Genomic DNA, 57,671 nt, shown 5'->3' with positions numbered 1-57,671 from the left:
GAGGATCAGCTTATGGACGAGTTGTTTGGAGAGTCGGTGAAGAAAGAGGGGAAGGAGCAAAACCCCTCTTTGGCAAAGACGACCAAATCCCGTCTGTCCGAGCCTACCTCAAAGAAGCAAGAGAAAACCGCAGAGGGTACTTCTAAGTTATTTACCCCGGAAAAACCAGAGAAACCATCGGTCAGAAAGGAACTTCGGGAAATACAGAATGCAAGGAAGAAAGAAGCGGAGCGGAGTGAGAATAGAAATGATCCGGTGAGAAATCAGGGAAATAAAGACCGGAATCAGATTCGCCACCAGCAGCCACAACAGAAACGAAAACCAAGGAAAGGGAAAGAGAGGTAAATTTTATGGATAATAGTTTTGATTCTTTATTAAATGCATCGGCTGTACCACAGGATGAAAAGATACAGGCATTTATTGCGGAAAGCAAAAATAACAGGAATCGCTGCTATGAGTTGTCAGAGCAAGTAACCGCACAAGTGGCAACGGATGGGAAAATGCTGCAGAAGTATCTGGATGTACAGAGTACCTTTGATCGATATACTACCAATAATGCACTTCTGATTCTGGCACAAAGACCAGATGCACAGAAATTAGGTGACTATGGATACTGGAGAGATCATGGATTTTATTTAAAACGTATGGAACGACAGAATCCAGTTCTGATTTTAGAGCCAGGAAAAACATATAAGCGTGAAGATGGTACAGTTGGAAATTATTATAATGCGAAAAAGCTATATGATATTTCTCAGACAACAATGTCCGATACTACAATTCAAAAGTCAGAATATGAAGAACATGATTTAATCCGGGCGTTAGTCAGTACCCCTCCGGTAAATATTGTTGCAGCAGAACCAGAACAGATGCCGGATGAAAAAGGAGCATTTTTTAAACCGGAAGAAGGTTGTATTTATGTAAGAAAAGGGATGAGTGCACAGGAAATCTTTCAGAATCTTGTGCCGGAATTGGTATTTGCCGGATATGCGGATGGAAATCCACACTATGATAAAAATGAAGATGCATTTCATGTATCGTGTGCGTCTTATATGTTGTGTAAAAAATATGGAATGGATACCAGTCGATATAATTTTTTACATGCACCAGAGTTTTTTGAAAAAATGGAGACTCAGGAAGTGAGAGTGGAACTTTCCAGAGCCAGAGATGCAGCGAATGCAATTTCTGCAAGAATGGCAAAGGTACTAGATCAGAATCGGAATGCAACTTACCGACAGTCAGAGACTGAAAAAACCGGACAAGACAGTTCTGAAAAGGTGAAAGATAAGAAAGAAAATCCAGAGCCTGAAAAAAAAGAACAGAAATCCAGAGGACAACATAGAAAAGAAGCACGCTAGAAAAATTCGGGAAAGGAGAATGCAAAATGAGCAGTGATACGATTACATTAGAACTGGACAAATATGAGAGCGGCGTAGTGTTCCATTCCCTGAAGGACAAGCGGAATCAGATGCTGAAAGAGGGAAAAGATACGGAGCTTGTCGATGATGTTTTAATGAAAGTCATTGAGAAAATCGAAGTACCGCCGGAGAAGGAAAAGCGAGGACGCAGAAGCCATGAAGAACGATGATGAGCAGAGCAGTCTGATACTGGCGGTAATTGGAATTATCCCGGTTATCTGGTTTGCGTTACTTGTCGCACCTTATCTTTCGTCTGGTCTTATGGGGATTCTGGAAGGAGTCCCGGAAGCAATGAATCATCCGTTTTCGATTCAGTTATGTGGGGACAGTGTAAAAACTGTCCTTATTTTTTTGCTGGCTTACGGTATGGGAATTGGGATTTATCTTTCTACCAAGAAACATTACCGACGAGGTGAAGAACATGGGTCTGCAAAATGGGGGAATGTGAAGAAAATCAATCGCAGATACAGGGAGAAGCGATTTACAAAAAATAAGTTGCTGACCATGCATGTACGAATCAGCTACAATATGCGGAAACATTTGCGAAATGTATTGACGGTTGTGATTGGTGGTTCCGGTTCAGGAAAGACCAGATTTTTTGCAAAGCCGAATCTGATGCAGGCGAATACCTCTTTTGTGGTGCTTGATCCAAAAGGAGAGAACTTGCGGGATACCGGGTATCTTCTGGAAGAAAAAGGTTATGAAGTAAGAGTGCTTGACCTGATCAACATGGAAAAGAGCCATTGCTATAACCCATTTGTATATCTGAAGGACGATAACGATGTGCAGAGACTGGTAACGAACCTGTTCAAAGCAACTACACCAAAAGGCAGTCAGTCCAATGATCCGTTCTGGGATACCGCAGCTTCCATGTTGCTGTTGGCATTGATTTTTTATTTACGGTATGAAGCACCAGAGGAGGAGCAGAATTTCCCGATGGTAATGGAAATGTTACGTGCCGGAGAAGTCAGAGAGGACGATGACCAGTACCAGTCACCGCTTGATGAATTGTTTGAACGGTTGGAAATGAAGAACCCGGAACATATCGCAGTAAAGTATTACAAAGATTACCACTCTGGTAGTGCCAAGACATTAAAATCCATTCAAATCACATTAGCCGCAAGACTTGAGAAATTCAACTTATCCAGTCTGGCAGCACTGACCGCAACGGACGATTTAGACCTGCCATCACTGGGAGAGCGAAAAGTGGCTTTATTTGCGTTAATCCCGGACAACGACACCAGTTATAACTTTCTGGTGTCGATTTTGTATACCCAGTTATTTCAGCAGTTGTTCTATCTGGCAGATCATAAATATGGAGGGAGACTTCCGGTTCATGTGCATTTCCTCATGGACGAATTTGCAAATGTTTCACTGCCGGATGACTTCGATAAGATTCTGTCCGTTATGCGTTCCAGAGAAGTGTCAGTCAGTATTATTTTGCAGAATCTGGCACAGTTAAAGGCATTGTTCGAAAAGCAGTGGGAAAGCATTATGGGAAACTGTGACGAATTTTTATATTTGGGTGGCAACGAGCAGGGGACGCATAAATATGTCAGCGAACTTCTGGGAAAGGCAACGATTGACACGAACACCTATGGAAAGTCAACGGGACATTCAGGGAATTATTCCACCAATTATCAGAATACAGGGCGGGAGCTGATGACACCCGATGAAGTTCGCATGTTGGATAACCGATATGCGATTCTTTTTATTCGTGGAGAAAGACCAATTTTAGACGAGAAATTTGATATTTTAAAGCACCCCAATGTAGGGTTTACGACAGATGGAAATGGAAAGCCATATCTGCATGGAGCAGTTGACCGGGCAGTGGCAAGTATCTCACTGGGAGACAGCTTAGAAGGTGAACTCACAGACGATGCACTGGAATCGGAAGATTACGAATTATTATCTGATGAAGATTTGGAAGAAATTATCCAGAAATATGTGTAAATCCAAGAAAAATATATAGGAGGCAATCAAAAAATGAAATTAGATATGCGAAAGAAGCAGGAGAAGAAAGAAACAACAAAAGTAACGAAAAAGCTGCTAATGACAGCAAAAATGAAACGTGTCATGGCAGTGTATATGGCAATGGTACTGATTATGACAGCAGGAGCAAGTACCGTATTTGCAGCAGACGATCCACTGACCGTTATCAATAATCTGTCCACGTTTATCTTTGGACTGATTCGTGCCATCGGAATGATTTTGTTGGGATTTGGAATTGTGCAGGTCGGTTTATCACTGAAATCTCATGATCCAAGCCAGAGAGCGAATGGATTCCTGACACTTGCAGGCGGTGTCATTATTACATTTGCAAAAGAAATCCTGAATCTGATTACTGGTTAAGAAGAATAGAAAACAAGAAAAAGAAAATGGGACGGTGCAGGCCCGAAAGGAGCCGCACCGCCCAAGCTAAGACAGGAGGTGTTTAGAACGTGTCAGATAACTAGGTAGTACAGAACTTGCAAAATGCTTTGGATACCTGGAACAGTAAACTTGCGGAAATCTGGCAGATACTCACACAGTCACCGGAAAACTTTAAGGGTGGCGGTATCTGGCAGGTGATTGTGCAGATTCATGGAGCGTTGCAGGCAATCGGCTATGCTTTGTTAGTGCTTTTCTTTGTAGTCGGAGTGGTCAAGACTTGTGGAAGTTTTACAGAGGTAAAAAGACCGGAACATGCATTGAAAATTTTTATCCGTTTTGCGATTGCAAAAGGCGTAGTCACGTATGGACTGGAGCTGATGATGGCATTATTTAACATCATACAAGGAGTGACCAGTACGATTATGCAGACCGCAGGATTTGGAAGTACGGAAGATACCGTTTTACCGGACGAAATCATAGAAGCTGTAGAAGATTGTGGATTTTTTGAAAGTATTCCTCTATGGGCGGTGACGTTGATCGGTGGACTTTTTATTACAGTTCTGAGCTTCATTATGATTATGAGTGTATATGGAAGATTTTTTCGATTATGCCTATATACAGCAATTGCACCGATTCCGTTATCTTCCTTTGCAGGAGAGCCGAGCCAAAATATTGGAAGAAGTTTCTTGAAATCCTATGCAGCAGTGTGTTTGGAGGGAGTAATCGTGGTACTTGCCTGCATTATTTTTTCATTATTTGCATCATCACCGCCAGTAGTCAATCCGGACGCAGCAGCAGTGACCATGGTGTGGAGTTATATCGGAGAATTGATTTTTAATATGCTTGTACTGGTCGGGGCAGTGAAAATGTCAGACCGAGTAGTACGGGAAATGATGGGATTATAAAAAACAGAGTATGTTATGAGCCTATTCTACAATGTCTTTGCTGTCATTATATCTCATATTTCCCTGAGAGTCGAAATGAACAGAATCTAAAGGAATCCCTTTCTGTCTGGCACGAGAAATCTGGAATGACATATCGTCTTTCATAGCTTTGTAATATTGATGTTCTTGCCACTTGCGTCGCAGAGCAGAAATCCAACTGAGAACAGAAAAGGCAGTCAGCAGATAGAGGATTGCAAATGCAAGTTTCTCATGGCTTGCTGCCCATGGATTCAGAATCGTGGAAACAGCAAGGAAGTATAACAGTGGTAAGGTCAGATTTAATCTGGCAGCAATCCGAAACAGCAGAGAAATCAGGAATAGAGCAACGGTAACAACAAGTGAAATCATAACAGTGATTGGCATAGGTCAGTCCCCCTTTCATTTACCCAAAGTGTAACAGAACAGGAAAAATATAACAAATGTGCGATTTGGAGGTGTATCGTTTTGGAAGTAAAAATTAACAAGGAAATCAGGGATTACACGGAAGCAATCTTTTTCGGATTGTCCCTAAGACAGTTTATCTTTTCAGGATTAGCCTGCGGGATTGCCGTTGGGCTTTATTTTTTGCTTCACCCATACATGAGTATGGAAACAGTGAGTTGGATTTGTGTACTGGGAGCTGTCCCATGTGTAGTGTTCGGGTTTGTAAAATATCATGGAATGACAGCGGAGCAGTTTATCTGGGCATGGATTAAATCGGAAATCCTGATGCCGAAAAAACTGGTGTTCCGGTCAGAAAATCTTTATTTTGATGCAGTAGAACCAGTCATTAAAAAATATGAGAAAGAAAGTCTGAAGAAGGAGGGACGCAAGAAAAATGATGAAAACGCTGAGTAATATCTTCAAGCAGGATAAAGAAAAATTTGTAATTCCAAGAAGCGTACAGCAGGTAATTCCCATCGAGACCATCTGGTCAGATGGGATTTTTAAAATCGGGAGAAATAAATTTGCACGTACTTATAAATTCACCGATATTAACTATGCAGTGGCGAGCAAAGTTGATAAGGAAACAATGTTCCTGGAATATATGGATTTATTAAATTCGTTCGATTGCGGTGGAACAACAAAAATAACGATCAATAATCGCCGCTTGAATAAAGTGGATTTTGAAAAAGCAATTCTGATTCCGATGCAGGAGGACGGATTGGATTTATACCGGAAAGAGTATAACAACATGCTTTTAGATAAGGCAACCAGTTCCAACAGCATGGTGCAGGAAAAATATGTGACAGTATCCTGCTATAAGAAAACGATTGAAGAAGCGAGAACGTATTTTGCACGAGTGACAACAGAGCTGAACAGCCATTTTGCAAGACTGGGTTCCAAATGTGCAGAGGTAAATGGAGAAGATAAGTTACGGATTCTGCATGATTTTTACCGTACAGGAGAAGAATCTGGTTTCCATTTTGATATTCAGGAGAGTATGAGAAAAGGGCACAGCTTCAAAGATTATATCTGCCCGGATACTTTTGAATTTGAAAAAGATTATTTCCGCATGGGAGAGCGTTACGGAAGGGTACTCTTTCTTCGGGAGTATGCTTCTTACATTAAAGACGATATGATAGCAGAACTGACCGACATGAATCGAAATCTGATGTTGAGCATTGATGTGATTCCTGTTCCTACTGATGAAGCAGTGCAGGAAGTGGAAAAACGTCTGCTTGGTGTGGAGACGAATATCACAAACTGGCAGAGACGGCAGAATGCCAACAATAACTTTTCCGCAGTGATTCCTTATGACTTGGAACAGCAGAGAAAAGAAAGTAAAGAGTTCATGGATGATCTGACTACACGTGACCAGCGTATGATGTTCGGGGTACTGACTATGGTGCATACTGCAGAATCGAAAAAGCAGCTTGACGCAGATACGGAAACACTTCTGACCATTGGACAGAAAAAGTTATGCCAGTTTTCAGTTTTGAAATTTCAGCAAATGGACGGACTAAATACAGCACTTCCCATCGGACACCGAAAGATTCCGGCAGTCCGCACGCTGACATCGGAGAGCGTGGCAGTGTTGATGCCATTCCGGGTGCAGGAGATTATGGACGCAGGCGGTATCTATTGTGGAGAAAATGCAATCTCTCATAACTTAATCATGTGCAATAAAGAAAAACTCCTGAACCCGAACTCATTCCTTTTAGGTGTGCCGGGAAGTGGAAAATCCTTTAATGCAAAAATGCAGATTGTATTCCTGGCACTGGCAACGCAGGACGATATCCTGATTTGTGATCCAGAGCGAGAGTATGCATCGTTGGTTGAAGCAATGGGCGGAGAAGTGGTTCGTATTGCTGCAGGAAGCAGGGACCACATCAATGCAATGGATATGGTAGACGGATATGGAGATGGCGGTGATCCGGTAATTGAGAAGTCACAGTTTATCTTATCTTTGTTTGAGCAGTTGGATAAAAAAGGGATCAATGCGAAGGAACGTTCCATTATTGACCGATGTGTAGGGGAAGTCTATGAGGAATATCAGCATGGCGGAGCAGTGCCGACTTTACGGGTGTTGCGTGAAAAGTTTCTGGAACAGGAAGAACCGGAAGCACAGGATTTGGCACTGGTATCAGAATTATTTATAAATGGAAGTCTGGACGCATTTGCACATGAAAGTAATGTTGATGTGAATAACCGTATCATGGTATACGACATTCTGGATTTAGGAAAGCAGCTAAAGACCATGGGACTTCTGGTTATCACTGATGCAATGCTGAACCGGGTAACAGAGAACTGGAAACAGGGAAAGCGAACTCATATTTTCTTAGACGAGTTTCATGTAGTATTTGAAAATGAGTATTCCGGAGCATTTTTTAACTCTGCATGGCGAAGATTTCGTAAGCGTAATGCATTTCCGACAGCAATTACCCAGAACGTGGAATATCTGTTAGATTCTGTTCTTGCAAGTACGATGATTTCCAACAGTGAGTATATCGTGATGCTTAATCAGGCAGAGCCGGACAGAGCAAAGTTGGCAACACTTCTGAATATCTCCACTGAGCAAATGGGATATATCACAAATGCAGATGCCGGTTGCGGTTTGGTGAAATACGGAAGTTCACTTGTACCGTTCGTCAATAGATTCCCGACCAATACAAGGTTGTATAAACTGATGACCACAAAGCCGGGAGAGGACAGTATCAACCGAGGAAGAATGTAACTTCAATAATCAATTTAAGAGAATGGTACCGGAAATCGTCACAATTTGTGGCGTTTTTTAGTGCCGGAAAAGGAGGCAACTATGTCAGAAATCAGATTTTCATCAAAGGAACACGAAAAGTTTTTTTATCAGATGTTAGCAAAATGCGGAAAGCACGACAGTTATTACAGTTCATTTTTTTATTGTGTGGGAATTTCTGAAGATACCAGAAATCATGTTGATCGCATGTTTGATTTTAAAGAGCGTTTGATTAAACCGGGAGCACTGCATGAAGGGTGGCAGACAGGTGGTTCGGCACGATTGACCAGACTGGCTTTCAACTTGTGGAATGGATATGTGGAGAAGGGAGAAGAAAGTCTGTCTACCCCATACGAGATGTTCGATTGTGGCTATGCACCATATTTTTATGAAGCAATCCGCATGAAGTATCCGGAATACTGCCGGGAACTGCCACAGGTGAGCAAAAAAGAAACTAATCATGAACGCTAGATAAAGATTCAAATGGAGAAAAGCGATGGATTGTAAGATAAAAACACGCCAAGTCCATAAGGATATTAAAGTATTAGATAAGACGGTTACAGTGACAGACCATATTAAGCAGTCTTATGTCAGAACAAAAGAAACTGTCATGCAATCGACGGAGAAATCCAGTGATAGAGAGAATAATCCGGTAGGTTATGCAGAAGATGCGGCCAGCGAGTATGCTGACCGCATCTTTCACGAAACAGGGCATCAGGTACGCAGACAGGCAGGAAAGATTATTGAACGGAAGAAAGAGAAAGCTTCTGTTTCTTCGGCAGGCGAAGAAACAGTTTACCCGCCGAAAGAACAAATCCGACCAGTACCGCCTTCAGGCGGAGAAAAGGCACAGGAGCAGGGAAAAGAACTTGCTGTCAAAAAAATCAAGACCATTGAACGGGATAAAAGAACCATCAAGACCGGGAGAGCATCGGAACAGGTTGTAAAGAATACCGGAAAAGGTATTATCAAGACTTCTGAAAAAGCGGTCAAGACTGCAGAACAAACGGCAAGGACCAGTATCAAAACATCGGAGCAGACTGCAAATGCTTCTGTCCGGGCAATGCATTATTCTATGAAAAAAGCAGAAAAAGCAGTGCAGACAGCAAGGCAGACTGCACAGAATACCAGGATTGCAGTGAAAAAGACAGCAAAAGCGGTAACACATGCAATAAAAGCGTTGATTGAAGCTACAAAAGTATTACTGAGTGCATTGACTGCAGGTGGTTGGATTGCGGTTATGATTTTGATTATCGTCATTTTATTTGGTGGATTTCTATGCATGACAGGTGGGGATAATTCCAGTACGGTTTCTTCGGTTAGTGCAGAAGTAGAAGCATACGAACCACTAATCCGTCAGTATGCAAATCAATATGGCATTGGAGAGTATGTGGAATTAATCAAAGCCATTATGATGCAGGAATCAGGTGGGAGAGGACTTGACCCGATGCAGTGTTCAGAAGGGAGCTTTAATACAAAATACCCCAAACAGCCGAATGGAATCACTGATCCAGAGTATTCGATTTCTTGCGGAGTGCAGGAGATAAAAAGCTGTATGGAACGTGCAGGGGTAAAAAATCCTCTGGATATGGAAAATATTAAACTGGCATTGCAAAGTTACAACTATGGAAATGGATATCTGGAATGGGCAAAAGCCAGAGGTGGATATACCCTTGCAAATGCAGCAGAATTTTCTGATATGATGGCACAGAGAATGGGGTGGAGCAGTTATGGGGACAAGCAGTATGTACCGCATGTGCTTCAGTATTATGCATTTGGAAGAATCCCGACAGGCATCGGTAATCAGGCAATCGTTCAGGTAGCAGCATCTCAGGAAGGAAAAGGCGGAACAACCTACTGGAGTTGGTATGGATTTGGAAGCCGAGTAGAGTGGTGTGCCTGCTTTGTGTCATGGTGTGCAGACCAGAGTGGTTATATCCAGAGTGGAGCTATTCCAAAATTCTCTCTTTGTTCGGACGGTGTGAAATGGTTTGAAAGTAAAGGCAGGTTCCGGGACGCCAGTTATACCCCGGCGGTAGGAGATATTATTTTCTTTGACTGGGGGAATAATGGAACGATTGACCATGTTGGAATTGTAGAGAGTGTCAGTGGTGGAACCGTCAATACCATAGAAGGTAACAGTGGAGATAAAGTGGTAAGACGAAGTTACAGTATCGGAAGTAGTAATATTTATGGATATGGTGTTCCGGCATATTAGAGAAAAATGTTGTTTGGAATGATAGCGGAGATATTTATAAAAGTAAATCGCCTTTTTAAAAACGAAAAGAACCAGTGAGAGAATCGTTAAACTTCACTTACTGGTTCAATTCGTTTTAAATTTCTCGGATAACTCTGTCAGTTCTTTCGCCGTTTCTTGAGTGTGATGTAACAGGGTGTCACGCATTTCTGGCGGACAGCTAGAATAAAGCATTTTCATCTGATTAACACCTTCATCCTCCAGAGAGACATCTGGATTTATAAGTGTGTCCAAAGAGATGTGCAGAACCTTTGCCAATGCTCTTAAAATTAAATAGAAAGGATTCATTTTTCCCTTTTCAATATTGGCGATTTGCTTTACAGAAACATGGCTCAGATCAGAAAGTTCCTGCTGTGTCAGCTCTTTATTCTTTCGGGCTTTCCGCATTTTCTGCCCTAAAGCAGTTAAATCATCAATCGGCATAATCATTCACCTCAAGAATATTGTATCGTTCCGGTTTATATGATGGAATGACCTTATTATGCCTGACAAGCTGTACGATTATGCCGATTATATAAAGCTGCGATTGGTGATAAACTTGTATTATTCGAGATAAAGAACTATAATGTACTCTGTGGAGGTGCGAAATGGACTATATGACATTGAAAGAGGCCGCCGAGAAGTGGGGCGTGACACCTCGTAGGGTAAATTATTATTGTGCTGGTGGGCGTATCCCCGGTGCTGTGAAAATGGCCGGTGTTTGGCTGCTCCCTAAAACTGCGGAGAAGCCGACTGATAGGCGCAGAAAGGAAGGAAAAAAGAATAATGAAGATTCTCTTAATTGAAGATGATATAGAAATAAGTGAAATGTTATGTAGCTATCTTATAGCAGAAAATTTTGAAGTTGTCTGCGCTACTGATGGTCAAAAGGCATGTGAGGCTTTCGACATTGGTTCTTATAGTATCGTCTTGTTGGATTTGATGATTCCCAAAATTACAGGTATGAATGTAATGAAGTATATTCGTCAAAAAAGTACGGTGCCAATTATCATCATTTCTGCAAAGGATTCGGATTCCGACAAAACTTTAGGTTTGGGCCTCGGTGCGGATGATTATATTACAAAACCGTTTTCCATAACAGAGGTTATGGCGCGTATTAAAGCAAACATACGGAGAAATACCGAATATGCTGCCGTACAGCCAGAGCAAACGAAACTTGTGTGGGGTCCATTGGTTATGAACTTGGAAAATCACACCGTCACAAAATCAGGCGAGATTATCGAACTGACCGCAAAAGAATTTGATATTTTACGGCTGCTTCTGGAAAACCCACAAAGGGTCTACACAAAGGCTCAAATCTATTCTTTAATTTGGAATGATGCCTATATGGGGGATGAAAATGCCGTCAATGTTCACATCAGCCGTTTACGAACGAAAATTGAGGATGATCCACGAAAGCCACAAGTTGTTATAACTGTATGGGGAATTGGCTATAAGCTGGGAGAACAGAAATGAGCAATGCGACAATTATCTTTTTACTAACCCTCTGTATTATGATTTTAATCTGTATCATTGTGTACCAGCAGTTTGTATTCCATAACGGAACAAAAGCAAAAATACACGAGATCAGCAGCAAATTGAAAGAACTTCTTGACACCGACAGCGACGAAAAAGTGACAGTCTTTACCGATAATAAGGCACTGATAGAGCTTGCAACACAAATCAATCGAATGTTGGAAGATCGGCAAAAAGTAAAAGTTGAGTATCGGCGGGCTGAAATGGCATCCAAAAAGATGTTATCTAACATTTCCCACGACATTAAAACTCCCATGACAGTGATTCTTGGCTATTTGGAGATTATGCGTTTGAACGGAACCCAAAGCAATGAAATGTTGCAAAAGGTAGAAAGCACTGCCCAGCGGGTAATGGGATTGATTACACAATTCTTTACGCTTGCTAAATTAGAGGCTGGCGATACAGATATGCCATTGGAGCGTTTGAATGTGAACGAAGCCTGCCGGGAAAATATTTTGGATTTCTATGAACTCCTTTCACAAAAAAATTTTGAAGTGGAAATTAACATACCCGATCATGTGTTGTATGCAAATGCCAATAAAGATGCGTTGCAAAGAATTATGTTCAATTTGATTTCCAATGCAATTCGCTATGGCGGCGATGGAAAATATTTAGGTATGTTTTTGCGGGCAGATCAGGCACATATCTATATAGACATTGTGGACAGGGGCCGTGGAATTGAAAAAGAATTTGCCGATTCGGTTTTTGATCGGCTGTTTATGATGGAAGATTCCAGAAATAGTGCTATGCAGGGAAATGGTCTTGGACTGACGATTGCGAAAAATCTTGCCTTGCAACTCGGTGGCGATATTACTTTAGAAAGTCATCCGCACCAGAAAACAGTTTTCACTATTACGCTCAAGAAAATGGCCTATTAAACCATAGGTCATTTTTTTAAGAAAGAAATTTGTAAGAATTATTCAAGAGTTTTGAAAATCGAACTTTCTATAATGTCAGTAGAAAGGAGGGCAAGACAATGCCATTTATTTTACAAACAAGTGGTCTTTCTAAAAAGATCGGTAGTAAGGCACTTGTCACTGATGTTAATATTCATATTCCAAAAGGGGAAATTTATGGTTTTCTTGGTCCTAACGGAGCTGGTAAAACCACAGTGATGAAGATGATTACTAACCTTTGGAAACCTACCAGTGGGACTATTGAGGTGTTTGGAGAGGTATTGACTCCAAAATCCTATGAAGTCTTAAAAAGAATGGGAAGTATCATCGAGTTTCCCACCTTTTATGACCACATGACCGGGCGTGAGAACTTACAGCTTCATTGTGAGTATATGGGCTATTACAATGTTGACAGTGTTGAAAGTGCGTTGCAAATGCTGGACTTGACATCAGCAGCCGATCAGCCGGTCAAGAACTATTCCCTCGGCATGAAAGAACGCCTTGGAATTGCAAGAGCCATTATGTGCAAGCCGGAACTGCTTATTCTCGACGAACCCACAAACGGCCTTGATCCAGCAGGAATGAAACAAATCCGTGATTTATTAAAAACACTTTGTTCGGAGTACGGTATTACCGTTATGATTTCAAGTCACATTTTATCTGAAGTGGAGAGTATTGCGGATACCGTTGCTATTATCCATCACGGAAAAATGATGAAAGAAATTCGTATGCAAGATATTGAGGAAATGAACCTCAATTATGTGGAGCTTTCTGTCACGGATGAAAAGCGGGCTGCCTATGTCTTGACTGAAAAGTTGGGTCTGCAAAATTTTAAGATTCTTGACAGCGGTAAAATTCGCATATATGACCATGCAGCGTCTACCCAGCAGTTGACGAAAATACTGGCTCTGAATGATGTTGAAGTTGTGAGCATTGGAAAGAAATCTGAAACGCTGGAGGACTACTTCTTGAAGCTGACCGGGGAGGTGAAATATCATGCTTAAACTCATTAGGCTGGAATGGAAAAAGAATAATGTAGGCAAGTACATTCGCAATGTGGTTATCATGTCGGCTCTGATCTGCCTGTTCATATTTGCCCTTTGCTATTTGGGAATTGCCAATGATCCTGATACGGGTCTTCCTGATGCGGCGCCGGGTAACAGTGCGATTTCTTCCTCTATCGAGCTGTTTACAAGCATGGCTTTTCTGGTGTTTACCAGTGTCATGTTGTCCACATACATTGTGAGCGCCTATAAAAACAAAACCATGAACTTAATGTTTGCGTATCCAATTAAGCGACAGAAAATTCTCGTTTCTCAAATGTTAGCTGTATGGATTTTCAATTTCGTGGCTCTGGTGCTGACAAAACTATTGATTTACGGCTGCATTTTACTTGGTGCACAATTCATGGTTTCCTCATTCCCACTGGACTACAACATGGCAAGTATGGGGTTCTATATTCAGTTACTCTTAAAGTCCGTTGTCATTGTAACCATGAGTTTTATCGCCTTGTTTATTGGTATGGCTATGAAGTCCTCAAAAGCTACCATCGTATCATCTTTTCTGCTGATTTTTTTGACACAGGCTAATGTGGGCGATTTTTCTTTGGCGGATAATGCCATTCTTCCTGTTGTACTTATGGTACTTTCCTTAATCTTTGCGTTTCTCTCGATTTACAATGTGGAAACTAAGGATTTGAACTAAATGCTCAACGAAATGAAAGTTCTTATAGTGATGCCAATTATAAATTGATATTAAGAGTTAATTAAACTGCCGGACGACGGCAAAAGAAAAAAAGCCGTCGTAGAGCAGACAATTTGACACGCCCATTTGAAACGGCGGCTTTGATTTTCAGAGCCGCCGTTTCTTTGCGTTTACACAAACCAATGACGACTTACAGGGACACGGTAGCCGATTGGAGGTTATATTAGCGTGTCTCGGTTGCTTTTTCAAAACTCATATGGTTTACATCAGTTAAAAAAAGCATTGCTGTTACGCCTGATAAGTTTAGCATTGCATCGGTATTATCATTCCGTGTAATTCAGTATAATAGCGGTTGCTATGGGTGCGTCAGTTTTCCATTGTGGAAAACGGGCGTTTTTTGTTGCCAATTTTTAGAAAATACTTCGACAATATGTCGATGTCGTGCCCCACCTACTGATCTGAATTCAAAAAATTCAGATCGGAGGAAAGGACATGGAAGGTAGACAGCCAAAAAGAAGAAAAGATAAATATAACCCATATGAAATCTATGAGAAGGACGGAAAATATTATGTTTCATTCCGCAATGGTGAAAAAGAGTACAAGGATTTGGAAATAGGAAAGAATGTATATGAGGCTTTTAATATGTTTGAATTGCAGGACGTGTCGCATATGAATGTTGTGGACAGGCATCTGGAACAGTCAGAAATCTGGGATTCCAGTTTATATGAACGGGTATTTCAGAAAGAGGAAGGTGTAGAGGATACTGTTCTGAATAAACTGGAAACGGAACGGTTACATAGTGCAATCCAGCAGTTGTCGGAAATTCAGAGAAGACGATTGATGAAGTATTATTTTGAAGATAAGAATTATGAGCAGATTGCACAGGAAGAAGGCTGCTCTTTTCAGATGGTAGCAAAGTCTGTAAAAGCAGCAATCAGAAATTTGAAAAAGATTTTGAGATAGTGGGTTGAAAAATAGCGTTTAAGTGAGGAAACAGGTGGAAAGAGAAATATTCTGATCCGCCTGTTTCTTCTTTTGTCACGAAAAGACTGGGGAGCGGGACGAACCTTGACAAATTCATATACATTCATCAGACACATTCCTGTTGTTATCGTGATGAGCGTAAGCCACATTAACAGATACGCCATAACACAGGCTGGGTAAAGGCAGCGAAATCCCACCCGTATACTTCCTTTTGGTTTCAGTTTGTATTGCTCAGACTGTTGAGCGAAAAATGTTTGGTTATAATTGTCAGATTGCTTCTGGCAGGGCGATGACAGACAACAGGCATAATGATACTCCTGTCCGGTCATAAAGTCGTGTATACAAAATATTTCTTTGATGCCGCAACAAGTGAGGGCAGCTTCAGGAGATCCCTGGAGAGGAAAAATCCCAATCCCATATATTTATTTTAAATAAAATCCTGTGGAGCTGATTAGCAGTCAGCCGTCTGATGATTTCCCAATTACAAGTCGGGACGTCGGGGACAAATAGGCTTGTATTTTACATATTTAGGGATAACAACAGTTAGAAAGTCGAGAGGAGATAAAGCAAAGATGGAAGATAGAAACGTCAGGCGTGGGGATATTTATCATGCCGACCTTGATCCTGTATTTGGGAGTGAACAGGGCGGTTATCGTCCGGTGCTGGTGATTCAGAATAATATAGGAAATAAATACAGTCCGACAGTGATTGTGGCGGCAATTACAAGTAAAGAAAAAATGAAACTGCCGACACACATTGCAATTCCAGAAATCGAAGGTCTGGAAAAGGATTCTGTAGTGCTGTTAGATCAGCTTAGAACTTTAGATAAAAGACGGTTGGAAAATTATGTATGTACGTTGAATCGGGTAGAAATGGAGAAAATCAATAAAGCAATCCGAAGAAGTACCGGGATACCGAAAATCATTGAAAAACCGTTAGTCGTGAGCCTGTGCAGAGTATGTGCAGGCAATTTTTATGATGTGCCGGAATATTATATCCGGCGGGTGAATCCAGAACAGAGATATAAGGATACATGTATGTTCTGCAATGTCCGGAATGGGTACGACTATTATATAGGAAGAAAGAACAAGTAACACGTAAAAGTCAAGTGTGCGATTTAAAAATTCGCACATTGGACGCTGTAGACGAAAATGGATATCTTAGTGGTGTACCGTTTTTAGATGTTACACAGCTAAAAACTACCGGTAGTAAAGCGCAAAGATTAGGACGAGGAGGATAACGTCATGGCAATGATAGAGAATGAAATGGAAAAGAAAGTATATAAAGTAGAAGATGTTCAGAATTTGCTTGGACTGGGACGCTCCAAGGCGTATGAATTTATAGAAAATGTTTATTATGATAGAAAACCATTCCGGGTGTTGAAGATTGGCAGATCTTATCGTATCCCATGCAATTCTTTTGATAGGTGGCTGAATGGAGACGAGGAGAGAGAAAGAGTGAGAGCAGAATGAAACAGAAAGAAACGCAGCAGGAGACAATGTCAAAGGAAAAGAGAGTTGTCTTTTTTGAAGGAAAATCATGGTATCACAGAACCAAAGAGCTGCAGGACGATCTGACGACAAAATATGGGAAAAAAGGTGGATTTGAAACGCCGGAAGAAGCAGAGAAAAGTTACTGGGAATATGAAAAGAGATACCAGAAGAAGCAGAGAAATCTCCAGATTGCAAAAATGCAAAAGACAGATGTGATGCTTGGGGATTATCTGGAATACTGGTTTGAAAATATTTTCAGTCCGAGAATTGAGACAACCACAAGAATGGTTGGAGCATATACCTTATATAATCTGATTCTTCCGAGTATGGAAGCGGATATCAAATTAAAATACATTTCAGTAGAGTATTTAGATGCTCTACTGGAACGTGTCGCGAAAATTTGTCCTTCAGCAGGAAATAAAGGGCGAGAGCTTTTGAGCATCGCCATGAAAGATGCAGCAGGAGATAAGTTCATAAGCTATAATCCAATGCCTGAGACAAAGCCATATTCGAGAGCAAAACCAAAGGTAAGGGTATTAAGCAAAGAAAAATTGAAAGTTTTTCTTGAAGCTGGGAGCAAGAATCCTTGGTATCTAGAAATTTTACTGGGACTGTTTTGTGGGTTACGAAAAGGAGAAATTCTTGGATTGAAATTTCAGGATTTTGATTTTGAAAAACAGACCGTCAGAATTAGCAGACAGCTTGTTGGAAACCTGAAACTGAAAGAAAAAGAATTTACGGTTACGGAATATGCTGTTATTGAAAGGAATCCAAAGACTGAGAACAGCTACCGGATATTGAGAGTGCCAAAAGTGGTGATGCAGGAAGTAAAACGCAGACAGCAGTTGATTGAATTGCGAAAAACTGATCCGGGCATAGAATACAAGAATTTTGATTATGTATGTTGTCAGGAAAATGGCGAACCCCGATCATTAACGGCAATGAATCAGGCACTTACGAAAATCTGTAACAGAAATGGATTGGCAAATATCACCGTACATGGACTCAGACATATGTTTGCGACCATTTTAATTGAACTTGGAGTTCCATTGTTTAAAATATCTGGTCTGTTAGGTCATAGTTCCGTTCATACGACTTACGAATATTATTGTGAGATTATGGACGAGCAAGATAAGATTATTGCGTTTGTAAATAATACATTTGTACCACAACAAACCGGAACGGAGGGATAGCCATGCATAAAACCTTTGACTTTAAGAAATATGTAGAATATAAGGTCTATTCGGTGACAACAATCAAAAAGGGATATGGATTTCGTGTGTTGCTGACGTTTGCAGACGAAAGTACAAAGACGCAGCAACATGCGGGATTCACGACCAAAAGAGAAGCCAATGCATTTCGTGATGAAGTCATTGGACAGCTACATACCGGAACCTATATTGTGTATGGGAAAATCCGGGTAGAGGAGTTTATGATCTTCTGGCTGGAAGATATTATGCGTCCCCGAATAACAGACGACACATATACAACTTACAAAAGTGCCATTAGGAATTATATTGTTCCACAGCTTGGAAAAATGTATATGTCTACACTGAATCAGGGTTATATCAGAAAATTATATAATACAGTTGCAGAAAAGTACGAATCAGTTGCGAAAAATGTCAGGACGATCATGAAAACATCATTGGAGTATGCATTTAACAAAAATGTATTGGCAACTAATCCTGCGAAGGGAATCAATTTACCGAAGAAAATAAAAAAGACAGAGTATCGTGTTCTGAAAATCGACGAAAAGAAAACATTGACACTTCCGCAGGTGCTACAGTTGATTGAGGCCAGTAAAGAAACATCGATTCATATGCAGATTTTATTTGCTGTATTGATGGGGCTCAGAAGAAGTGAAATCAACGGTTTGAAATACAGTGATGTCGATTACATTCACAGGACGTTGAGAGTAGAGCGTCAGTTGGGAAAGAAGCCAAACAGTAAAGCAGAAGACTGTGCACCTAAGATGCTGACAAAGCAGGAAATTAAAACAAAAACACCTGCTGGTGTGCGTGAACTTCCAATACCGGATTATGTATTTGAAGCAATTCTGGAAGAACGGAAAACTTATGAGAAGAACCGCAGACGCAGACCAAAAGAGTTCCGGGACTGGAATTATATTTGTTGTTCTACATATGGGAATCCAAGGAGTAAAGGCTTTCATCAGAAATACTATAAAGACTTGTTGAAATCCTTGGATTTGCCTGATATTCATTTTCACCAGTTGAGAAATACCTATGCAACTATTTTGCTGAAGAATAGCTTTAATTCAAAAGGTGTTTCGCATTTATTGGGACATGCCAAGGAAATCATATCAGTAGATGTTTATGGAGATACGCAGGAAATCATAGAAGACTGTCTGGATATATTGGAACCATTTATTGAAGAAGTTATTCCAAAAGAGCGGAAAGATCAGTATTATGATTATTCAGAAGTGATTGAAATAGACTTAATCCTGGAGGAATATTTCAACGCAGCATGATAAAAAATAGAATAGTAGTAAGAGAGAAAAGTACAAATAAGAATCGAACATTTGTACTTTTTTCTTGCCTTCATCTATATACTTTCAAAAAAATGTCTGATATAATAGGGACTGTTACAAGAACAAACAGTAAAAATATGACAGAACCGGAGCCTGGTATCATCAGGTATTTCCGAGTGCTGTTTTATCCGCAAAAATCAGTTTTGTGACTTTTATTCGTAACGAGGTGAAAAGGACATCTATTCACCATAAAATAAGCTTTTCGTTACGAATCTGATTACGAATTTTTGGCTGATATTGGTCATAGTAAAAGTCACAAATGGAGGAATTTACCATGAATGAGTTCAAATTAAAAGCCCCATATAAGCCAACCGGAGACCAGCCACAGGCGATTGCAGAGCTTGTGAAAGGTTTCAAGGAAGGCAACCAATGCCAGACTTTACTGGGGGTTACGGGTTCTGGAAAGACTTTTACGATGGCAAACGTGATCCAGCAATTACAAAAGCCGACACTGGTCATCGCTCATAATAAAACACTTGCTGCGCAGCTCTACGGAGAATTCAAGGAGATGTTCCCCGATAACGCAGTTGAATATTTTGTCTCCTATTATGATTATTATCAACCGGAAGCTTATGTGCCGTCTTCTGACACTTATATTGCAAAGGATTCGGCAATCAATGATGAGATTGATAAACTGCGTCTTTCAGCCACTTCTTCTTTGAGTGAAAGAAAAGACGTCATTATTGTTTCGAGTGTTTCCTGTATTTATGGAATCGGAAGTCCAAAGGATTACCAGAACATGATTATTTCTCTGCGTCCGGGAATGGAAAAAGACCGGGATGAGGTTGCTCGGGAATTGATTGATATTCAGTATGATCGCAATGACATGGATTTTCACAGGGGAACATTTCGGGTGCGGGGAGATGTGTTGGAAATTTTCCCTGCGGATTATACGGATACAGCGGTAAGAGTAGAATTTTTTGGAGATGAGATTGACCGTATTACAGAAATTAATGTACTGACCGGAGAAATAAAATGCCAGTTAAATCATATCGCAATTTTCCCGGCTTCGCATTATGTCGTTCCGATGGAGCAGATAAAAAAGGCAGCCATTCATATAGAAGAAGAGTTAGAAGAACGGGTGACATATTTTAAAAGTGAGGACAAATTATTAGAGGCGCAGAGAATTTCAGAGCGTACAAATTTTGATATGGAAATGTTGAAAGAAACCGGTTTTTGTTCGGGAATTGAAAATTATTCCAGACATTTATCCGGCTTAGAGCCGGGACAAGCACCATATACGCTCATGGATTACTTTGGAGATGACTATTTAATTATCGTAGATGAGTCTCATAAAACGGTTCCACAGATTCGGGGAATGTATGCCGGAGACCGTTCCAGAAAGACAACACTGGTGGATTATGGATTTCGTCTGCCATCGGCACTGGATAATCGTCCGCTTAATTTTGAAGAATTTGAAAGTAAAATTGACCAGATTTTATTTGTATCTGCTACACCGGGGGAGTACGAGGAACAACATGAACTCTTAAGGGCAGAACAGATAATACGTCCGACAGGACTTTTAGATCCGATGGTGGAAGTACGTCCGGTAGAGGGACAGATTGATGATTTGGTTTCTGAAGTGAATAAAGAAGTCGAGAAAGGAAATAAGATACTGATTACCACACTGACGAAACGTATGGCTGAGGAATTGACGGATTATATGAAAGATTTGGGAATCCGTGTGAAATACTTACATTCTGATATTGATACGTTAGAGCGGACACAGATTATCCGTGATATGCGTTTAAATGTATTTGATGTTTTGGTTGGAATCAACCTTTTAAGAGAGGGACTGGATATTCCGGAAATTACATTAGTTGCAATTCTGGATGCAGACAAAGAGGGATTCCTGCGTTCCGAGACCTCACTGATTCAGACAATTGGTCGTGCGGCAAGAAATGTAGAGGGACATGTCATTATGTATGCAGATGTGATGACGGATTCCATGAAGATGGCAATCAATGAGACGATGCGTCGCCGTAGTGTACAGGAGGAATATAATAAAGAACATCATATCACACCGCAGACTGTTAAAAAAGCGGTACGAGATTTAATCAGTATTTCCAAATCGGTTGCCGAGACAGAAGAAAAATTAGAGAAAGACCCTGAGTCTATGAGCAGAAAAGAATTAGAAAAATTAATTAAAGAAGTCGAGAAGAAGATGCGAAAAGCAGCGGCGGATTTGAATTTCGAGGCAGCAGCAGGGCTTCGTGACAAAATGGTGGAACTGAAGAAAAATCTGGAAGAAATGGATTGATTTCCGCTCGAAGTCAAGTGGATATTCGCAATCCGCTACACTGCTTGCTCATAACCAAATAGCTGCTACGCAGCTTATCAGAAGGGGCTTGCCCCTCCTGATACAAGCAAGTCCCCACCCCTGCTTATTGCTTTTCGCAATTGAAGCAGGGGACTTACTTGATTTGGTTAAAAAAATAAAAAAAATTTCGTAAAGCTCTTGACAAATAAATGGGTCAGTGCTATCTTAAGAGCATAGATGTTAGCACTCCACTACGACGAGTGCTAACAATTAAAAAAGAAGCAGAAAGGAGATTAAAATGGAAAGTGAATTGGATGAGCGAAAACGAAAAATTTTAAAAGCCATAATCCAGACCTACCTTGATACCGGAGAACCGGTTGGTTCAAGAACGATATCAAAATACACAGACCTGAATCTCAGTTCTGCAACCATCCGAAATGAAATGTCAGACCTGGAAGAACTGGGTTACATTCTTCAGCCGCATACATCGGCTGGAAGAATTCCTTCTGATAAAGGATATCGGTTATATGTCGATGAACTGATGAAGGAAAAAGAAAAAGAAGTTTCGGAAATTAAAGATTTGATGATAGAAAAGACCGATAAAATGGAAAAAGTATTACAGCAGGTAGTAAAAGTACTTGCAATAAATACAAATTATGCCACAATGATTTCCGGTCCGACCTATCACAGAAACAAACTTAAATTCATTCAGCTCTCTAAAGTGGGTGACAATCAACTGCTTGCGGTTTTAGTAACCGACAGCAATCTGGTAAAGAATCAGATGATTGATTTACAGGAGCCTATGAGTGATGAAACAGTTTTAAAATTAAATCTGCTTTTAAATACGCAGTTAAATGGTCTTACAATCGAAGAAATCAATCTGAGCATGATAACCCGGATGAAAGAACAAGCCGGTATCCACAGTGAAGTGGTTGGCAGTGTGATTGATGCGGTAGCTCAGGCGATTGCGGAAGACAAAGATGAGGTTGAAATCTATACAAGCGGTGCGACAAACATTTTCAAGTACCCGGAACTAGCAGATACCTCAAAAGCCAGTGAATTGATTTCAGCATTTGAAGAAAAACATGCGCTTGCGGATTTAGTAAAAGATTCGATGAGTTCAGAAGAAAACACAGGAATTCAGGTTTATATTGGAAATGAAAGTCCGGTACAAACCATGAGAGACTGCAGTGTAGTGACTGCGACTTACGACTTGGGTGAGGGCATGCAGGGAACAATCGGAATCATCGGACCGAAGAGAATGGATTATGAAAATGTAGTAGATAATCTGAAAACGCTGAAAACACAATTAGACCATATATTTAAGAAAACATAGAAAGGCGGAATGGATTCGTGTCAGAAGAAAAAGAATTATATGATGATAAAAACGATGATGTAACAGCCGAGACAGAAACAGAAGAAACCGAAGAAGTTACAGAAGAAAGCTGTGAGGCAGAAGAAAATTCTGAAGAAGCAGAAACAGAAGAAAAATCTGAAGAAAAGAAAGGATTTTTCAAAAAGAAAAAAGATAAAAAAGATGAAAAAATCGAAGAGCTGACTGACCGTGTAAAACGTCAGATGGCAGAATTTGATAATTTCAGAAAACGTACCGAGAAAGAAAAAGCTTCCATGTATGAAATCGGTGCAAGAGAAATTATTGAAAAGATTCTTCCGGTTGTAGATAACTTTGAAAGAGGTCTTGCAGCAGTTCCGGAAGAAGAAAAAGACAGTCCGTTTGCAGACGGAATGACAAAGATTTACAAACAGATGATGACTGTATTTGAAGAAATGGGTGTCAAAGCCATTGATGCAGTCGGAGAAGAATTTAATCCGGATTACCACAACGCAGTAATGCATGTGGAAGATGAAGAAGCCGGAGAGAATGTAGTAGTAGAAGAGTTCCAGAAAGGATATCTCTATAAAGACCATGTCGTAAGACACAGCATGGTAAAAGTAGCAAATTAATCAATTATATCTGATTTTTAAAATCAGATTTCATCTTATAAATTGATAGAAAACTTGGAATTGATATAGGAGGAAAAAATCATGAGCAAGATTATTGGTATTGACTTAGGTACAACAAATAGCTGTGTAGGTGTTATGGAAGGTGGACAGCCAACTGTTATCGCAAATGCGGAAGGCGCAAGAACAACACCATCTGTTGTGGCATTTACAAAAACAGGTGAAAGATTAGTCGGTGAGCCGGCAAAACGTCAGGCAGTTACAAATGCTGACAAAACAATCTCTTCTATCAAGAGACACATGGGTACAGATTACAGAGTAACAATTGATGATAAGAAATATTCTCCACAGGAAATTTCCGCAATGATTCTTCAGAAACTGAAAGGTGATGCAGAAAACTATCTTGGTGAAAAAGTAACAGAAGCTGTTATCACAGTTCCGGCATATTTCAATGACGCACAGCGTCAGGCAACAAAAGATGCCGGTAAAATCGCAGGTCTTGATGTAAAACGTATCATCAACGAGCCTACAGCAGCAGCACTTGCTTACGGTCTGGATAACGAAAAAGAACAGAAAATCATGGTATACGACTTAGGTGGTGGTACATTTGATGTTTCCGTTATTGAAATCGGTGACGGTGTTATCGAAGTATTATCTACAGCTGGTGATAACCGCCTTGGTGGTGATGACTTTGACCAGAAGGTTGCAGATTACATGATTTCTGAATTTAAGAAAGCAGAAGGTGTAGACCTTTCCGCAGATAAAATGGCAATGCAGAGAATCAAAGAAGCAGCAGAAAAAGCGAAAAAAGAACTTTCTTCTGCAACAACAACAAATATCAACCTGCCATTCATCAGCATGAATGCAAATGGACCTCTGCACTTCGATATGAACCTGACAAGAGCAAAATTTGATGAATTAACACATGACCTTGTAGAAAGAACAGCAGAACCGGTTCGCCGTGCATTATCTGATGCAGGAATCAATGCTTCTGAATTGGGTCAGGTACTGTTAGTTGGTGGTTCTACACGTATCCCGGCTGTACAGGATAAAGTAAAAGCCTTAACAGGAAAAGAACCAAGCAAGAGCTTAAACCCGGATGAATGTGTTGCACTTGGTGCATCTGTGCAGGGTGGTAAACTTGCCGGAGATGCAGGCGCAGGTGATATCCTTCTTCTGGATGTTACTCCACTGTCACTGTCTATCGAGACAATGGGTGGTATCGCTACAAGACTGATTGAGAGAAATACAACCATTCCTACAAAGAAGAGCCAGATTTTCTCTACAGCAGCAGATAACCAGACAGCAGTAGATATCAACGTAGTTCAGGGTGAAAGACAGTTCGCAAGAGATAACAAATCCCTTGGTCAGTTCCGTCTGGATGGAATCCCGCCAGCAAGAAGAGGTGTTCCGCAGATTGAAGTTACATTCGATATCGATGCAAACGGTATTGTAAATGTTTCCGCAAAAGACCTTGGAACAGGAAAAGAACAGCACATCACAATTACAGCTGGTTCAAATATGTCTGATGATGAAATCGATAAAGCAGTCAGAGAAGCCGCTGAGTTCGAAGCTCAGGATAAAAAACGTAAAGAAGCAGTTGATACAAAGAATGATGCAGACGCTATGGTATTCCAGACAGAAAAAGCAATGGAAGAAGCTGGCGATAAATTAGATGCAAATGATAAAACAGCAGTAGAAGCTGACTTAAATGCATTAAAAGAAATCCTGAATGGCTGTGCAAACACCGATGAGATTACAGATGCCCAGATTGCTGACATCAAAGCAGGTAAAGAAAAACTGATGCAGAGTGCACAGAAACTCTTTGCTAAAATGTACGAAGGTGCACAGGGAGCAGCAGGTGCTCAGGCAGGTCCGGGACCAGAGGCAGGTGCAGGCGCAGGAGCAAATGAAGCTTATGGCGATGATGTAGTTGACGGAGATTACAGAGAAGTATAAAATTGTCAGTAAATAAAAGATATGGGGCATGGGGTGCTGACAGGCGCTCCATGCCTAAATGTGTGTATAGAAAGGATTAAAACCAATGGCGGATAAGAGAGATTATTATGAGGTGCTTGGTGTCGACAGAGGCGCAGATGATTCTACCATAAAAAGTGCATATCGTAAGCTGGCAAAAAAATATCATCCAGACGTAAACCCAGGTGATAAAGAAGCAGAGAAAAAATTTAAAGAAGCTTCCGAAGCTTATGCAGTATTAAGTGATGCAGAAAAGAGAAAACAGTATGACCAGTTTGGACATGCCGCATTTGAAAATGGCGGTGGCGGAGCCGGCGGATATGGTGGCTTCAGCGGATTTGACGGCGCAGATATGGGTGACATTTTTGGAGATATTTTTGGAGATTTATTCGGCGGCGGTGGTCGTAGAAGAACGAATAATGGTCCAATGAAGGGCGCAAATGTCAGAGCCGGAGTTCGTGTTACATTTGAAGAGGCAGTCTTTGGATGTGAAAAAGAACTGGATTTAAATTTAAAAGAAACCTGTGAAACCTGTCATGGAACAGGTGCAAGACCTGGAACACAGCCGGAGACCTGTCCAAAATGTCATGGAGAAGGTCAGGTTGTCTATACACAGCAGTCTATGTTCGGAATGGTTCGGAATGTTCAGACTTGTCCGGATTGTCAGGGAACCGGTAAAATCATTAAAGATAAATGTACCGATTGCCATGGTACAGGATATGTGTCCAAACATAAGAAGATTCAGGTAAGTATTCCGGCCGGTATTGACAATGGACAGAGTATCCGTATCCGTGATAAAGGTGAACCGGGAACAAACGGAGGACCAAGAGGAGATTTGCTTGTAGAAGTTATGGTAGCTCGTCATCCGATTTTCCAGAGACAGGATATGAATATCTTTTCTACTGCACCAATTACTTATGCACAGGCAGCACTCGGTGGAGAAGTCCGCATCAGTACGGTAGACGGAGACGTTATGTACGATGTCAAACCCGGAACGCAGACCGATACCAAAGTCCGCTTAAAAGGAAAAGGTGTACCGTCCCTTAGAAATAAAAACGTACGTGGTGACCATTATGTTACACTGGTTGTTCAGGTACCAACTAAGTTAAATGAAGAGGCAAAAGAAGCACTTCGTAAATTTGATGCCGCCTGCGGAAATCGTCCAAAAGAAGAAAAAGAAGAAACTCCGGAAAAGAAGAAAAAAGGCGGATGGGAAAAATTCAAAGAAACCATTAAAGAAACATTTGAAGATTAGTAAAAAGAGAAGAAAATTTGTGATTGTTTCACATTTTTTCTTCTCTTTTTTTCGTTGCAATCTAAAAAAATTTCCCTTATAATAGGAATGTTAAATAGATAAAGTGGGAGAGTTTATGAGAAAATGGGCAGCATAGTGGTTCTAAAGCAGATGGTGATGATATTTGCGCTGATTATACTTGGATATTTCATGTATAAAAGGAAGTTTGTATCAGAAATGGTGATGAAGGATTTATCAGCAATTGTTGTAAACATCTGCTGCCCTGCAATGATTCTTGCAAGTGTGTTTCAGGATATGTCAGATATTTCCAGAAAAAATGTAGGGATTGTAACGGGAATTGGTATTGTGTATTATGTTCTGTTGATTGTGTTTGGTTATGCATTTGTAAAGATTTTTCGGGTACAGACGAAGGAAAAAGAAGCATATGTTTTGATGAGCACGTTTGGAAATGTTGGATTTATCGGATTTCCGGTATCACTCGCAATTCTTGGACATAAATCAATTTTGTATGTGGTGATTTTTAATTTTCTGTATAATATTTTTATCTTTACATTTGGGATTGCATTGGTAAGAAAGGGAACAGAAGGCGATAAAAAACAGTCCTGGACAGATATTTTTACACCCGGTTTTGTCTGTTGCATTTTTGCATTTTTGATTTACTGGTTTCAGCTTACCGTTCCGGAGACGCTTCAGAATATCGTAACTTACTGTGGAAATGCCTGTACGTTTCTTTCTATGATGGTAATCGGAGCATCTGTAGTGGGGTTAAATCCGAAAAAAATAATTGAAAATCGAAAGCTTATGCTATTTGAATTATTGCGGTTTCTGGTCTTACCGGTTTTAATTGCAATTTTGTTAAAACCAATTCTTCCAGATTATATTATGCGTGCAACCATTATTTTAATGTTGGCTCTTCCAACCGGAAATATGCCGGTTATGTTAGCGGAACAATATAATAAAGATGCACATACAATATCAGAGGGAATTATTTTGTCGACTGTATTATCGGTAGTGACAATAACGATTGTATTTATGTTTGTATAAGAGAGTATAGATAAAGAAAGGAAAGACTAACTATGAAGTGGAATAAAATTACTTTGGAAATCAGAGAAGAAGTAGAAGATATTGTCATTTCCACCCTTGCGGACATCGGGCTTGAAGGTGCGGAAATTCAGGACAAACAGCCGTTATCCGAACAGGATAAAAAGCAGATGTTTGTAGATATTCTTCCGGATATGCCGGAAGATGATGGGGTTGCATATCTGAATTTTTATCTGGATGAGGATGAAGATGTCAATGCAATGCTTGAAAAAGTAAAGGCAGAATTAGAAGAGTTAAGAATGTTTGTAGACATCGGTTCCGGAATGATTACACTTTCCCAGACCGAAGACAAAGACTGGATTAACAACTGGAAACAGTATTTCAAGCAGTTTTATGTAGATGATATCTTGATTATTCCATCCTGGGAAGAAGTAAAAGAAGAAGATAAAGACCGAATGATTATTCATATTGACCCAGGTACAGCGTTTGGAACAGGTATGCATGAGACCACACAGCTTTGTATCCGTCAGTTAAAGAAATATGTGACAAGCGAGACAGAACTGCTTGATGTCGGAACAGGAAGCGGAATTTTATCGATTGTAGCATTGAAATTAGGAGCAAAACATGCAGTCGGAACAGACCTTGATCCTTGTGCAGTTCCGGCAGTAGAAGAAAATAAAGAGGCAAATGAGATTCCGGTAGAAGCTTTTGACATGATGATTGGAAATATCATTGATGATAAAGAAGTACAGGATAAAGTTGGCTATGAAAAATATGATATCGTAGTTGCTAATATTTTAGCAGATGTATTAGTTCCACTGACTCCGGTTATCTTAAATCAGATGAAAAAAGGTGGAATTTATATTACATCCGGTATCATTGACGACAAAGAAGAAACTGTTGTAAATGCGGTAAAAGCAGCCGGTCTTGAAGTGTTAGAGGTTACACATCAGGGAGAATGGGTGTCTGTTACGGCCAGAAAAAATTAAGGAGCAAAAAATGTATCGTTTTTTTGTAGAACCGTCTCAGGTAGAAGAAACGGTCATTCGCATCTGTGGCAGTGATGTCAATCATATCAAAAATGTACTGCGGATGAAAACCGGAGAGGAAATCCTGATTAGTACCGGAGAGACAATGGAATATACGTGCTACATCGAAGAATTTTTAGAAGATGAAGTTACTGCGCATATCATGTATGCACAGGAAGCAGGATATGAACTTTCTTCTAAAATCTATCTGTTTCAGGGACTTCCAAAGTCAGACAAAATGGAATGGATTATTCAAAAGGCAGTAGAGCTGGGTGTGCATCAGGTGATACCGGTGGCAACTAAGCGAGCAGTTGTGCGTCTGGAGGGAAAAAAAGAGGTAAACAAGCAGCGTAGATGGCAGGCAATTTCGGAAAGTGCGGCAAAGCAGTCCAAACGTATGTATGTGCCGGAAGTCAGTCATGTGATGAGTTTTAAAGAAGCCCTTGCTTATGCAAAAAATCTGGATGTGATTCTTTTACCTTATGAGCGTGCAAAAGGGATGCAGGAGACAAAAGCAATCATAAACAGTATAAAACCAGGTCAGTCGATTGGAATTTTCATAGGACCGGAAGGTGGTTTCGATGAAAAAGAAGTCGAACAGTCAATGGATGAGGGTGCAAAAGCAATCACTCTTGGAAAACGAATTTTACGAACAGAAACAGCGGGATTGACAGTGCTTTCAGTTCTGATGTTTGCTTTGGAGGAATAAAATAAAATGGAAGCATATCTTGATAATTCAGCAACCACACAATGCTTTGAAGAGGTAAGAGACATTGTAGTAAAAACTATGATGGAAGATTATGGAAATCCCTCTGCAATGCATAAAAAAGGCGTGGAAGCAGAACAGTATGTAAAAGATGCGACAGAAAAAATTGCAAAAACTTTAAAAGTTCAGGAAAAAGAAATTTATTTTACATCAGGCGGAACAGAATCCGATAACTGGGCACTTGTTGGATGCGCTTATGCAAATCGCAGACAGGGAAAACACATTATTTCTACCGTGTTTGAACATGCAGCAGTTTCAGCACCGCTTGCAGCATTAGAGGAACAGGGATTTGAAATAACAAAAATTCCGGTTGATGCAAACGGAATTCTTTCGATGGAAAAACTGGAATCTGCAATCCGTCCGGATACAATTTTAGTTTCTACGATGTATGTCAATAATGAGGTAGGAGCAGTTGTTCCGGTGGAAGAGATTGGAAAGCTGGTTCATGAAAAGAATCCGAAAACAATTTATCATGTAGATGCAATTCAGGGTTATGGAAAATTCCGTATCTATCCAAAACGGATGGGAATTGATTTGTTATCTGTAAGCAGTCATAAAATTCATGGACCAAAAGGAGTTGGATTTTTATATGTAAATGAAAAAATAAAAATTCAGCCGATGATTCTTGGCGGTGGACAGCAAAAAGGCATGCGTTCCGGTACAGATAATGTTCCGGGAATTGCAGGGCTTGGAGTGGCAGCGAAGAAGATTTATGAAGATTTCGATGAAAAAATTGAACAGTTAAGGGAAAATAAACTGTATCTTGCAAAGAGACTTCAGGAACTGGACAATGTCTTTATCAATGGTCCAAAACCAGAAGATGGAGCACCTCATATTTTAAATGCAAGCTTTGTCGGAGTCAGAAGTGAGGTTCTGCTTCATACCTTAGAAGAAAAACAGATTTATATCTCAGCGGGAAGTGCCTGCTCCAGCCACAAAAGAGCCGCAAGTGCAACTATGCTTGCGCTTGGAGTCTCAGCAGAACGCAGAGAATCTGCAATCCGTTTCAGTCTAAGCGAGATGACAACAAAAGAGGAACTTGATTATGCGGTAGATGAAATCGCAAAAGTACTTCCGGTGCTTCGGAAATTTGCACGACATTAAGATGTAAAAGAAGTTAATGAGATAAAAAAGAATAAAAGACAATATTATGAAGTGAAAGGAAACGATATGTTCAAAGCATTTTTGATAAAATATGCAGAGATTGCAATTAAAGGAAAAAACAGATATATTTTTGAAGATGCGCTTGTAGACCAGATTCGTCATGTATTAAAAGAAGTAGATGGCGAATTTTCAGTCGTAAAAGAGCGTGGTCGAATTTATGTCTATGCAGACAGTGAATTTGATTATGATGAGACAATAGAGGCATTAAAACGTGTCTTTGGTATCTTTGGAATTTGCCCGACTGTAGTATTAGAGGACAAAGGCTATGAAGAGTTATCCAAAGAAGTGGTTGCTTATGTGAAAGAGATGTACAAGGATGAGCCAAAAACCTTCAAAATGGATGTGCGTCGTGCAAAGAAAAGCTATCCGATGACTTCTATGGAAATGAACGCACAGCTTGGCGGGGATGTACTGGATTCCTGTCCGAATATGAAAGTGGATGTGCATGAACCGGATGTGATGATTCACGTGGAAGTCAGAGATAAGATTTATCTGTATTCTGAAGTAATTCCGGGACCGGGAGGTATGCCGGTTGGAACAAATGGAAAAGCGATGCTGTTATTATCCGGCGGAATCGACAGTCCGGTTGCCGGATACATGATTGCAAAACGTGGTGTTAAGATTGATGCTGTATACTTCCATGCTCCGCCATATACAAGTGAAAGAGCAAAACAGAAAGTCGTAGACTTGGCAAAATTAGTAGCAAAATACAGTGGACCGATTCATCTTCATGTTGTAAACTTTACAGATATCCAGCTGTATATTTACGAAAAATGTCCGCATGAAGAATTAACCATTATCATGCGTCGTTATATGATGAAAATTGCAGAAGAATTTGCAAAAAAAGACGGTTGTCTCGGATTGATTACAGGAGAAAGTATCGGTCAGGTGGCAAGCCAGACAATGCACAGCCTTGCTGCTACAAATGAAGTCTGCACCATGCCGGTATTCCGTCCGGTGATTGGATTTGACAAACAGGAAATTGTAGATGTGGCATTAAAAATCAATACTTATGAGACCTCGATTTTACCGTTTGAAGACTGCTGTACAATCTTTGTTGCGAAACATCCGGTTACAAAACCAAATCTGAAAGTAATTAAACGCTCAGAAGAGAAGTTACAGGATAAGATTGAAGAAATGATGATACAGGCTGTAGAGACAGCAGAGACGATTGTGTGTGAGTAAAATTTGCAATAATAAAATAATAAGAGTCATACAGAATTGTGTGGCTCTTAAGATTTCTTTATTAATGAGTGAAAAGCAGAAATAGAAAAAAGGACTGTTAAAACAGTCCTTGGTTTCTATCATCCATTTTATATTAGTCTACTAAATATGGTTTTAAGACAGTAAGAATATCGTCTAAAGCACCATCAGTTGCATGGATGTTTAAATCAATAGATTTGGATAAATCTAAGCTGAAGATACCCATGATAGATTTTGCATCGATTACGTATCTTCCTGATACTAAATCAAAGTCATAGTCAAATTTTGTGATTTCATTTACAAATGATTTCACTTTGTCGATAGAATTCAGAGAAATTTTAACTGTTTTCATTGGACAAATCCTCCCTTACAATCAGTGTTTTTTGCTTTTTACAAGCATAATGTTACCGTTAATGGGGCAAAAAGTCAATATCTAAAAGAGAGAAATAAAATACAAATAATTCGGAAACTATTCGTCAAAACGCTTAAGAATAAATAGGAGTAAAATAGAAATATATGGAAAAGAAAGTTGCATTGCACAATTTAGGATGTAAAGTAAATGCTTATGAGCTTGAAGCAATGGAACAAATGCTTAAAAATGCGGGGTATGAAATTGTACCATTTGCGCCTGGAGCAGATATTTATATCATTAATACCTGTACGGTTACAAACATTGCAGACCGCAAATCAAGACAGATGCTTCATAAGGCAAAGAAAATGAATCCTCAGGCAGTTGTTGTGGCAGCAGGCTGTTATGCGCAGGCGCAAAAAGGAGAAGAAATTGACGAGGCAATTGATATTGTGCTTGGAAATAACAGAAAGCAGGATTTGATTGCCGTGCTGGAAGAGTATCAAAGCGGAAATGGTCAGAAGGAAGAGAGAATAGACCTTGAAAAACCGGTAGAATACGAAGAACTGGAGCTGGCTTCCACAGGAGAGCACACCAGAGCTTATTTAAAAGTACAGGACGGATGCAATCAGTTCTGCAGTTACTGTATTATTCCTTATGTCAGAGGTCGTGTCAGAAGCCGTAAGAGAGAGGAAGTCATAAAAGAAGTAGAACGTCTGGTAGCACTTGGATATCAGGAATTTGTCTTAACCGGAATCCATTTAAGTTCTTATGGGATTGACTGTGAGGATAGTCTGTTAAATCTGATTGTGGCAGTACAGAATGTTGAGGGTGTAAAAAGAATTCGTCTGGGTTCTTTAGAACCGCGTATTATTACAGAAGAGTTTGTAAAGACCTTAAGCAGTCTGCCGGCTATCTGTCCGCATTTTCATTTGTCTTTGCAGAGTGGATGCACGGAAACTTTAAAACGAATGAACCGTAAATATACCGCAGGAGAATACTTAGAAGGATGTCGTCTGCTTCGGAAATATTTTGACCATCCGGCACTGACAACCGATGTAATTGTAGGATTTCCGGGGGAAACAGAGGAAGAATTTAAATCCTCTAAGGAAATGGTGTCAGAAGCTAAATTCTATGAGACTCATATTTTTAAATATTCAAGAAGAAAAGGCACAAGAGCAGATAAAATGGAAAATCAGATTCCGGAACAGGTAAAAGCAAGCAGAAGTCATGAGATGATTGAGCTTGGAAAAGCACATCAGAAAGAATATATGGAATATTATCTTGGAAAACAGGTTGAGATTTTATTTGAGGAAACAACCGAGATTAATGGACAGACTTACTGGGTCGGTCATACAAGAGAGTATATAAAAGTTGCTGTTTTATCAGAAAAAAATCTGGAGAATCAGCTTGTAACAGGAGAAATTACCGAATTTCTTCAGGATGGGATTTTTAACTGCCGAATATAATGGTTGAATTTCCTAGAAAGATATATTAAAATAGTGGTAAAGTTTTAGATAAGGGCGTGATAATATGGGAAATTTAGATAGTACACAATATTTTAATGTAAAAGGCGATCCGGAAATCAGAGTAAAAGATGTTTTGGATTTGGTATACAATGCGATGGCAGAAAAAGGATATAATCCGGTGAATCAGATTGTCGGATATATTATGTCAGGAGACCCGACTTATATTACGAGCTACAAGGGAGCAAGAAGTACAATTATGAAAGTGGAGCGCGATGAACTTGTAGAGGAACTTTTAAAAGAATACATTAAAAATGAGTCCTGGAAGCACGAGTAAGATTATGAGAGTGATGGGACTGGATTATGGCTCTAAGACTATCGGGGTGGCAATCAGCGACCCTTTAGGTCTTACAGCGCAGGGAATTGAAATTATTCGTCGGGAAGAAGAAAATAAGTTAAGAAAATCCCTTCGCCGGATAGAAGAACTGATTAAGGAATATCAGGTAGAAGAAATCGTTCTGGGATTTCCGAAAAACATGAACAATACAATTGGAGAACGGGCGGAGAAATCGCTGCAGTTAAAGGAAACACTGGAAAGAAGATGTAAACTGCCGGTAATTATGTGGGATGAGAGACTGACAACTGTTGAAGCAAACCGTACACTGATGGAAAGTAAAGTGCGCAGGGAGAACAGAAGTAAATATGTGGATATGATTGCTGCAGTATTTATTCTGCAGGGATATCTGGATTCAAAAGCAAACCCGGGTACAGTTTAATTTCGGTTAAAATGCCAGAAATGGTATTTTTAAGAAAAAAAGAAACGGCTGTTATCCGGGATTTTAGCGTATAAAAAAATAAATTACGATAAGAAAGGATGAGGTTATGGAAACAATTATTTTTGATGGAGAGGACGGAAGTCAGATTGAACTTGGAGTCGTTGCGCAGACAAGAGTAAATGGAAGTGTTTATTTGCTGACAGTAGACCCGGAAGAGTCCGGTGAAGAAGGCAGTGCAGCTTATATTTTAAAAGATACCTCAGAAGATGGAGACAAGGACGGCTGTTATGTATTTGTAGAGGATGACACAGAATTTGATGCAGTGTATAAAGTCTTTGAAGTGATGTTGGATGAGATTGATTTTGAATACGATAATAAAAGGAACGGCAAAAATTGGAGGAATTAATTTGAAAAAAAACAACAACTCAAAATTGAAAATCATTCCATTGGGCGGACTGGAACAAATTGGAATGAACATTACAGCCTTTGAATACGAGGATAGTATTGTTGTAGTGGACTGCGGACTTTCATTCCCGGAGGACGATATGCTGGGAATCGATTTAGTAATTCCGGACGTCACCTACTTAAAAGAAAATATTTCCAAAGTAAAAGGCTTTGTAATTACCCATGGTCATGAAGACCATATCGGAGCACTTCCTTATGTATTAAAAGAAGTGAATGTGCCGATTTACGCAACAAAACTTACCATCGGACTGATTGAGAATAAATTAAAAGAACACAATCTGATCCGTACAACCAAACGGAAAGTGATTCGTCATGGACAGTCTATTAACCTTGGCTGTTTCAGAATCGAATTCATTAAAACAAATCACAGTATTCAGGATGCTTCTGCACTGGCAATCTACTCGCCGGCAGGAATTGTCGTGCATACCGGTGACTTTAAAGTAGATTACACTCCTGTATTCGGGGATGCAATTGATTTACAGAGATTTGCAGAGATTGGAAAAAAAGGTGTCCTTGCGTTGATGTGCGACAGTACGAATGCGGAGCGAAAAGGCTTTACAATGTCAGAGCGTACTGTGGGAAGAACGTTTGACAATATTTTTGCGGAGCATAGAAATACAAGAATTATTATTGCAACATTTGCCTCAAATGTGGATCGTGTACAGCAGATTATCAACTCAGCCTATAAGTATGGGAGAAAAGTTGCGGTAGAGGGCCGAAGCATGGTAAATGTCATCGGTACAGCCGCAGAACTTGGTTATCTGAAGATTCCGGATAAAACGTTAATTGATATCGACCAGCTTAAAAACTATCCGGATGAGAAAGTTGTATTGATTACGACAGGAAGTCAGGGAGAATCTATGGCGGCATTGTCCCGTATGGCAGCAAGTATTCATAAGAAAGTTACGATTAAGCCAAACGATACGATTATTTTCAGTTCCAATCCGATTCCGGGAAATGAAAAAGCAGTATCAAAGGTGATTAATGAATTAAGTATGAAAGGTGCAGACGTTATCTTTCAGGATGCACACGTTTCCGGACATGCATGTCAGGAAGAGATTAAACTGATTTATTCCCTTGTAAAACCGAAGTATGCCATTCCGGTGCATGGAGAGTACAGACACTTAAAAGCACAGGCAGGTGTGGCAGAAGAACTTGGAATTCCAAAGGAAAATATCTTTATTCTTTCTTCCGGTGATGTGCTTGAACTAAATGAAGAAGAACCGGCAAGAGTAACCGGACAGGTTCGTACGGGAGCAATCTTTGTTGATGGTCTTGGTGTTGGAGATGTTGGAAATATCGTACTTCGTGATCGTCAGCATCTTTCTGAAGATGGTATTATGATTGTTGTGCTTACTTTAGAAAAACATTCGAGCAATCTTCTCGCAGGACCGGATATCGTATCACGTGGTTTTGTCTATGTGCGTGAATCGGAAGATTTAATGGAAGAGGCCAGAAGTGTAGTGGAAGAGGCGATTGACAGCTGTCTGGAGAGACATATTACAGACTGGGGCAAGATGAAAAATGTGATTAAAGATTCTCTGGGAGAATTCTTGTGGAAGAGAACCAAGAGAAGTCCGATGATTTTGCCGATTATTATGGAGGCATAATTCCATGAGTAATATTGATTATTATGTAAACAGGGTGATTGAGGAGATTAAAAGTGAGAGTGTTTACAGACAATACACGACTTCTCTTGAAAAGCTTAACGCAAATCCTGAGATAAAACGGCAGGTCGATGAACTGCGCAGATTAAACTATCAGGCGCAGGTAAAAAATGATGATACAGACTCTTATGACACCATAGATGACATTGATGATAAGATAAATGAATTAAGCTGTATACCGGAAGTGAATCAGTTTTTAGAGGCAGAAGCTGCACTTTGCAGACTCCTGCAGGATATTTCGGTAAGAGTACATGAGGCGATTCATTTAGATGTACCGGACTTGAATTAGGGGAATGCTTATCGGCATTCAATTGGCAGGATTAGCAGGAGACTTTAATATTCCGAGGGTGCATTAAGAAAATAAGGAGAAAAAAATGGGAAGAGGAATCAGAAAACAGGGTGCGGCATCAATTTTTGCAGGTGGATTTTTCCGCTTTGCTGTGTATGCCTGTGTGGTGTGTGCCGTGATTTATGTTGGAAAATCAGCGTATGATTTTGGATATGCGATTTTCGACCAGATACCTGTGGATGATGAAGACCATGGAGAAGATGTAACTGTTGTAATCAAAGACGGAGCGTCGGTGTATCAGATTGGAAAGATTTTAAAAAGCAAAGGTCTGATTAAAGATGCAAAAGTATTTGTGGTACAGGAAAGTCTTTCAAATTATAAAGATAAATTACAGTCGGGAACTTATATTTTAAATACTTCTATGACGACAGATGAAATGCTGGCAGTGCTTGCAAGAGAAGATATGACAGGACAGCCGGAGCAGGATTCCACGGATTCTCTGGATACCTCAGCGGATGGCACAGATGTGCAGACAACAGAAGAGGCTGTTACAGATGAGAGTCAGGATGCGTCAGGAGAACAGGCAGGAGAAACGGCTGAATAAGAGGGAAAAAAAGTGATTGTTGATGAAAGAATGGTTACCTATATAAACTCTCTGGACAAAGGAAATACGCCTTTTTTGACTCAGCTTGAAAAGGATGCAAAGGAAAATTATGTGCCGATTATACGGCGGGAAATGCAGAGCTTTTTAAAAGTAATGCTACAGATAGCAAGTCCCCATCTCATCTTAGAGGTGGGGACTGCTGTTGGTTTTTCCACTCTTCTTATGAGTGAGTATGCACCGAAAGACTGCAGAATCACGACGATAGAAAATTATGAGAAGAGAATACCGATTGCCAGAGAAAATTTTAAAAAAGCAGGAAAAGAAGAGCAGATTACCTTATTAGAAGGTGATGCGGCCCAAATTTTAAAGACGCTGGAGGGAAGTTATGATTTTATCTTTATGGACGCAGCAAAAGCACAGTATATTAACTTCTTTCCGGATGTGCTGAGGCTTTTGAAAAAAGGCGGAATTTTAATTTCTGATAATGTACTGCAAGATGGAGATATTATCGAATCCCACTTTGCGGTGGAGAGAAGAAACCGGACAATTTATAAGCGGATGAGGGAATACCTTTATGTGCTGAAAAATCATGAAGAGCTTGAGACAAGTATTATTCCTCTCGGTGATGGAGTGACGCTTAGTATTAAGAAATAGAAAGGCAGGAAAGATGAGAGCAAAACCAGAGTTATTAATTCCGGCAAGCAGTCTGGAAGTTTTAAAAATAGCGGTTATTTTTGGTGCAGATGCAGTTTATATCGGAGGAGAAGCTTTTGGTCTGCGTGCAAAGGCAAGAAACTTTTCTATGGAAGACATGAAAGAGGGAATTGAATTTGCACATCAGCACCATGTAAAAGTATATGTAACAGCAAACATTTTGGCACACAACAAAGATTTGGACGGAGTAAGAGAATATTTCCGTGAATTAAAAGAAATCAGGCCAGATGCACTGATTATTTCTGACCCGGGTGTATTTATGATTGCAAAAGAAGTATGTCCGGAGATTGAACGTCATATCAGTACTCAGGCAAATAATACCAATTATGAAACTTATAAGTTCTGGTATGGACTGGGCGCAAAACGTGTGGTCAGTGCAAGAGAACTTTCTTTAGAAGAGATTAAACAGATTCGTGCAAATATTCCGGATGATTTGGAAATCGAAACTTTTATTCATGGTGCAATGTGTATTTCTTATTCCGGAAGATGTCTCTTAAGCAATTTTTTTACCGGAAGAGATGCCAATCAGGGTGCGTGTACGCATCCGTGTAGATGGAAATATTCGATTGTAGAAGAAACCAGACCGGGAGAATATATGCCGGTTTATGAAAACGAGCGTGGAACTTATATCTTTAACTCAAAAGATTTATGTATGATTGAGCATATGGATGATATTCTGACTTCAGGAATCGACAGCTTAAAAATCGAAGGACGAATGAAAACCGCCCTTTATGTGGCAACGGTTGCAAGAACCTACAGAAAAGCCATTGATGATTATTTTGAGAGTCCAAAGTTATACCGGGAAAATATGGAATGGTATAAAGAGCAGATTATGGGCTGTACCTATCGTCTGTTTACCACCGGATTTTTTTATGGAAAGCCAGATGAAACTTCCCAGATTTATGACAGTAATACTTATGCAAAAGACTACACCTATCTTGGTTTCTTGGAAGAAAAGACAGAAAAAGGATTCTATCGAATCACCCAGAGAAATAAATTCCTTGTAGGAGAAACGATAGAGGTCATGCGTCCGGATGGAGAAAACCGTCTGGTTACGGTAAAAGCAATCTATGATGAAGAGGGAAATTCCTGTGATAGTGCTCCGCATCCACAGCAGGTGCTGTATCTGGATTTGGGAGAAGATTTAAATGTCTTTGACCTTTTAAGAAGAAAAGAAAGCGTTTCTTAATTTTAAAATCGCATTTTTTTCAATACGGGACACATAAGAGCGGCTGATATTCAGCCGCTTTGCTATTTCCCGCTGGGTCAGCTCATCACAGCCATAAAGCCCAAAGCGTAGTTTTAAGACTTCCGCTTCCCGTTTGGTCAGTACGAAACCGAGCAGGTAGTAAAGTTTACGGATATCTTGTTTTAAAGAATAATTTTTTACGACATCGACAGGTTCATTTTCAATCACATCAAGCAGATTGATTTCATTTCCTTCACGGTCTGTGCCGATTGGTTCGTAAAGAGAAATATCTTTGCTGGTTTTCTTTTTAGAACGAAGCAGCATAAGCAGTTCATTGTCGATACAGCGGGCAGCATAAGTGGAGAGCCGGTTGGATTTTTCCTGATTAAATGTATGAATTGCTTTTATCAGACCGATTGTTCCAATCGAAATCAGGTCATCTAATTCTTCTTCAACCCCTTGATATTTTTTTACAATATGTGCTACAAGGCGCAGATTGCGTTCGATGAGAACATTTTTTGCTTCCTGACTGCCCCTTTTGTATTCTTGGAGATAATATTTTTCCTCCTCGGATGTCAAGGGCTTAAGAAATGTTTTCAAGCAGCCTTACCTCAAAGGGATTTAATAATAGTCTATGAGAAAAAGGGATAAATTGTGCTTTTCCAAAAAAAGAAAAAATGCTTGTATCAAAAGGAAAATTGTGATACGATAATCGAATCAGAAAACAATTCATGTTTTCCGGTACAGCTGCTTAATCTTCGCTGTACCAGTTCTGGCAGTTCTGCCGTTTTTTCAAATTTTAAATTTATTTAATTTCAAATCTAAGACAAGTAATTATGAGTTTAGGAGGCATTTTATGTATGTTCAGTAAAGTGTTGTCAGCGGCTATTGATGGGGCAAGGTGCGTTCCGGTATCAGTAGAAGTGGATGCAAGTAATGGACTTCCGGCTTTTTTGATGGTAGGAGATTTATCTTATCAGGTAAAAGAAGCGCAAGAGAGAGTCCGTACTGCGATAAGAAACAGTGGAATGACAATTCCACCCAAAAGAGTAACTGTAAATTTAGCACCTGCGGATGTCCGTAAAGATGGAAATCATTTTGATTTGCCAATAGCGGCTTCGCTTATGATTGCATTTGGCTTTCTGGAAGCGGAAAAATTCGATGGCGTGATGCTTGCCGGAGAACTTGGCTTAAATGGCAGGATTAATGGAGTCAGAGGAATTCTGCCTTTTGTAGAAACCGCTTACAAAAAGGGATGTCGGCTTTGTATTGTGCCAAAGCAAAATTACAGGGAAGCACGGATGATTGGACAGATTTCTGTGCTTGGAGTGGAGTCTTTGCAGGAATTTTTAAGCTGTGCCAGAAAAGAAAACTGGGGGCTTTTAGAAGATACAAAAGAAGAGCCGGTTTTATTGCCTGCAAAGAAAGAAGAAATCGAAGATTTTGCTGATATTCAAGGTCAGGAATATGTGAAGCGGGCAGCCGTGATTGCGGCAGCAGGGATGCATAACTTTCTTATGACCGGTCCAAAGGGGACAGGAAAGACGATGATTGCCAGAAGAATCCCAGGGATTCTGCCAGAACCTACCAAAGAAGAACTGCTTGAAGTATCAAAGATTTACAGCATTTCAGGTCTGTTATCCGAAGAGAAACCGTTTCTTTTATCTCGTCCATTTCGGGCACCCCATCACACCATTTCACCGGCAGCACTTGCCGGAGGTGGAAAGTATCCAAAAGCCGGAGAAATCACGCTTGCCCATAAGGGCGTTCTTTTCTTAGATGAATTTCCGGAGTTTTCCCATGAATGTATTGAATTATTAAGACAGCCGTTAGAAGAACGGAAAATTTTAATCAGCCGAAGCGGAGGTTCGTACTTGTTTCCGGCCGATTTTATGCTGGTTGCTGCAATGAACCATTGTCCCTGTGGTCAGTTTCCGGATTTAAATCGGTGCAGTTGTACGTTTCAGGAAGTAAAGCGTTATCAGAATCGAATCAGTGGTCCGATTTTAGACAGAATTGATATTGTGGCAGAAGTGTCGGGAATTTCTTATCAGGAACTGACCGGAAAACGGAAAGAAAAAAGTTCAAAAAATTTTAGAAAAGAAGTTGAGATGGCAGTAAAGGTACAAGGGGAACGCTATCAGGAGAAAAAGATTCGGTTTAATTCTCAGCTTTCCGGTAAATTATTGGAGGAGTTTTGCAATGTAAGTGTAGAGGGACAGCGAATTTTGGAAAAAGCGTATAAAAAAATGAGATTAAGTGCAAGGGCATATCATAAAATCTTAAAAACGGCACGTACCATTGCGGATTTGGAACAAGAAGAGGAGATAAAAGAAGCGCATATCAGTGAAGCACTTTGTTATCGAAGAGTAGAAGGAAAGGATACTTGAAATATGGAAGAAAAAATTGTAAGTTATACACCGGATGACGTTGAGTATCCGGATAAATTAAGAAATTTTAAAGACAGACCCAAACGGTTGTATGTAAAAGGAAAACTTCCGGATCCAAATCGCAAAAGTGTGGCGATTATCGGGGCAAGAATGTGCAGTTATTACGGCAGAACGCAGGCTTATGAATTTGCAAAAGAATTTGCTTCTTGTGGAGTTCAGGTTATCAGCGGACTGGCAAGAGGAATTGATGGCTGGGCACATAAAGGTGCAATTGATGGCGGAGGAGAAACATTTGCGGTGCTTGGTTGTGGAGTGGATATTTGTTATCCGAGCCAGAATATCAATCTCTATCGTGAGATTCAGAAAAAGGGAGGAATTATCTCTGAGTATGAGGAAGGAGAGAAACCCCTTGGATGGCATTTTCCGTTAAGAAATCGAATTATCAGTGGGCTTGCTGATATTGTTTTAGTAATCGAGGCAAAGAAAAAAAGCGGTTCATTAATTACAGTAGAGTATGCACTTGAGCAGGGAAAGTCTGTCTATGCGCTTCCGGGAAGAGTGGGGGAAGCATTAAGTGAAGGATGCAACAATTTAATTTTTCAGGGAGCACAAATTGCAAAAAATGTGGAAATTATCCTCGAAGAACTCGAAATTTTGGATAAAATGACGAAAGAAAAGAATAAAAAAACAGAGATAAGGCTTGCAAGAAAAGAAGAAATGGTGTATAGTTGTGTGGATTTGAAACCAAAACACCTGGACGAAATTATAAAATTGACTGACTTGGAATTGCTTGAAGTGCAGGAAATTTTGGTGAAATTAGAGTTGATGGAACTTGTAACAGAGCCAATAAAGAATTATTATGCCAGAGCGGGAGGTTGATATGGCAAAGTATTTAGTGATAGTGGAATCGCCGGCAAAAGTAAAGACAATAAAAAAATTTTTAGGTTCCAATTATGAAGTCATGGCATCAAACGGACATGTAAGAGATTTGCCGAAAAGCCAGTTGGGGTTTAGTGTAGAAAATGATTATGAACCAAAGTATATAACAATTCGCGGAAAGGGTGACATTTTAGCAGCACTTCGAAAAGCTGCGAAAAAAGCAGATAAAGTTTATCTTGCGACTGACCCTGACCGTGAGGGAGAAGCGATTTCATGGCATCTTTCAAAGGCATTGAAGTTAGATGATAAAAAAATGCGTCGTATTACCTTTAATGAAATTACAAAAACAGCAGTCAAAGCTTCTATTAAAGAGGCTAGAGAGATTGATTTAAAATTAGTGGATGCACAGCAGACCAGAAGAATGTTAGACCGTATGGTTGGATATAGAATCAGTCCGGTTTTATGGGCGAAAGTAAAACGTGGATTGAGTGCAGGACGTGTGCAGTCTGTTGCTCTTCGTATTATTGGAGACAGAGAAGAAGAAATCAATGCATTTATACCGGAGGAATATTGGACTTTAGAGGCACAGTTTGCGGTAAAAGGTGAGAAAAAACCGCTGACTGCAAAATTTTATGGAAAAAAAGGACAGAGAATCAATATTCATTCCAAAGGAGAACTCGATGAAATTTTAAAAAACCTTGAGGGTGCAAGCTATGAGGTGGATGAAGTAAAAAAGGGAGAGCGTACCAAAAAAGCACCATTTCCATTTACTACCAGTACCTTACAGCAGGAAGCCTCCAAAGTGTTAAACTTCTCGACACAGAAAACCATGCGTCTTGCACAGCAGTTATATGAAGGAATTGATATCAAGGGAAATGGAACAGTCGGTGTGATTACTTATCTGCGTACGGATTCAACCCGTATCTCGGATGAAGCCCAGAAAGCAGCACAAGAGTATATTACAGAACAGTATGGAGAAGAATATACCAAAGTAACTGAGAAAAAAGATAGTAATAAGAAGAAAATTCAGGATGCGCATGAAGCAATTCGTCCAACCGATATTACAAGAACCCCGATTTCTTTAAAAGAGTCTTTAACCAGAGACCAGTTCCGTCTGTATCAGTTAATTTGGAAACGTTTTACCGCAAGTCAGATGCAGCCTGCAAAATATGAAACCACTTCCGTTAAAATTAAAGGCGGAGAGTATTATTTTACAACATCTGCATCGAAATTAAAATTTGATGGTTTCATGGCAGTTTATGTGCAGGAAGATGATGAAAAATCAGATAAGACGGTTTTGACAAAAGGGCTCGATGAGACGAGTGAACTGACATTTGAGAAATTTAACGAACAGCAGCATTTTACTCAGCCACCGGCTCATTATACAGAGGCGACTCTTGTAAAAACATTAGAAGAACTTGGAATTGGACGTCCAAGTACCTACGCACCAACTATTACTACGATTATTGCAAGACGGTATGTTGCAAAGGAAAATAAAAACCTTTATATGACAGAAATTGGTGAAGTAGTCAATAATATTATGAAAACTTCTTTCCCAAGTATTGTAGATGTACATTTTACAGCAACAATGGAAGAACTGCTCGACAGTATTGCAGAAGGATTGATTGAGTGGAAAACGGTAATTCGCAATTTCTATCCGGATTTGGATGAGGCAGTAAAGACAGCAGAAAAGGAACTTGAAGAAGTTAAGATAGAAGATGAGGTAACCGACGTAATCTGTGAACAGTGCGGAAGAAATATGGTAATCAAATACGGACCGCATGGAAAATTTCTGGCTTGCCCTGGATTTCCGGAATGTCGTAATACCAAACCATATCTGGAAAAAATCGGAGTACCGTGTCCAATCTGTGGAAAAGAAGTAGTAATGCGCAGAAGTAAAAAAGGACGCCGTTATTATGGCTGTGAAAACAATCCGGAATGTGAATTTATGTCCTGGCAGAAGCCATCCAAAGAAAAATGTCCAAACTGCGGTGGATATATGGTAGAAAAAGGAAACAAACTGGTCTGTGCAAATGAACAGTGTGGATTTGTGAAAATACAGCCGAAAGACAAAATCGAAGAGGCTTAAATAAAAATCCAAGTAAAGCGGACATTTGTGGAATAAAAACAATGAAAATAAATGGTTAATTTAGGGCGATTGCAGGAAAAGTCTTGTAGTCGCTCTTTTTGGTGAAAGAAACGAAATTGTTAGAAAAAAATGAATAGACAGAAAATAGCTATATTATCCATTGATTTCAGAATAATTGTGTGGTAAAATGAAAAAAGGAAAAATAAATGTAATATATAGGATTGGATGCTGAACAAAACGAAAGGAGATTTATTATGAGCGTACAATTACTAGACAAGACCAGAAAAATTAATAAACTGCTCCATAATAATCATTCTTCCAAGGTATTATTTAATGATATCTGCGAGGTGATGGTAGAGACTCTGGACTCCAATATACTTGTTATCAGTAAAAAGGGGAAAGTACTTGGTGTCGGAACATGTCAGGGAGTGCAGGAGATTACAGAGCTAATTGATGATGAGGTCGGCGGATTTATTGATAAGCTCTTAAATGAAAGACTGCTTGGAGTTTTGTCAACAAAAGAAAATGTCAATTTACAGACTCTTGGATTTGAAAGCGAAGGTATTGATAAGTATATGGCTATTATCAGTCCGATTGATATTGCAGGAGAACGTTTAGGAACACTCTTTATGTACCGTGATACCAAAAGTTATGATATAGAAGATATTATCGTAAGTGAGTACGGAACAACTGTGGTTGGTCTTGAAATGATGCGTTCCGTTCATGAAGAAAATGCAGAAGAAAATCGGAAGATTCAGGTGGTAAAAGCGGCTTTCAATACACTGTCATTCTCAGAGTTGGAGGCAATCATTCATATCTTTGATGAACTCGACGGAGATGAGGGGATCTTAGTTGCAAGTAAGATTGCAGACCGTGTGGGAATTACAAGGTCTGTGATTGTAAATGCACTTCGTAAGTTTGAAAGTGCAGGAGTTATCGAATCTCGTTCTTCCGGTATGAAAGGAACCTATATTAAAGTTTTGAATGAAGTGATTTTTGATGAACTCGATGAAATTAAAAAAAGAAAAATCGTGAAGAATAATAAATAGAATAGAAATGAATGAATCAAGAATAGAAAGTGAAGAGACTTCATATAGTAAGAGGGAACTTGACTTTCTATTTTTTTATTTACAGAAAATTACTTTCCTGTAAATAAAAAAACGCTCCGCGGGGATGCGCACTGCGGCGTACAAAGTAGATGTCGCAAGCGACCGCCGCAGGCGCGAGAATGTGCCTTGCCACATTCTCTATTTTGAACTTATAAAAATTGTATGAAACATGTACAAAAATAAAAAAATAAGAAAACATAAGAAAAAATGAGAAAACATAAGAAAATATCATGAAATATAAAATATTACACCTTTTGTTGCAGTTGCGGAAATAAGCTGAATTAACTAATATATGACTAACGGTTAGCACTCGATTAAAATGAGTGCTAGTAAAATGAGATTGATAATTCTAAAGGAGGCATTTTAGATATGAAATTAGTACCATTAGGAGACAGAGTTGTATTAAAACAGTTAGTTGCAGAAGAAACTACAAAATCCGGTATCGTATTACCGGGTCAGGCACAGGAAAAACCACAACAGGCAGAAGTAATCGCTGTAGGTCCTGGCGGAGTAGTTGATGGAAAAGAAGTGAAAATGGAAGTTGCCGTTGGAGATCAGGTTATCTATTCCAAATATGCTGGTACAGAAGTGAAATTAGACGGGGAAGAATACATTATCGTAAGACAGAACGACATTCTTGCCGTAGTAAAATAAATAAGAAATTATAATTCTTAAAAATCGTAATTCTCAAAAATCAGGAGGAAAAAAGTAATGGCAAAAGAAATTAAATATGGAGCAGAAGCAAGAGCAGCTCTTGAAAATGGTGTAAATAAATTAGCAGATACCGTACGTGTGACATTAGGACCGAAAGGAAGAAACGTTGTATTAGACAAATCTTTCGGTGCTCCGCTTATTACAAATGATGGTGTTACAATCGCAAAAGAAATCGAATTAGAAGACGGTTTTGAAAACATGGGTGCACAGCTCATCAAAGAAGTTGCTGCTAAGACAAATGATGTAGCCGGTGATGGTACTACAACCGCAACTGTACTGGCTCAGGCAATGGTTCATGAAGGAATGAAAAACCTGGCAGCAGGTGCCAACCCGATTATCTTAAGAAAAGGAATGAAAAAAGCAACTGCAAAAGCTGTAGAGGCAATTCAGGCAATGAGCGGAACAATTGAAAGCAAAGAACAGATTGCAAGGGTTGCAGCAATTTCTGCCGGTGATGACGAAGTTGGTGAAATGGTAGCAGATGCTATGGAAAAAGTAAGCAATGACGGTGTTATCACAATCGAAGAATCCAAAACAATGAAAACAGAACTGGATTTAGTAGAAGGTATGCAGTTTGACAGAGGATATATTTCTGCATACATGGCAACAGATATGGATAAAATGGAAGCTGTATTAGATGATCCATATATTTTGATTACAGATAAGAAAATTTCTAATATCCAGGATTTACTTCCGGTATTAGAGCAGATTGTAAAATCAGGTGCAAAACTGTTAATCATCGCAGAAGATATCGAAGGAGAAGCGCTGACTACTCTTATCGTAAACAAATTAAGAGGAACATTCTCTGTAGTAGCTGTAAAAGCTCCTGGATATGGTGACAGAAGAAAAGAAATGCTTCGTGATATCGCAATCCTGACAAATGGTACAGTTGTATCTGACGAACTGGGTATTGAATTAAAAGACGTAACGATGGATCAGCTTGGACGTGCAAAATCTGTTAAAGTACAGAAAGAAACAACAGTTATCGTTGATGGTGAAGGTTCTAAAGAAGATATCGAAGCAAGAATCGCTCAGATTAAACATCAGATTGCTGAAACAACTTCTGAGTTTGATAAAGAAAAATTACAGGAAAGACTTGCAAAACTTTCCGGTGGAGTTGCTGTTATCCGTGTAGGTGCTGCAACAGAAACAGAAATGAAAGAAGCAAAACTTCGTATGGAAGATGCTTTAAATGCAACAAGAGCAGCTGTAGAAGAAGGTATTATCGCAGGTGGCGGTTCTGCTTACATCCATGCATCGAAAGAAGTTGCAAAACTGGTTGAAGAACTTGACGGCGATGAAAAAACAGGTGCAAGAGTGGTATTAAAAGCTCTGGAAGCTCCTCTGTTCCATATTTCTGCAAACGCAGGTCTGGAAGGTTCTGTTATCATCAATAAAGTAAGAGAATCTGAAGTTGGTGTTGGATTTGATGCATTCCATGAAGAGTATGTAAATATGGTAGAAAAAGGAATCCTTGACCCGACTAAAGTTACAAGAAGTGCATTACAGAACGCAACAAGTGTTGCCGGAACTCTGTTAACAACAGAAGCAGTTGTTTCTACAATCAAAGAAGAGACTCCTGCAATGCCAGCAGGTAATCCGGGAATGGGTATGATGTAATTTAACCAAAGCGGATTGCGAATATCCGATTGACATTTTAAGAAATTCTTATGCCGGTGTCAGCTAGACACCGGCATTTCTTTATGATAGACTAAAAGAGATAAGAAAAAATGCATGAAAATGCACGAAAAAACGAAAGGAGAACGAAGTGAACGACACATATTCAGAACTTCTGATAAAAAAAGAAGTAACTGCAAAAGACAAGATGATAAAAGTGCTTCTGATTGCACTGATTGCACTTATGGCAGTTGCCGGAATTTTGATTACACCGCTTGCATTTATTGCAGCGATTGCGCTTGGAATTGCAGCCTATTTTGTGTTTCCGAATCTGGATTTGGAATTTGAGTATGTCTATGTAAATGGAGAACTCGATATTGACAAAATTATGGCGAAGATGAAGAGAAAAAGAGCCAAAAGTTTTGAACTTTCCAAAATGGAAATTATGGCGCCGGTAAAATCCCATAGACTGGATTATCAGAACCAGAATACCAAAATGAAAGTTTATGATTTTTCATCAGGAAATCCATCACATAAAGTTTTTGCGATGATTATTCCTAGTGACAATGAACTCTGTAAAGTGTTGCTTGAGCCGGACGAAGAACTTTTAAAAAATATTGAAAAAAGTTGTCCGAGAAAAGTTTTTGTGGATTGACACTTTTGTCGGAATTTGTTATATTTTATTACTATAAACAAAATGAAGGGAGAAAGACAATGGGTAAGATTATTGGTGAAGGCATTACCTTTGACGATGTACTCTTAGTACCGGCTTATTCTGAGGTGATTCCAAATCAGGTTGATTTAACAACTTATCTGACAAAAAAAGTAAAACTGAACATTCCGATGATGAGTGCAGGAATGGATACGGTTACAGAACATCGTATGGCAATTGCTATGGCAAGACAGGGTGGAATTGGTATTATCCACAAAAATATGTCAATTGAAGCACAGGCAGACGAAGTAGATAAAGTAAAACGTTCTGAAAATGGTGTTATCACCGACCCGTTTTATTTATCTCCAGAACATACACTGGAAGATGCAAATAATCTTATGGCAAAATTCCGTATTTCAGGTGTGCCAATCACGGAAAACGGAAAATTAGTTGGTATTATTACAAACCGAGATTTGAAATTTGAAGAAGATTTCAGCAGAAAAATCAAGGAATGTATGACATCCGAAAATCTTGTAACAGCAAGGGAGGGTGTTACACTGGAAGATGCAAAGAAAATCCTTGCAAAATCCAGAAAAGAGAAACTTCCAATTGTCGATGAGAATTTCAATTTAAAAGGTCTTATTACCATTAAAGATATCGAAAAACAGATTAAGTATCCCTTATCTGCGAAAGATGCACAGGGCAGACTGCTGTGTGGTGCAGCAGTAGGTATCACAGCAAACGTTATGGCTCGTGTGGATGCACTTGTAAAAGCAAATGTTGACGTTGTTGTCGTAGACTCTGCTCATGGACATTCTGCAAATATTTTAAAAGCAGTCCGCGAAATGAAAGAAAAATATCCGGATTTACAGGTAATTGCCGGTAACGTTGCAACCGGTGCAGCAACAAAGGCTTTAATTGAAGCTGGTGTTGACGCTGTTAAAGTTGGTATCGGTCCTGGTTCTATCTGTACAACTCGTGTCGTTGCAGGTATCGGTGTTCCGCAGATTACTGCAGTTATGGACTGTTACGAAGCAGCAAAAGAATATGGTATCCCGATTATTGCAGACGGTGGTATCAAATACTCAGGCGATATGACAAAAGCAATCGCAGCCGGAGCAAACGTATGTATGATGGGAAGTATGTTTGCCGGATGTGATGAAAGCCCTGGAGATTTTGAATTATATCAGGGAAGAAAATATAAAGTATATCGTGGAATGGGCTCTATTGCAGCAATGGAAAACGGAAGTAAAGACCGTTATTTCCAGGAAAATGCAAAGAAATTAGTTCCGGAAGGTGTTGAAGGACGTGTTGCATACAAAGGACATGTTGAAGATACAGTATTCCAGTTAATCGGTGGACTTCGTTCCGGTATGGGATATTGTGGAGCAAAAGATATTGAAACATTAAAAGCAACAGGACGTTTTGTTAAGATTACTGCTGCGTCTTTGAAAGAATCACATCCACATGACATTCATATCACAAAAGAAGCTCCGAACTACAGCGTAGATGACAAATAATACAAAAGAGTTTCAGATGTAAACATAAACGGCAGGAGCTGTTGTCTTTGGGCAATGGTTTCTGCCGTTTTTGGCATTGGGGAGAGTTTTTTATGAAACGAAAGAAAAAAAGAATCAGAACAAGATGGAATATAAAGGTATTCGTTATTTATGCAGTGACTTTATTTTTCATTATTTTTGGGGTAAAAACTGCGGTTGTTAAGATTGCAGAATTGATACAGGGCAGAGTAGAAGCACAGTCTCAGGAAGAGACAGATGTAACGGCAGAAGAAGAAACGGAAAAAAACGCAGACTTTCCGGGAGCGCCACCGTTTACAGTTGATTTGCTCGATATCAATGAATATTCAAGACCCGGGATTGCACTTGAAAAAATCAATGGAATTGTAATTCATTATACGGCAAATCCAAAGAGTACTGCAAAACAGAACAGGGATTATTTTGAAGGGTTAAAAGACAGCCATGAGACAAAGGCAAGCAGTCATTTTGTAGTGGGAATAAAAGGAGAAATTGTTCAGTGTATTCCAAGTTCAGAGATTTCGTATGCTTCTAATTCGAGAAACAGTGATACCCTTTCAATTGAATGTTGTCATAAAGATAAGAGTGGAAAATTTACAAAAGAGACCTATCAGTCTTTAGTTGAATTAGTTGGATGGCTTTGTCAGAGATTTGGACTTACCAGTGAGCAGGTGATTCGTCATTATGATGTGACAGGAAAGAACTGCCCGAAATATTTTGTAGAACATGAAGATGAGTGGGAACAGTTTAAGAAAGATGTAGATGTTCAGATTGCAGTTGTGGAACAGGAAGTAGAAACTGCCAGTCAACAGTAAATTTGGATTTGAAAGGAAAGATTTAAGATGAAAAAGAAAAAAATTTTACAGCGGGCAGTTACCTATTATCGTTCTCACATGTGGTGTTCTCTTTTGGTTTCGATTTTTGGCATGATTTTTATCATTGCTCTGATTTTATTGGGATATATGAAGAGCAAATATTATCAGTATCTGCTCGATACGACTTATGAATCAGAGAAAGTGATGATAGAGTCCGTTAAGAAAAATATTGAAAATCAGATGGAGTCCTTTATTGATTTGGGGGCAAATATTGCAGTGGAGGACCGGCTTGTACAGGAAATTGAAGACTATGTACAGGCAGGAAAGACCAATCAGTATGCTTCTAAGCTGATGCGGACAACTTTAAAAAGTACAACTTATGGAAGCGGTTCCATTACCGGAGTTGCAGTAATTGAAGAAGATGGTCTGCTTGCGCAGTTTTCCAGAGAAGAAGTGGGCACAGAAAAAGTCAGGGGAATCTGGGATGAAAATAATCAGGATGAGATTATAAGTCTGTTTCAGGAGATGAAACAACATAATGAGACAGGGCTTCTGCCCCGCTATATTATTGTAAACGGAGCAAATGAACATTTGAATGTGTCTGGAAGAGGAGTCTTACATATCGCATTTCCGATTAAGAATGGCTATAATTATAAAAATATGAAATACATGATTATCGTTTCTTATTACAGTCAGCCAATTTCATCTTTGTTAAAACAGCTTTCTCAGGGGGGAAAAGATGAGTTTTTACAGGGATATATTGAAAATGCCAGTGGAAAGATTTTGTTTCATACCGACGAAAATTATGTGGATAAAAACGCAAAAAAGATTTATAATAGTGACACGAATAAAATCAATCTGGAAACGGATGTGAAAAATTATGGATGGAAGCTGCATGGTGTGATTGACAAAGCTGCTTTAGAGTCAAACGTAAACAAAATGTACTCTAAGGCGATGATTTTGTATTTGTGTGCGATTTTGGCCGTAATGGGGATTGCAATTTTTATTATTAAGTCGATTTTAAAGCCGGTCAGTGTTATCAGTACTTCTATTGATCGTGTAAAAACCGGGGATATGCAGGGATATATTTCAATAGAAGGAACAAATGAAATCTGGCAGTTAGCACGGGAATATAATGAGATGTTGTGTTCAATTCAAGAGGCAAATGTGAAAGTAGAAGAACAGCATGGAGAAATTATTGAATCGATGAAAATGAAGCGCAGGGCAGAGAGAGAAGCACTTGAATCGCAGATTAATGCGCATTTTATCTGTAATACTTTAAATGCGATTAATTATGAGGCAATGGATAATGGGGATTTTAAAGTCTCTTTGCTTCTTAAAAAACTTTCTAATATTTTACGCTATACGTTTGATCAGAAACATCAGAATGTGTATATGTTTCAGGAAATTTCATGGATTGAGCAGTATTTGTTTTTACAGAAAGAACGAATGGGAAGTGCCTTTGATTATGAAATTCAGTTTGATTCGGATTATGATAACTGGCCGTGCAGGAAACTGATGCTTCAGCCGTTTGTAGAGAATTCGATTCTTCATGGATTAGAAGGGGTCAATAAAGGTGGATTTATCCGAATTACCGGAGAAGGATATCAAGAGTATCTTAAAATTGTAATTGAGGATAATGGATGTGGAATGACCCCGGAGGTAGAACAGATTATTAAAGAAGTGTTGGAGAATCCGTTGCTTGCAAAACAAAAAGGATTGGGAATCGGAATTTCTAATGTCGTAACCAGAATGAGGATGTATTATACAGAAGATTTAAAGATTCAGTTAGAGACAGAAGAGCGAAAAGGCTGTAAGTTTACAATGATACTTCCAGAGGCAAGACAGTAGGAGACAAGGGGGAAGGCAGATAAATGAGAATATTGATAGCAGAAGATGAAGAACGGGCGAGGAGAGGACTTCGTTCCGTTTTAACTTCTTTATCAGAGGATTATGAGGTAGTAGCAGAGGCATCGAATGGAAAGCAGGCATTAGAGTTGCTTCAGATCCTAAAGCCGGATGTGGTTTTTACGGACTTAAAGATGCCATTTTTGGATGGAATGGGACTGATTAAGGCAGGAATTGCAGCAGGTGTTTGCACGAAATATGTAATCGTAAGCGCTTATGAAGAATTTGAAGTGGCAAGACAGGCAATCAGCCTGGGAGTAAAAGAGTATCTGGTAAAACCAGTAACTTATGACGAATTAAAAGATACGATGGAACGTCTGGATGCGGCGCAGAAAGGAAAGCCTCAGCTCATTGATAAAACATTAAAAGAACGGTACCCGGATGTGCATCCATTGGTGAGAAAATCTCTGGGATTTATTGAAAAAGGGTATTCCAGTAAAATCAGTCAGAAAGAGCTGGCTGCTAATCTTGGAATTTCACAGGAGTATTTTTGTTATCTGTTTAATAAAGACATGGGAGAAACATTTTCTCATTTTTTAAAGAATTATAGAATAGAAGTGGCAAAGAAACTTTTATTAAATGGAGAATTGCCCAAAGAGGAAATTCCGTATAGTGTAGGATTTTCAGATTCCAAATATTTTAATAAAGTATTTCGAGAAGTGGAAGGTTGCACAATGACGGAATACATTCGGAAAAATTCAGAATGATTTATACAAAATACCAGAATAAATATGTGTGTACTAAATGCGTGTGGTTAAAGTGCATAGTATTATTCTGGTTTTTTGTGATCTATCTTAAAAAAATACCCGAATCTTAAAATTGTATCTTAAGATTTTGCCTCTTATCTTAAGATAGTAAGTTACGAAAAAAATCTGAAATTATTATAATAATAACATCTTAATTAGAGGAGGAAAAAAATTATGAAGAGAAGGTTCCAGAAAATCGCAGCGCTGATGCTGGTTGGTGCAATGGCAGGTACACTGGTCACAGGTTGTGGAGGCAGTAGCTCCGGTTCATCCTCAGAGTCAAGCAGTGATAGCAAAGAGGCGAGCGACAGCAGTTCTTCCAATTCAAACGGAGCAGCAGAGGTTACGCTGTGGCATTATTTCGAGCATGAAGCTCCAGACCTTGAGGCGGTAGCGGAGAAATACAATGAGTCTCAGGATAAGATTCATGTTACATGTACTTATGTATCCCGTGAAGAATTGATGAACCAGTACACAATCGGTGCAGTATCAGGAGAGCTTCCTGACATCGGAATGGTTGATTCACCGGATATGGAATCCTATATTTCTCTTGGTGTATTTGAGGACATCACAGATGACATCAAAGATTGGGATGAATTAGACCAGTTTTATGACGGACCTCTTTCAAGCTGTATGGATGCAGATGGTAAATACTACGGACTTCCAAACAATTCAAACTGTCTGACCTTTGCTGTAACATGGACATCTTAAATGCAGCAGGTATCGAGAACCCACCAACTACATGGGAAGAATTTGAAGAAGCCTGCAAGGCAACAACAAATGCAGCGGAAGGTGTATATGGATTTGCAATGTGCGATATCGCTACAGAAGAAGGTACTTTCCAGATTCTGCCTTGGATTTATTCCGCAGGTGGAAACATTGATGATTTGACAAGTGCTGAATCAACAAAAGCAGTTCAGTTCTTAACTGACTTAGTACAAAACGGTTACATGAGTAAAGAAGTTGTTAACTGGCAGCAGTCTGATGCATACAATGCATTTACAAGTGGTAAAGCAGCAATGTTTGAATCCGGTACATGGCAGTTAGCTGACATTGATGAGAAAATCAATGGTTCTTTCAATTATCAGTATACTTTACTTCCAAAAGATAAAGAATACGCTTCTACAATCGGTGGAGAAAACTTTGGTGTCTGCACAGGTTCGGAATACAAAGACGAATGTGTTGACTTCCTGAAATTCCTTATGAATGCAGAAAACAACGCAGACTTTACAGCAGCAGCTGCAAAACTTCCGGTTCGTAAAGATGCTGTAGGCTTAAAAGACCTCTGGACAACAGATGACAGATACGTTGTATTTAACGATGCTATGAATTATGCAAAAGCACGAGGACCGCACGCTCAGTGGCCGACTCTTTCCGAAGCACTTTATACAGGTGTTCAGCAGGCTCTGCTTGGTGAAAAATCCGTAGAAGACGCAATGAAAGAAGCGCAGGCTAAGATTGACCCGATTGTTGCAGAAGATCCACTTCCTGATTTGACAACAGGCGGCGGAGTTGCAGACGACGTAAATAAGTAAGAAAAAAATAAGCAGTAATAAGAAAGAGTCCTGGAACCGGTCTGGGTTTCGGGACTCTTTTAAAATGAAAATCTTGAAATTCCGTGAGAGGAGTGTGTGAAGATGAAACTGAACATGGCTGCAAAGAAGAGGAGAGAAGCCTATATTTTTATTCTTCCCGGTTTTATTTATCTGGTTGCAATTTGTGGTTATCCTTTGATTTACAATCTGATTTTGAGTTTTAAAAATGTAAACGTAAAAAACCTTGCCACCGGTGCATCGGTTTTTGTTGGACTTGACAATTATAAACAGCTGTTTGCCGACCCGACATTCCAGCTGGTATTTAAAAATACAATTGAATTTACACTGGCTTGCCTTGTAGTTCAGTTTACAATCGGCTTTTTATTTGCAATGTTTTTCTCAAAGAAATTTACACTGGCAGGACCGATTCGAGGTCTCGTGCTGGTGGGATATATGATGCCCATGTCGGTTACAGCTTTACTTGGTAAGAACTTATTCTTACTCGATGGTGGTGTTATCAATGACCTGTTAATGAAGGTTCATCTGATTTCGTCCCCAATCGACTGGCTGGTAAATGGCGGAACTGCACTTGGAGCAGTCATTGCCGTAAACTGCTGGGTAGGTATTCCATTTAACATGTTACTGTTAACTTCCGGTCTGACCGGCATCTCAACTGATATCTATGAAAGTGCTTCTATGGATGGAGCAAATGCATTTAAGAGATTTATCTACATAACACTGCCGCTGATGAAACCGGCTATGCTTTCAGTATTGATGCTTGGATTTATCTATACATTTAAAGCATTTGACCTTATGTACATTATGACAGCAGGTGGTCCGTTCAACTCCACTGACGTACTTGGAACTTATGCATATTCAAAAGCATTTACCCAGTATGAATTTTCACAGGGTTCTGCAATCGCAATGGTATTATTTGCCTGCCTGTTCCTGGTTGGGATCTTCTACCTGAAACTGTTGAGTAAGGAGGATGACTAGAATGAGTAAGGAAAGTACAAAATCAGCAAAAGTCGCATATCTGAAATCAAAAGAGGGACGAAGCAATGTCATCAATTGCTTTTGGGCAATTATAATCGCAATTATCTTCTTGTTCCCAATTTACTGGCTGATTCAGATGTCTTTTAAGACAGATATGGAAAGTTTTGGAAAAATCGTAACTTATTATCCACATGAATTTACCGTTGATCCATGGCTCCAGAACTTGCAGGATAAAGACTTTATTACCTCATTAAAAAACAGTGTATCCATTGCACTGTGTTCCATGTGTTTATCACTGGTATTTGGTATTCCGGCTGCTTATGGTATGGGGCGTTATAAAGTAAAAGGAACAAAAAGCTTCATGCTTACTTTTCTTGTAACTCAGATGCTCCCGGCATCCGTTATGTTAACACCAATGTACCTGATTTTCTCTAAAGCAGGTTTACTTGGAACTTATCTTGCACCGGCACTTGCAATTTCCTCCGGTTCGGTTCCGTTTATCGTTGTAACTTTAAGACCATACTTTAAGAGTATTCCGGTTTCCCTGGATGAAGCCGCACGTATTGATGGATGTAATGTATTCCGTTCTTTCTTTAAGATTATGATTCCTACAATTAAAACCGGTATCATCACCGTAGTTGTTATCTCTTTCTTAAATGGATGGAACGATCTGATTTATTCCATGACATTTAACGTAAAAGCAGACATGAGACCATTGACAGCAAATATCCATAAATTCCAGAGTAAATACGGAACAAAATGGAACTGTATTATGGCTTATGGTGCAATCCTTGTTATTCCTGTAATCCTTGTATTTGTATTCTTACAGAAATACATTGTAGGTGGTTTAACAGCAGGTGCTGTAAAAGAGTGATGCTATAAAAATAATAAATAAAAAACAATAAAAAAATAAAGAAAGGAATCAAAACTATGCCAGATTTTGTAAAAAAAGAGGGTGCACCAACAGGTGACTTCCGCTCAGACAACAACTTTTTATTAGGTTACTTTGAGGAAAAAGACCATTCTCTTTACTACCGCTATGATGCAGAGAGAGTTATCATTGAACCTTGGGGAGATAACAGTTTCCGTGTCCGTGCATCAAAAATGCCTCAAATGCCGGAAGAACTTTGGGCATTGGATGGAAAACCGGAAAATCGCAGCTCTGAAATTACAATTAAAGAATATTCCGCAGAAATCGTAAATGGAA

The 57,671-nt window shown here is 39.5% G+C and carries 59 protein-coding genes (2 of these 59 only partly in view); 55 read left to right on the top strand and 4 right to left on the bottom strand.

Annotated features, from left to right (window positions below):
* From ACYQ2D_RS07205 to ACYQ2D_RS07180, 6 genes are all read left to right on the top strand, one after another.
* Nucleotides 1-345, top strand: the 3' portion of a protein-coding gene (locus ACYQ2D_RS07205; protein ID WP_337597480.1) for a PcfB family protein. Its footprint begins 537 nt before the window's first position; only the last 345 of its 882 coding nucleotides appear in the window; its start codon lies off the left edge, out of view; the stop codon is at nucleotides 343-345.
* A 5-nt stretch (nucleotides 346-350) separates the two neighbouring features.
* Nucleotides 351-1,355, top strand: coding sequence for a hypothetical protein (locus ACYQ2D_RS07200; protein ID WP_459785020.1), 1,005 nt, complete (start codon nucleotides 351-353; stop codon nucleotides 1,353-1,355).
* A gap of 26 nt (nucleotides 1,356-1,381) precedes the next feature.
* Nucleotides 1,382-1,585: a hypothetical protein gene (locus ACYQ2D_RS07195; protein ID WP_005342524.1), complete on the top strand. Its 204-nt coding sequence runs from the start codon at nucleotides 1,382-1,384 to the stop codon at nucleotides 1,583-1,585.
* Nucleotides 1,572-3,368: a VirD4-like conjugal transfer protein, CD1115 family gene (locus tag ACYQ2D_RS07190; RefSeq protein WP_337597478.1), complete on the top strand. Its 1,797-nt coding sequence runs from the start codon at nucleotides 1,572-1,574 to the stop codon at nucleotides 3,366-3,368. Before ACYQ2D_RS07195 ends, ACYQ2D_RS07190 begins: the two co-directional genes overlap by 14 nt.
* Before the next feature lie 33 nt (nucleotides 3,369-3,401).
* On the top strand, nucleotides 3,402-3,767 hold the full coding sequence (locus ACYQ2D_RS07185; RefSeq protein WP_337597477.1) for a glutamyl-tRNA amidotransferase: 366 nt from the start codon (nucleotides 3,402-3,404) through the stop codon (nucleotides 3,765-3,767).
* A 116-nt stretch (nucleotides 3,768-3,883) separates the two neighbouring features.
* Complete coding sequence (locus ACYQ2D_RS07180; RefSeq protein ID WP_459785019.1) at nucleotides 3,884-4,693, top strand: VirB6/TrbL-like conjugal transfer protein, CD1112 family; 810 nt, start codon at nucleotides 3,884-3,886, stop codon at nucleotides 4,691-4,693.
* 21 nt (nucleotides 4,694-4,714) lie between these two features.
* On the opposite strand, the gene ACYQ2D_RS07175 is transcribed toward ACYQ2D_RS07180, so the two are convergent.
* Entirely contained in the window at nucleotides 4,715-5,095 is a 381-nt protein-coding gene (locus tag ACYQ2D_RS07175) for a hypothetical protein (RefSeq protein ID WP_177957955.1), read from the bottom strand.
* A gap of 81 nt (nucleotides 5,096-5,176) precedes the next feature.
* Here ACYQ2D_RS07175 and ACYQ2D_RS07170 point away from each other — a divergent pair, with 81 nt between their 5' ends.
* The 4 genes from ACYQ2D_RS07170 to ACYQ2D_RS07155 all read left to right on the top strand — a co-directional run bounded on the left by ACYQ2D_RS07170 (nucleotide 5,177) and on the right by ACYQ2D_RS07155 (nucleotide 10,125).
* Complete coding sequence (locus tag ACYQ2D_RS07170) at nucleotides 5,177-5,569, top strand: PrgI family protein (protein WP_337597475.1); 393 nt, start codon at nucleotides 5,177-5,179, stop codon at nucleotides 5,567-5,569.
* Nucleotides 5,550-7,889 (top strand): VirB4-like conjugal transfer ATPase, CD1110 family, encoded by a 2,340-nt coding sequence (locus ACYQ2D_RS07165; protein WP_337597474.1) that lies wholly within the window; start codon nucleotides 5,550-5,552, stop codon nucleotides 7,887-7,889. Before ACYQ2D_RS07170 ends, ACYQ2D_RS07165 begins: the two co-directional genes overlap by 20 nt.
* A gap of 81 nt (nucleotides 7,890-7,970) precedes the next feature.
* Nucleotides 7,971-8,378 carry a DUF6075 family protein gene (locus ACYQ2D_RS07160; protein WP_055171643.1) on the top strand — a complete coding sequence of 136 codons (408 nt, stop codon included), beginning with the start codon at nucleotides 7,971-7,973 and terminating at the stop codon, nucleotides 8,376-8,378.
* A 25-nt stretch (nucleotides 8,379-8,403) separates the two neighbouring features.
* On the top strand, nucleotides 8,404-10,125 hold the full coding sequence (locus ACYQ2D_RS07155; RefSeq protein WP_459785018.1) for a lysozyme family protein: 1,722 nt from the start codon (nucleotides 8,404-8,406) through the stop codon (nucleotides 10,123-10,125).
* A 105-nt stretch (nucleotides 10,126-10,230) separates the two neighbouring features.
* Here ACYQ2D_RS07155 and ACYQ2D_RS07150 read toward each other — a convergent pair whose 3' ends face one another.
* Nucleotides 10,231-10,587, bottom strand: coding sequence for a helix-turn-helix domain-containing protein (locus ACYQ2D_RS07150; protein WP_337597472.1), 357 nt, complete (start codon nucleotides 10,585-10,587; stop codon nucleotides 10,231-10,233).
* Between the two features lie 164 nt (nucleotides 10,588-10,751).
* On the opposite strand from ACYQ2D_RS07150, the gene ACYQ2D_RS07145 reads away from it, so the two are divergent.
* The 20 genes from ACYQ2D_RS07145 to thiI all read left to right on the top strand — a co-directional run bounded on the left by ACYQ2D_RS07145 (nucleotide 10,752) and on the right by thiI (nucleotide 31,942).
* A complete protein-coding gene (locus ACYQ2D_RS07145) occupies nucleotides 10,752-10,949 on the top strand; it encodes a helix-turn-helix domain-containing protein (RefSeq protein WP_015515114.1) in 198 nt (65 codons plus the stop codon).
* Nucleotides 10,930-11,619: a response regulator transcription factor gene (locus ACYQ2D_RS07140; protein WP_028088182.1), complete on the top strand. Its 690-nt coding sequence runs from the start codon at nucleotides 10,930-10,932 to the stop codon at nucleotides 11,617-11,619. Before ACYQ2D_RS07145 ends, ACYQ2D_RS07140 begins: the two co-directional genes overlap by 20 nt.
* Nucleotides 11,616-12,557, top strand: a complete 942-nt coding sequence (locus ACYQ2D_RS07135; protein WP_055173569.1) for a HAMP domain-containing histidine kinase — start codon at nucleotides 11,616-11,618, stop codon at nucleotides 12,555-12,557. The genes ACYQ2D_RS07140 and ACYQ2D_RS07135 overlap by 4 nt, the downstream gene beginning before the upstream one ends.
* Before the next feature lie 98 nt (nucleotides 12,558-12,655).
* Nucleotides 12,656-13,579, top strand: coding sequence for an ABC transporter ATP-binding protein (locus tag ACYQ2D_RS07130; protein ID WP_117539969.1), 924 nt, complete (start codon nucleotides 12,656-12,658; stop codon nucleotides 13,577-13,579).
* Complete coding sequence (locus tag ACYQ2D_RS07125; RefSeq protein ID WP_337597466.1) at nucleotides 13,572-14,279, top strand: ABC transporter permease; 708 nt, start codon at nucleotides 13,572-13,574, stop codon at nucleotides 14,277-14,279. The genes ACYQ2D_RS07130 and ACYQ2D_RS07125 overlap by 8 nt, the downstream gene beginning before the upstream one ends.
* Nucleotides 14,280-14,771: 492 nt before the next feature.
* The gene (locus tag ACYQ2D_RS07120; RefSeq protein ID WP_459785017.1) at nucleotides 14,772-15,242 is read left to right on the top strand and encodes an RNA polymerase sigma factor; all 471 of its coding nucleotides are present in this window, start codon (nucleotides 14,772-14,774) and stop codon (nucleotides 15,240-15,242) included.
* A gap of 593 nt (nucleotides 15,243-15,835) precedes the next feature.
* On the top strand, nucleotides 15,836-16,357 hold the full coding sequence (locus ACYQ2D_RS07115; protein WP_337597464.1) for a type II toxin-antitoxin system PemK/MazF family toxin: 522 nt from the start codon (nucleotides 15,836-15,838) through the stop codon (nucleotides 16,355-16,357).
* A gap of 150 nt (nucleotides 16,358-16,507) precedes the next feature.
* Nucleotides 16,508-16,735 carry a helix-turn-helix domain-containing protein gene (locus tag ACYQ2D_RS07110; RefSeq protein WP_021739058.1) on the top strand — a complete coding sequence of 76 codons (228 nt, stop codon included), beginning with the start codon at nucleotides 16,508-16,510 and terminating at the stop codon, nucleotides 16,733-16,735.
* Nucleotides 16,732-17,949: a site-specific integrase gene (locus ACYQ2D_RS07105; RefSeq protein ID WP_337597461.1), complete on the top strand. Its 1,218-nt coding sequence runs from the start codon at nucleotides 16,732-16,734 to the stop codon at nucleotides 17,947-17,949. The genes ACYQ2D_RS07110 and ACYQ2D_RS07105 overlap by 4 nt, the downstream gene beginning before the upstream one ends.
* Before the next feature lie 2 nt (nucleotides 17,950-17,951).
* Complete coding sequence (locus ACYQ2D_RS07100; protein WP_337597459.1) at nucleotides 17,952-19,244, top strand: site-specific integrase; 1,293 nt, start codon at nucleotides 17,952-17,954, stop codon at nucleotides 19,242-19,244.
* A gap of 334 nt (nucleotides 19,245-19,578) precedes the next feature.
* Nucleotides 19,579-21,564, top strand: coding sequence for an excinuclease ABC subunit UvrB (uvrB, locus tag ACYQ2D_RS07095; RefSeq protein WP_459785016.1), 1,986 nt, complete (start codon nucleotides 19,579-19,581; stop codon nucleotides 21,562-21,564).
* A gap of 298 nt (nucleotides 21,565-21,862) precedes the next feature.
* On the top strand, nucleotides 21,863-22,900 hold the full coding sequence (gene hrcA / locus ACYQ2D_RS07090; RefSeq protein ID WP_459785015.1) for a heat-inducible transcriptional repressor HrcA: 1,038 nt from the start codon (nucleotides 21,863-21,865) through the stop codon (nucleotides 22,898-22,900).
* A 17-nt stretch (nucleotides 22,901-22,917) separates the two neighbouring features.
* Nucleotides 22,918-23,529, top strand: coding sequence for a nucleotide exchange factor GrpE (grpE, locus tag ACYQ2D_RS07085; RefSeq protein ID WP_022304741.1), 612 nt, complete (start codon nucleotides 22,918-22,920; stop codon nucleotides 23,527-23,529).
* 81 nt (nucleotides 23,530-23,610) lie between these two features.
* Nucleotides 23,611-25,485 (top strand): molecular chaperone DnaK, encoded by a 1,875-nt coding sequence (gene dnaK, locus ACYQ2D_RS07080; protein WP_022304740.1) that lies wholly within the window; start codon nucleotides 23,611-23,613, stop codon nucleotides 25,483-25,485.
* Between the two features lie 85 nt (nucleotides 25,486-25,570).
* A complete protein-coding gene (gene dnaJ / locus ACYQ2D_RS07075; RefSeq protein ID WP_117454952.1) occupies nucleotides 25,571-26,758 on the top strand; it encodes a molecular chaperone DnaJ in 1,188 nt (395 codons plus the stop codon).
* Between the two features lie 123 nt (nucleotides 26,759-26,881).
* Nucleotides 26,882-27,802, top strand: coding sequence for an AEC family transporter (locus ACYQ2D_RS07070; RefSeq protein WP_022304738.1), 921 nt, complete (start codon nucleotides 26,882-26,884; stop codon nucleotides 27,800-27,802).
* Between the two features lie 32 nt (nucleotides 27,803-27,834).
* Entirely contained in the window at nucleotides 27,835-28,788 is a 954-nt protein-coding gene (gene prmA, locus ACYQ2D_RS07065) for a 50S ribosomal protein L11 methyltransferase (protein WP_022304737.1), read from the top strand.
* Nucleotides 28,789-28,798: 10 nt separating this feature from the next.
* Nucleotides 28,799-29,536 (top strand): 16S rRNA (uracil(1498)-N(3))-methyltransferase, encoded by a 738-nt coding sequence (locus ACYQ2D_RS07060; RefSeq protein WP_187558307.1) that lies wholly within the window; start codon nucleotides 28,799-28,801, stop codon nucleotides 29,534-29,536.
* A 6-nt stretch (nucleotides 29,537-29,542) separates the two neighbouring features.
* A complete protein-coding gene (locus ACYQ2D_RS07055) occupies nucleotides 29,543-30,697 on the top strand; it encodes a cysteine desulfurase family protein (protein WP_459785014.1) in 1,155 nt (384 codons plus the stop codon).
* 66 nt (nucleotides 30,698-30,763) lie between these two features.
* The gene (thiI, locus tag ACYQ2D_RS07050) at nucleotides 30,764-31,942 is read left to right on the top strand and encodes a tRNA uracil 4-sulfurtransferase ThiI (protein ID WP_022304734.1); all 1,179 of its coding nucleotides are present in this window, start codon (nucleotides 30,764-30,766) and stop codon (nucleotides 31,940-31,942) included.
* A 133-nt stretch (nucleotides 31,943-32,075) separates the two neighbouring features.
* Here thiI and ACYQ2D_RS07045 read toward each other — a convergent pair whose 3' ends face one another.
* Entirely contained in the window at nucleotides 32,076-32,312 is a 237-nt protein-coding gene (locus ACYQ2D_RS07045) for an HPr family phosphocarrier protein (RefSeq protein ID WP_022304733.1), read from the bottom strand.
* Between the two features lie 164 nt (nucleotides 32,313-32,476).
* On the opposite strand from ACYQ2D_RS07045, the gene mtaB reads away from it, so the two are divergent.
* The 9 genes from mtaB (at nucleotide 32,477) to ACYQ2D_RS07000 (ending at nucleotide 39,479) form a co-directional block, all read left to right on the top strand.
* On the top strand, nucleotides 32,477-33,778 hold the full coding sequence (gene mtaB / locus ACYQ2D_RS07040; RefSeq protein ID WP_117454958.1) for a tRNA (N(6)-L-threonylcarbamoyladenosine(37)-C(2))-methylthiotransferase MtaB: 1,302 nt from the start codon (nucleotides 32,477-32,479) through the stop codon (nucleotides 33,776-33,778).
* 64 nt (nucleotides 33,779-33,842) lie between these two features.
* Entirely contained in the window at nucleotides 33,843-34,112 is a 270-nt protein-coding gene (locus ACYQ2D_RS07035) for an IreB family regulatory phosphoprotein (RefSeq protein WP_022304731.1), read from the top strand.
* A gap of 4 nt (nucleotides 34,113-34,116) precedes the next feature.
* Entirely contained in the window at nucleotides 34,117-34,551 is a 435-nt protein-coding gene (gene ruvX, locus ACYQ2D_RS07030) for a Holliday junction resolvase RuvX (RefSeq protein WP_022304730.1), read from the top strand.
* Between the two features lie 106 nt (nucleotides 34,552-34,657).
* Nucleotides 34,658-34,957, top strand: coding sequence for a DUF1292 domain-containing protein (locus ACYQ2D_RS07025; RefSeq protein ID WP_459785013.1), 300 nt, complete (start codon nucleotides 34,658-34,660; stop codon nucleotides 34,955-34,957).
* A 1-nt stretch (nucleotide 34,958) separates the two neighbouring features.
* Nucleotides 34,959-36,626: a ribonuclease J gene (locus ACYQ2D_RS07020; RefSeq protein ID WP_459785012.1), complete on the top strand. Its 1,668-nt coding sequence runs from the start codon at nucleotides 34,959-34,961 to the stop codon at nucleotides 36,624-36,626.
* A 4-nt stretch (nucleotides 36,627-36,630) separates the two neighbouring features.
* Nucleotides 36,631-36,972 carry a YlbF/YmcA family competence regulator gene (locus ACYQ2D_RS07015; protein ID WP_444147404.1) on the top strand — a complete coding sequence of 114 codons (342 nt, stop codon included), beginning with the start codon at nucleotides 36,631-36,633 and terminating at the stop codon, nucleotides 36,970-36,972.
* 85 nt (nucleotides 36,973-37,057) lie between these two features.
* The gene (locus ACYQ2D_RS07010) at nucleotides 37,058-37,576 is read left to right on the top strand and encodes an endolytic transglycosylase MltG (protein WP_022304726.1); all 519 of its coding nucleotides are present in this window, start codon (nucleotides 37,058-37,060) and stop codon (nucleotides 37,574-37,576) included.
* A 12-nt stretch (nucleotides 37,577-37,588) separates the two neighbouring features.
* The gene (locus ACYQ2D_RS07005; protein ID WP_022304725.1) at nucleotides 37,589-38,230 is read left to right on the top strand and encodes an O-methyltransferase; all 642 of its coding nucleotides are present in this window, start codon (nucleotides 37,589-37,591) and stop codon (nucleotides 38,228-38,230) included.
* A 13-nt stretch (nucleotides 38,231-38,243) separates the two neighbouring features.
* Nucleotides 38,244-39,479 carry a peptidase U32 family protein gene (locus ACYQ2D_RS07000; protein WP_459785011.1) on the top strand — a complete coding sequence of 412 codons (1,236 nt, stop codon included), beginning with the start codon at nucleotides 38,244-38,246 and terminating at the stop codon, nucleotides 39,477-39,479.
* Here ACYQ2D_RS07000 and sigK read toward each other — a convergent pair.
* Entirely contained in the window at nucleotides 39,453-40,079 is a 627-nt protein-coding gene (gene sigK, locus ACYQ2D_RS06995) for an RNA polymerase sporulation sigma factor SigK (protein WP_022304723.1), read from the bottom strand. The two genes, ACYQ2D_RS07000 and sigK, sit on opposite strands and share 27 nt — an antisense overlap.
* Nucleotides 40,080-40,339: 260 nt before the next feature.
* On the opposite strand from sigK, the gene ACYQ2D_RS06990 reads away from it, so the two are divergent.
* The 16 genes from ACYQ2D_RS06990 to ACYQ2D_RS06915 all read left to right on the top strand — a co-directional run.
* A complete protein-coding gene (locus ACYQ2D_RS06990) occupies nucleotides 40,340-41,869 on the top strand; it encodes a YifB family Mg chelatase-like AAA ATPase (protein ID WP_459785010.1) in 1,530 nt (509 codons plus the stop codon).
* A 3-nt stretch (nucleotides 41,870-41,872) separates the two neighbouring features.
* The gene (gene dprA / locus ACYQ2D_RS06985; protein ID WP_117454972.1) at nucleotides 41,873-42,748 is read left to right on the top strand and encodes a DNA-processing protein DprA; all 876 of its coding nucleotides are present in this window, start codon (nucleotides 41,873-41,875) and stop codon (nucleotides 42,746-42,748) included.
* A gap of 1 nt (nucleotide 42,749) precedes the next feature.
* A complete protein-coding gene (gene topA / locus ACYQ2D_RS06980) occupies nucleotides 42,750-44,837 on the top strand; it encodes a type I DNA topoisomerase (RefSeq protein WP_459785009.1) in 2,088 nt (695 codons plus the stop codon).
* 254 nt (nucleotides 44,838-45,091) lie between these two features.
* Complete coding sequence (gene codY / locus ACYQ2D_RS06975) at nucleotides 45,092-45,886, top strand: GTP-sensing pleiotropic transcriptional regulator CodY (RefSeq protein WP_022304719.1); 795 nt, start codon at nucleotides 45,092-45,094, stop codon at nucleotides 45,884-45,886.
* A 429-nt stretch (nucleotides 45,887-46,315) separates the two neighbouring features.
* Nucleotides 46,316-46,600 carry a co-chaperone GroES gene (gene groES, locus ACYQ2D_RS06970; RefSeq protein ID WP_022304718.1) on the top strand — a complete coding sequence of 95 codons (285 nt, stop codon included), beginning with the start codon at nucleotides 46,316-46,318 and terminating at the stop codon, nucleotides 46,598-46,600.
* Nucleotides 46,601-46,657: 57 nt separating this feature from the next.
* Nucleotides 46,658-48,280, top strand: a complete 1,623-nt coding sequence (gene groL / locus ACYQ2D_RS06965) for a chaperonin GroEL (RefSeq protein ID WP_022304717.1) — start codon at nucleotides 46,658-46,660, stop codon at nucleotides 48,278-48,280.
* A gap of 148 nt (nucleotides 48,281-48,428) precedes the next feature.
* Nucleotides 48,429-48,932: a DUF6106 family protein gene (locus ACYQ2D_RS06960; protein WP_022304716.1), complete on the top strand. Its 504-nt coding sequence runs from the start codon at nucleotides 48,429-48,431 to the stop codon at nucleotides 48,930-48,932.
* A 59-nt stretch (nucleotides 48,933-48,991) separates the two neighbouring features.
* A complete protein-coding gene (gene guaB, locus ACYQ2D_RS06955) occupies nucleotides 48,992-50,449 on the top strand; it encodes an IMP dehydrogenase (RefSeq protein WP_022304715.1) in 1,458 nt (485 codons plus the stop codon).
* Nucleotides 50,450-50,541: 92 nt separating this feature from the next.
* On the top strand, nucleotides 50,542-51,279 hold the full coding sequence (locus tag ACYQ2D_RS06950) for a peptidoglycan recognition protein family protein (RefSeq protein ID WP_118701085.1): 738 nt from the start codon (nucleotides 50,542-50,544) through the stop codon (nucleotides 51,277-51,279).
* 27 nt (nucleotides 51,280-51,306) lie between these two features.
* Entirely contained in the window at nucleotides 51,307-53,130 is a 1,824-nt protein-coding gene (locus tag ACYQ2D_RS06945) for a sensor histidine kinase (protein ID WP_459785008.1), read from the top strand.
* A 23-nt stretch (nucleotides 53,131-53,153) separates the two neighbouring features.
* Entirely contained in the window at nucleotides 53,154-53,894 is a 741-nt protein-coding gene (locus tag ACYQ2D_RS06940; protein ID WP_459785007.1) for a response regulator transcription factor, read from the top strand.
* Between the two features lie 213 nt (nucleotides 53,895-54,107).
* Entirely contained in the window at nucleotides 54,108-54,644 is a 537-nt protein-coding gene (locus tag ACYQ2D_RS06935) for an ABC transporter substrate-binding protein (protein ID WP_459785006.1), read from the top strand.
* A complete protein-coding gene (locus ACYQ2D_RS06930) occupies nucleotides 54,632-55,468 on the top strand; it encodes an extracellular solute-binding protein (RefSeq protein ID WP_459785005.1) in 837 nt (278 codons plus the stop codon). The genes ACYQ2D_RS06935 and ACYQ2D_RS06930 overlap by 13 nt, the downstream gene beginning before the upstream one ends.
* A gap of 102 nt (nucleotides 55,469-55,570) precedes the next feature.
* Nucleotides 55,571-56,464, top strand: a complete 894-nt coding sequence (locus tag ACYQ2D_RS06925; protein ID WP_022304710.1) for a carbohydrate ABC transporter permease — start codon at nucleotides 55,571-55,573, stop codon at nucleotides 56,462-56,464.
* Between the two features lies 1 nt (nucleotide 56,465).
* Nucleotides 56,466-57,338 carry a carbohydrate ABC transporter permease gene (locus ACYQ2D_RS06920; RefSeq protein ID WP_117454989.1) on the top strand — a complete coding sequence of 291 codons (873 nt, stop codon included), beginning with the start codon at nucleotides 56,466-56,468 and terminating at the stop codon, nucleotides 57,336-57,338.
* Between the two features lie 56 nt (nucleotides 57,339-57,394).
* Nucleotides 57,395-57,671, top strand: partial view of a glycoside hydrolase family 31 protein gene (locus ACYQ2D_RS06915; protein WP_459785004.1) — the 5' portion only. The gene runs 1,790 nt beyond the window's last position; only the first 277 of its 2,067 coding nucleotides appear in the window; the start codon lies at nucleotides 57,395-57,397; its stop codon lies beyond the right edge, outside the window.

The sequence above is a fragment of the Blautia stercoris genome (assembly GCF_054657695.1).
The sequence above is the reverse complement of the archived record's forward strand: the minus strand, read 5'-3'. Positions and strand labels throughout refer to the sequence as shown.

What these genes read in the sequence shown, in the direction of transcription:
- ACYQ2D_RS07200 (WP_459785020.1), top strand. Translation starts at nt 351, where the DNA reads ATGGATAATAGTTTTGATTCTTTATTAAATGCATCGGCTGTACCACAG.
- ACYQ2D_RS07195 (WP_005342524.1), top strand. Translation starts at nt 1,382, where the DNA reads ATGAGCAGTGATACGATTACATTAGAACTGGACAAATATGAGAGCGGC.
- ACYQ2D_RS07190 (WP_337597478.1), top strand. Translation starts at nt 1,572, where the DNA reads ATGAAGAACGATGATGAGCAGAGCAGTCTGATACTGGCGGTAATTGGA.
- ACYQ2D_RS07185 (WP_337597477.1), top strand. Translation starts at nt 3,402, where the DNA reads ATGAAATTAGATATGCGAAAGAAGCAGGAGAAGAAAGAAACAACAAAA.
- ACYQ2D_RS07175 (WP_177957955.1), bottom strand. Translation starts at nt 5,095, where the DNA reads ATGCCAATCACTGTTATGATTTCACTTGTTGTTACCGTTGCTCTATTC.
- ACYQ2D_RS07165 (WP_337597474.1), top strand. Translation starts at nt 5,550, where the DNA reads ATGATGAAAACGCTGAGTAATATCTTCAAGCAGGATAAAGAAAAATTT.
- ACYQ2D_RS07160 (WP_055171643.1), top strand. Translation starts at nt 7,971, where the DNA reads ATGTCAGAAATCAGATTTTCATCAAAGGAACACGAAAAGTTTTTTTAT.
- ACYQ2D_RS07155 (WP_459785018.1), top strand. Translation starts at nt 8,404, where the DNA reads ATGGATTGTAAGATAAAAACACGCCAAGTCCATAAGGATATTAAAGTA.
- ACYQ2D_RS07150 (WP_337597472.1), bottom strand. Translation starts at nt 10,587, where the DNA reads ATGCCGATTGATGATTTAACTGCTTTAGGGCAGAAAATGCGGAAAGCC.
- ACYQ2D_RS07145 (WP_015515114.1), top strand. Translation starts at nt 10,752, where the DNA reads ATGGACTATATGACATTGAAAGAGGCCGCCGAGAAGTGGGGCGTGACA.
- ACYQ2D_RS07140 (WP_028088182.1), top strand. Translation starts at nt 10,930, where the DNA reads ATGAAGATTCTCTTAATTGAAGATGATATAGAAATAAGTGAAATGTTA.
- ACYQ2D_RS07135 (WP_055173569.1), top strand. Translation starts at nt 11,616, where the DNA reads ATGAGCAATGCGACAATTATCTTTTTACTAACCCTCTGTATTATGATT.
- ACYQ2D_RS07130 (WP_117539969.1), top strand. Translation starts at nt 12,656, where the DNA reads ATGCCATTTATTTTACAAACAAGTGGTCTTTCTAAAAAGATCGGTAGT.
- ACYQ2D_RS07125 (WP_337597466.1), top strand. Translation starts at nt 13,572, where the DNA reads ATGCTTAAACTCATTAGGCTGGAATGGAAAAAGAATAATGTAGGCAAG.
- ACYQ2D_RS07120 (WP_459785017.1), top strand. Translation starts at nt 14,772, where the DNA reads ATGGAAGGTAGACAGCCAAAAAGAAGAAAAGATAAATATAACCCATAT.
- ACYQ2D_RS07115 (WP_337597464.1), top strand. Translation starts at nt 15,836, where the DNA reads ATGGAAGATAGAAACGTCAGGCGTGGGGATATTTATCATGCCGACCTT.
- ACYQ2D_RS07110 (WP_021739058.1), top strand. Translation starts at nt 16,508, where the DNA reads ATGGCAATGATAGAGAATGAAATGGAAAAGAAAGTATATAAAGTAGAA.
- ACYQ2D_RS07105 (WP_337597461.1), top strand. Translation starts at nt 16,732, where the DNA reads ATGAAACAGAAAGAAACGCAGCAGGAGACAATGTCAAAGGAAAAGAGA.
- ACYQ2D_RS07100 (WP_337597459.1), top strand. Translation starts at nt 17,952, where the DNA reads ATGCATAAAACCTTTGACTTTAAGAAATATGTAGAATATAAGGTCTAT.
- uvrB (WP_459785016.1), top strand. Translation starts at nt 19,579, where the DNA reads ATGAATGAGTTCAAATTAAAAGCCCCATATAAGCCAACCGGAGACCAG.
- hrcA (WP_459785015.1), top strand. Translation starts at nt 21,863, where the DNA reads ATGGAAAGTGAATTGGATGAGCGAAAACGAAAAATTTTAAAAGCCATA.
- dnaK (WP_022304740.1), top strand. Translation starts at nt 23,611, where the DNA reads ATGAGCAAGATTATTGGTATTGACTTAGGTACAACAAATAGCTGTGTA.
- dnaJ (WP_117454952.1), top strand. Translation starts at nt 25,571, where the DNA reads ATGGCGGATAAGAGAGATTATTATGAGGTGCTTGGTGTCGACAGAGGC.
- ACYQ2D_RS07070 (WP_022304738.1), top strand. Translation starts at nt 26,882, where the DNA reads ATGGGCAGCATAGTGGTTCTAAAGCAGATGGTGATGATATTTGCGCTG.
- prmA (WP_022304737.1), top strand. Translation starts at nt 27,835, where the DNA reads ATGAAGTGGAATAAAATTACTTTGGAAATCAGAGAAGAAGTAGAAGAT.
- ACYQ2D_RS07060 (WP_187558307.1), top strand. Translation starts at nt 28,799, where the DNA reads ATGTATCGTTTTTTTGTAGAACCGTCTCAGGTAGAAGAAACGGTCATT.
- ACYQ2D_RS07055 (WP_459785014.1), top strand. Translation starts at nt 29,543, where the DNA reads ATGGAAGCATATCTTGATAATTCAGCAACCACACAATGCTTTGAAGAG.
- thiI (WP_022304734.1), top strand. Translation starts at nt 30,764, where the DNA reads ATGTTCAAAGCATTTTTGATAAAATATGCAGAGATTGCAATTAAAGGA.
- ACYQ2D_RS07045 (WP_022304733.1), bottom strand. Translation starts at nt 32,312, where the DNA reads ATGAAAACAGTTAAAATTTCTCTGAATTCTATCGACAAAGTGAAATCA.
- mtaB (WP_117454958.1), top strand. Translation starts at nt 32,477, where the DNA reads ATGGAAAAGAAAGTTGCATTGCACAATTTAGGATGTAAAGTAAATGCT.
- ACYQ2D_RS07035 (WP_022304731.1), top strand. Translation starts at nt 33,843, where the DNA reads ATGGGAAATTTAGATAGTACACAATATTTTAATGTAAAAGGCGATCCG.
- ruvX (WP_022304730.1), top strand. Translation starts at nt 34,117, where the DNA reads ATGAGAGTGATGGGACTGGATTATGGCTCTAAGACTATCGGGGTGGCA.
- ACYQ2D_RS07025 (WP_459785013.1), top strand. Translation starts at nt 34,658, where the DNA reads ATGGAAACAATTATTTTTGATGGAGAGGACGGAAGTCAGATTGAACTT.
- ACYQ2D_RS07015 (WP_444147404.1), top strand. Translation starts at nt 36,631, where the DNA reads ATGAGTAATATTGATTATTATGTAAACAGGGTGATTGAGGAGATTAAA.
- ACYQ2D_RS07010 (WP_022304726.1), top strand. Translation starts at nt 37,058, where the DNA reads ATGGGAAGAGGAATCAGAAAACAGGGTGCGGCATCAATTTTTGCAGGT.
- ACYQ2D_RS07000 (WP_459785011.1), top strand. Translation starts at nt 38,244, where the DNA reads ATGAGAGCAAAACCAGAGTTATTAATTCCGGCAAGCAGTCTGGAAGTT.
- ACYQ2D_RS06990 (WP_459785010.1), top strand. Translation starts at nt 40,340, where the DNA reads ATGTTCAGTAAAGTGTTGTCAGCGGCTATTGATGGGGCAAGGTGCGTT.
- dprA (WP_117454972.1), top strand. Translation starts at nt 41,873, where the DNA reads ATGGAAGAAAAAATTGTAAGTTATACACCGGATGACGTTGAGTATCCG.
- topA (WP_459785009.1), top strand. Translation starts at nt 42,750, where the DNA reads ATGGCAAAGTATTTAGTGATAGTGGAATCGCCGGCAAAAGTAAAGACA.
- codY (WP_022304719.1), top strand. Translation starts at nt 45,092, where the DNA reads ATGAGCGTACAATTACTAGACAAGACCAGAAAAATTAATAAACTGCTC.
- groES (WP_022304718.1), top strand. Translation starts at nt 46,316, where the DNA reads ATGAAATTAGTACCATTAGGAGACAGAGTTGTATTAAAACAGTTAGTT.
- groL (WP_022304717.1), top strand. Translation starts at nt 46,658, where the DNA reads ATGGCAAAAGAAATTAAATATGGAGCAGAAGCAAGAGCAGCTCTTGAA.
- guaB (WP_022304715.1), top strand. Translation starts at nt 48,992, where the DNA reads ATGGGTAAGATTATTGGTGAAGGCATTACCTTTGACGATGTACTCTTA.
- ACYQ2D_RS06950 (WP_118701085.1), top strand. Translation starts at nt 50,542, where the DNA reads ATGAAACGAAAGAAAAAAAGAATCAGAACAAGATGGAATATAAAGGTA.
- ACYQ2D_RS06945 (WP_459785008.1), top strand. Translation starts at nt 51,307, where the DNA reads ATGAAAAAGAAAAAAATTTTACAGCGGGCAGTTACCTATTATCGTTCT.
- ACYQ2D_RS06940 (WP_459785007.1), top strand. Translation starts at nt 53,154, where the DNA reads ATGAGAATATTGATAGCAGAAGATGAAGAACGGGCGAGGAGAGGACTT.
- ACYQ2D_RS06935 (WP_459785006.1), top strand. Translation starts at nt 54,108, where the DNA reads ATGAAGAGAAGGTTCCAGAAAATCGCAGCGCTGATGCTGGTTGGTGCA.
- ACYQ2D_RS06930 (WP_459785005.1), top strand. Translation starts at nt 54,632, where the DNA reads ATGGACATCTTAAATGCAGCAGGTATCGAGAACCCACCAACTACATGG.
- ACYQ2D_RS06925 (WP_022304710.1), top strand. Translation starts at nt 55,571, where the DNA reads ATGAAACTGAACATGGCTGCAAAGAAGAGGAGAGAAGCCTATATTTTT.
- ACYQ2D_RS06920 (WP_117454989.1), top strand. Translation starts at nt 56,466, where the DNA reads ATGAGTAAGGAAAGTACAAAATCAGCAAAAGTCGCATATCTGAAATCA.